Consider the following 46,173-nt stretch of genomic DNA (forward strand, 5'->3'; position numbering starts at 1 on the left):
GTCCACCTACCGCATGATCCCGGTGATCTTCGCCAGGGCGAGCCGGGCCGCCCGAGGCGGCGCGCCGGCGTCGCACACCGCCCGCCTCGCCTCCGCCGCCCTCGGCCTCATCTCCGCGGTCGGCGCGTACGGCGGGTTCGTGATCCCCCAGCTGCTGGGCGCGTCGAGTGCCGCCACCGGCTCCTACGTCCCGGCGTTCCTCGGGTTCGTCGCGGCCTACGCGCTCATGCTCGCCGTGTGCTGGGGCTGCTACCTGCGCCGCGGGTCCCTCGTGGCCCAGGCCGGCGCATGAGCCGGACCGCCGCGGCACCGGCCGTCCCGACCCACTGCCCCTACTGCGCGCTGCAGTGCGCCATGTCGCTGAGCTCCCCCGGACCCGCCGCCACGTCCGCTGTGCCGGAGGTCTCCGGCCGCGACTTCCCCACGAACCGCGGGGGGCTGTGCCGCAAGGGCTGGACCTCCGCGGAGCTGCTCGCGCACCCGGGGCGGCTCACCGCGCCGCTGATGCGGGCGGACGACGGCGAGCTCCGCCCCGTCAGCTGGGAGGCCGCCCTCGAGCGGGTGGCAGCCGAGGTGCGGCGGGCGCAGGCCCGGCACGGGAAGGACGCAGTGGGCGTCTTCGGCGGGGGCGGCCTGACCAACGAGAAGGCCTACCTGCTGGGGAAGTTCGCCCGGATCGCGCTGGGAACCTCGCGGATCGACTACAACGGACGGTTCTGCATGTCCTCGGCCGCGGCCGCGGGCACCCGGGCCTTCGGCCTCGACCGGGGGCTGCCGTTCCCGGTTGCGGACCTCGCGGGGGCGGACACGGTGCTCCTGCTCGGATCGAACGTGGCCGAGACCATGCCCCCGTTCGTGGCGCACCTCGCCGGGGCCAGGGCCGCCGGCGGGCTGATCGTCGTCGACCCGCGCCGCACCGCCACCGCGGCGCTCGCGGACGACGGCGCCGGGCTCCACCTCCAGCCGGCCCCGCACACCGATCTGGTGCTCCTCCTGGGGCTCGCCCACGTGGTCCTCGCCGAGGGGCTCGCGGCGCACGCCTACCTCGCAGACCGCGCGGCCCGGGGCACCCCCGGCGAGGGACCGGACGCGCTCGCCCGCTCCGTCGCCCCGTGGTGGCCCGAGCGGGTGCAGGCGGCCACGGGGGTCCCGGCCACCCTGGTCCGCGAGACCGCCCGGCGGCTCGCCCAGTCGGCCCGGACCGGCTCGTGCTACATCCTCACGGGCCGGGGCGTCGAGCAGCACGCCGACGGCACCGACACGGCGACGGCCGCCATCAACCTCGCGCTCCTGCTCGGCCTGCCCGGCTCCCGGCGCGGCGGCTACGGCACGCTCACGGGACAGGGCAACGGGCAGGGCGGCCGGGAGCACGGCCAGAAGGCCGACCAGCTCCCCGGCTACCGCAAGATCACCGACCCCGCCGCCCGGCAGCACGTGGCCCGGGTGTGGGGCGTGCCCGAGGCGAGCATCCCGGGGCCGGGCCTGCCCGCCGTCGAGCTCCTCGCCTCCCTCGGCAAGCCCGCCTCGGAGGGCCCGGCGGGACAGACGAAGGCGGGCGGCGTGCGCTGCCTGTTCGTGCACGGGGCCAATCCCGCCGTCTCCGCCCCGGATGCCACCGCCGTGCTGGCCGGGCTGCGGGCGCTGGACTTCCTCGTGGTCTGCGACTTCTTCCTCTCGGAGACGGCACGCGAGGCGGACGTCGTGCTGCCAGTGCTGCAGTGGGCCGAGGAGGAGGGCACCATGACCAACCTCGAGGGCCGCGTGCTCCGGCGCCGCCGGGCGACCGCCCCGCCCCCGGGGCCCCGCAGCGAGCTGTGGATCATGCACCGGCTGGGCGCGCTGCTCGGTGCGCCGTCGTCCTTCCCCGAGGACCCGCGCGAGGTGTTCGAAGAGCTCCGCGCCGCCTCGGCCGGGGGGCCGGCGGACTACTCGGGCATCACCTACGAGCGGCTCGACGCCGGGGAGGCGCTGCACTGGCCGTGTCCGGCGGGAGCCCCGGGTGCGGGCCGAGGTCAGGGCAAGGCCCGGCTCTTCCTCGACCGCTTCGCGCACCCTGACGGCCGGGCAAGGATCGTGCCCGTGCGGCCCAACACCCCCGCGGGCGCCCCCGCCGGGCCTGCCCATCGGCCCGCTCCGGCGCTGTTCCAGCTCGCCACCGGCAGGCTGCTCGAGCACTACCAGTCCGGGGCCCAGACCCGGCGCGTCGCCTCGCTCGCGGCAGCGCAGCCGGAGGTCCGCCTGGAGATCCACCCCGCCTCGGCAGCCCGGCTGGGGATCGCGGACGGCGCGTGGGTCGCCGTCCGCCGCGCCGACGCTGCCGGGTCCGCGGACGCCCGGGGTGCCGGCCCCGAGGTGCGCTGCCGCGCGCAGGTGACCGCCGAGGTGCGGCCGGACACCGTGTTCCTCCCGTTCCACTTCCCGGGACCCGGGGCTGCGAACCGGGTCACCGAGCAGCGCACCGATCCGATCTCCGGCATGCCCGAGTTCAAGACCACGCGCGTGCTCGTGGTGCCCCTCCCCCAGGACCGGACCGGCCCGGTGCCCTCCGTGAGCGGCGCCCTGCCCGCCCTCGTCCCCGTCCCCTCCAAGGAGGCTCCGCGATGACTGCCCCGACCCCGCACCCGGCAGGCTCGGTGCCCGCCCGGCCGCGCATCGTCGTCGTCGGCTTCGGACCCGTCGCCGCCCGCTTCGTCGACGAGCTCCGGCCCGCCGCGGCGGCCGGCGCGCTCGAGCTCACCGTGGTCGGCGAGGAGGAGCTGCCGGCCTACAACCGGGTGCTCGTCGCAGACCTCGGCGTGGGCCGGACCACCCTCGCGGCGATGGCCCTGGCCGACCCGGAAGAGCTCGAGGCGGACGGAGTGCGCGTGCTCACCGGCACCCGCGCGGTCCGCGTGGACAGGTCGCGGCGCACGGTCCGGCTCGCCGACGGCACGGGCCTCGCCTACGAGCGGCTGGTCCTGGCCACCGGCGCCCGCGCCGTCGTGCCCAACCTCACGGGGCTCAACCCGGATCCGCTGCACCCGGTCCTTCCCCCGGGCGTCACCGCTCTCCGCGACGCGCACGACGCCGCGCGGCTGGCCTCCGCGGTCAGGGGACGCCGCAGGATCGTGGTCCTGGGCGGAGGGGTCCTGGGTCTGGAGGCCGCGCTCGCCGCGAGCGAGGAGGGCGCCACCGTCACGGTGGTCCACCACGGGAGCCACCCGCTCGGACGCGCGATCGACGCGGCCGGCGGAGCCACGCTCGCGGCCGCGCTGCGCCGCCGGGGCGTCCGGGTCGCGGGGAACGCCCGTTCGACCGGGCTCGAGACCGGCCCGGACGGGGCCTTCCGTGCCCTGCTCCTCGAGGACGGCTCGGCGGTCGACGCCGACCTCCTGGTCCTCGCGTGCGGGGCCAGGCCCCGGACGGAGCTCGCGGAGGGCGTCGGCCTGGCCGTGGGGCCCGGGGTGCTCGTCGACGAGGGGCTGCGGGCCCTGCACACCGAGCATGTCTTCGCGGTCGGAGACTGCGCGCAGCCCGGCGAGAGGGCACCGAGCGGGCTCATCGCCCCGGGGTGGCAGCAGGCCGACTGGCTCGCCGCCCGCTTCCGGAGCGAGTTCCTCGGTGAGGCAGCGCCCGCACCCCTCGGCCCCGAGCGGGCGCCGGTCATCCTGCTCAAGGCGCGCGGCGTGAACCTCGCGGTGGCCGGGGAGGTGGGCGTGGAGCCGTGGGACACCTTCTCGCCCGAGAACGCCCCGGCCGCGTCGGGGCCGCCCCCGCTGCAGGTCTCCCTGTGGTCGGACCCCGAGCACGGGGCCTACGTGAAGATGGCCACGCGCGCGGGCGTCCTGGTCGGCTTCGTGGCCTTGGGCATGCCCCGGGCCGCGGCGGAGCTCACGCTGCTGTTCGAGTCAGGGGCCGAGCTTCCGGCCGACCGCTCGGTGATCCTCCGGCTCGACGGTCCGGAGGCGGCCCTCGCCGGCGGGCCGTCCGCGTCCGCCGCGCCGGATCCCGAGGCCATGCTGTGCCGGTGTGCCGGGGTGAGCCGCGGCCGGGTGCAGGAGGCTGTCGGCACCGGGTGCTCGACGGTCGAGGAGGTCTCGCGCCGGACGCGGGCCGGGACGGGCTGCGGCGGCTGCAGGGACGGGGTGCGCGAGCTCATCGAGGAGCACTTCGCCGCCGCTGCGGCCTGAACATCCCCAGAGCTGTGTAGGCCACGGTGCCCGCGACGAGGCCCCAGAAGGGTGCGACGAGGCCGAACGCGCTCACCCCGGACGCGGTGACGGCCAGAGTGATCACGGCAGCCTCGATCTCGTGCGGCGCCGTTTGGGTGCCGCCTCGTCGCGGTGCGATCGCGTCGACGATCGCGCCCTGGGTCGCCGCGAGGAGCGCGACGCCGGCCAGGGCGGTCAGGAGCGTGGCCGGGGCGGCTGCCACGAGGGCCACCGCTGTGGTGCTGAAGACGCCGAAGAGGATGTAGAAGGCGCCGCATGAGATGCCCGCGATGTAGCGGCGCGCAGCATCCGGGTGGGCCTCGCGGCCGGCGCAGATGCCCGCGGTGATGGCCGCGAGGTTGATCCCATGGGAACCGAACGGAGCCGAGAGCACCCAGGCGAGCGACGCCCCGCCGATCATGGCTCTGTCCCCTGCGTCGTACCCGAGCTGGCGCATCATCGCGAGGCCGGGGGCGTTCTGCCCGGCCATCGTCACCACGAGCAGCGGCACGGAGATGCCGACGATCGCCGGGAGGCCGAAGGTCGGCGTCGTCCATACCGGGCCGGAGAAGTCCCAGGAGAGGTCCGGCATCCGCACCTCCCGCGTGGCCGCGGCGAGCGCGGCTCCCGCGGCCAGCGCGACGAGGACTGCGTAGCGGGGTACGAGCCTGCGGCCGAGCAGGAACGCGAGGACGAGCCCGCCCCCCACGACGGGGGCCTCCACGACTGCGCCGCTCGCCTTGAGCACGAACGGCAGGAGAACGCCGGCCAGCAGCGCGGCGACCACCGGCTGGGGCACGGCCTCCATGATCTTGCCGAACCATCCGGTCACCCCGAGCACGAGCGCGGCGAGGGCCGCGACAACGTAGGCCCCGAGCGCGTCGGAGTAGGGGTAGTGGCCCAGCGCCGCCAGGAGGAGCGCCGCGCCGGGCACCGACCACGCGACCACGACCGGCTGGCGGGTGGCCACGCTCAGCACGATGCACGTGATCCCGCTGGCGATGGCGATGGAGCTCACCCACGACGCGGTCAGCTCGTCGCCCAGGTGCGCCGCGTGGGCGGCCTGGAGCACCACGACCATCGGCCCGGCATAGGAGACCGCCACCGCGATGAAGCCCGCGATGACGGCGGAGAAGGACACCGCGGCGAGCATCCCCGGAGGCCGGGCGGAGCCTGCGGCGTCGGGCCGCCTCCTGGTCGTTTCCTCGGCTGTCGTGGCCATCGTCGCTCCTCGCACCTCGCGCCTGCCCTGTGACGGCGGCCACGGTACAGCAACGCCGGCCTCTGGATTGCAGCGCTCTGCGTATCAATGGCGTCCCTCGGGCTGCGCGCGGGCGCGGGTCCGCGCGGACCGGCGCCCCGAGGGGGCGCCTGGCTACTCGCCCACGAGGGTCTCGAGGCCGGCGACCGCCTCTGCAAGGGAGAGGTCCGGGCGTGCGGCGATGTACGGGAAGAGCAGCTCGTTCTCCTTCTTCAGGTGCAGGGCGAACGCCCGGGCGATCGCCGTGCCGACGGCGGCGGCCCTGGGCCCGTCGCTTCCGCGGAGCTCCTCCACGAGGCCGATGATCGCCTGATGGTCCATGAGCATGCCCTCCACGAGGAGGCGCGCCTCCTCGGTCTCCCGCGCGGGCCCATACAGGGGGCCCTCCTCGGCCACGGCGTGCGGGATGAGCTCGTCCTCGCACCATCCGATCAGGTTCGCCTTCTCGTCGTGGGCCGTCCCGGCGTCGGCGGCTGCGACGGCGGCGACGAGCGCGTCGGCGAGCGCGGTCGCGCGCCGGAGCATGTGGCCGTGGTGCTCCTCGACCGCGGCGAGGGCCTCGCGGTCGTCCGCGAAGGTGGGGTTGCCGTGGTTCCCGTCGTGTGCCATGCGGTCATCCTCCCGCCGCGGCCGCCGGCCGCTCAAGGGCCGAAGGGCTCGGGATGGGCGGCGGCCCCGACGCTTCCGCGGCTGGCCGGCGGGTCAGCGCACCACACTGCGGTGGCCGGCATCCAGGCGCCTGGTCCATCCGCGCGAATCGAGGTGTTCGAGCAGCGGGACCGCGATCCGGCGGGTGGTCCCGAGGGCCTCACGCGCCTGGCTCGTGGTGAAGGGCTGCTCCAGGCGCGCCAGGGTCCGCATCGCGAGGGCCGGTGCGGTGGGCAGGAGGACCACGCCGTCGCGGAGCCGCAGCACGCGTCCGGCACGCTCGGCGGCGGCCAGCTCGCGGGCGCCCAGACCGAGCGCGGCCAGCTCGTCCGCTTCCGGCGCACGGAACGCGTGCGCCGTGAGCCTGCGCTCCAGCTCGGCGACGGCAGGCCCGATGGGCCCGAGATCGTCGCCGCTCCCCGGAAGCCGGAGGTGCCCGCCGTCCTGTTCCAGGCCCGCGCCGCGGACCAGGGGTGCAAGGAGCCTCTCATCGGGCAGTGCGAGCAGGTCGCGTGCGGCCCCCATGGAGAGGCCCGGGGCGAGGGGGTCCCGTTCGTGCAGGGCTTCGACGGCGGCGCGCAGCCGCTGCTGCCAGGCGTCGATGACGGGAGCGTGCACCCACCAGTCGCCGAGGACCCGCACCCCCGAGGGCGCCTGGGCGCCGTGCTCGGACAGCAGGCCGAGGCGGTGGAGGTGCTGCACCTCCACCGCTCCGCGGGCCGCCACTTCCGCGAGCACGTCCCCGGCGGGATCCATGGCCGCAAGCCGCTGCGCCCACTGGGCGCCGTCGCCGCGCCGCTGCAGGGGCGGCGGGTCGGCGTCGAGGACGAGGGCGCCGCCCAGCACCGAGCGGCTGCCCGGGTCGCGCAGCACCAGCCGGTCCCCCAGGACGAGCGGCGCGGGCCTGCTGAGCACGAGCCGCGCATGATCGGGCCCGAACGGACGCAGCCGCGCCGGCACCGAGGCGGTGCCGACGTGCACCATGAGCTGCTCCGGCATGTCCGTGCAGGCCACGCCGGTGGTGCGGCGGATGCCCAGGACACCCGTGGTCGGCCACGCTTCGGGGGTGACGAGTGCGTCCCCGCGGCGGACGTCCGCTGCCGAGACGTCGCGCAGGTTCAGGGCCACCCGGCTGACGGGGCCGACCGAGGTGTACACCGTGTCGCGGCTCTGCAGGCCACGGACGGTGACGTCCCGCGGACCCGCGTGGCCGAGCAGCTGGAGCCGGTCGCCCTGGGCCAGCGTTCCCGCTCCGAGGGTTCCTGTCACGACCGTTCCTGACCCGGTGATGGTGAAGGATCGGTCCACCCACAGGCGCACGCGCCCGGTCGTGACGGGCGAGGGAACGCCGGCCAGCACGCCGTCGAGCGCGGCCTTCAGCTCGTCCAGGCCGCTGCCCTCGACCGCAGACACGGCCACTGCAGGAGCCTCCCGCAGTCCGGTGCCCGCCAGCTCGCTCCGGGTCCGTGCGAGCACGTCCCGGACCTGCTGCCCGGACGCCCGGTCCGCCCGGCTGAGGACCACGACGCCGTGCTCGATGCCGAGCGCGGCCACCGCGTCCCGGTGGTCGTCCGACTGCGCCTGCCAGCCCTCGTCCGCGGCCACGACGAAGCAGACCACGGGCGCAGGTCCGATGCCCGCGAGCATGTTGCCGAGGAAGCGCTCATGGCCGGGGACGTCCACGAAGGCGACCTCCTGCCCGGACGGCAGGGTGGTCCAGGCATAGCCCAGGTCAATGGTCAGGCCGCGGCGCCGCTCTTCCTCCCAGCGGTCCGGCTCCATGCCGGTGAGGGCGCGCACCAGAGTGCTCTTGCCGGAATCCACGTGCCCGGCGGTGGCGACGACGTGCACGCCTCAGCCCGCCCGGCCCGCGCCCGCTGAGGCGAGGGCTGCCAGTGCCTGCCGCACCGCCTCCAGGATCCGGCCGTCGTCCGCTGCGGGGACGCACCGCAGGTCGAGCAGGCAGGCGCCGTCGTGGACGCGCGGCAGCACGGCGGGCTCGCCGGTCCGCAGGTGGCCTGCGATTCCCTCGGGGAGCCGGAGCGCCCAGCCCGGCAGGGGGAAGCCGGGGGCGCCGCCCCCGCCCACCCGGCCATCGTGCGGCACCACGGGCACGCCGAGGGCCCCGGCGAGCCGGTCGGTGCGGCGCCGGAGCTCCCCCGGGTCCGCGTGCAGGGACTGGACCACCGGCGGCGCCTCGCCCGCGACGGTCGCCTCCAACGCGGCGAGGGCGAGCTTGTCGGCCCGGACGGCGCGGGCGAGCGGATGGCGGGACAGCCGCTCGATGATCTCCTTGCGGCCCAGCAGCAGGCCCGCCTGGGGGCCGCCGAGCAGCTTGTCGCCGCTGGCGATGACGACGTCGGCCCCGTGGGCCAGCGCCGTGGCAACATCCGGCTCGCGCGGCAGGTGCGGGTCGGGCGCCAGCAGACCGCTCCCGAGGTCTGCGACGAGGGGGACCCCTTGGGCCGACGTCAAGGAGCTCAGCTCGTCCAGGCCGACAGCGGAGGTGAATCCGTCGACCCAGAAGTTGCTCGGGTGGATCTTGAGGACGCAGCCCGTGTCGGGACCGAGGGCGTCCGCGTAGTCGCGCAGGTGGGTCCGGTTGGTCGTGCCCACCTCGTGGAGCGAGGCGCCCGTGGACTCGATCAGGTCCGGCAGCCGGAAGCCTGCACCGATCTCCACGAGTTCGCCGCGGCTCAGGATCACTTCGCGGCCGGCGGCGAGGGCCGTGGTGGCCAGGACGAGGGCGGCGGCTCCGTTGTTGACCACGAGCGCGTCCTCGGCGGCAGGGCATGCGGCGAGCAGCGCGGCGCGGGCCCCGGCGCCGCGCCGGGAGCGGCGGCCGTCTGCAAGGTTCAGTTCCACGTCGACGTAGCCGCTGGCGGCCACGAGCGCCTCGACCGCAGCAGCGGAGAGGGGCGCGCGGCCGAGGTTGGTGTGGACGATGATCCCGGTGGCGTTCAGCACCGGTCGCAGGCTGGTCGCCGTGCGCCCGGCGACCGCGGCGAGCACAGCGGCCTCCACGTCGGCGGGGGCGAGTTCGCCGCGCCGCGCCTGGTCCTGGGCGTACCGCACGAGGTCGCGGACTACCGCCTCGCTCAGCCGCGTCCGCGCCTCGCGGACGGCCGGAAGCGCCAGCAGGTCGTTCGTGCGCGGTATCAGGCGCCGGGGATCGACCTGGTCCACAGCCCCTCCTCGTTGCGCGGCATCGCCTGCCACTGGTTGGCGGTGGCGGACGGGAATCGAACCCGCCAGGCCGAGATGCTCGGCCTCACCGGTTTTGAAGACCGGGGGGCCCACCAGGACCCGGACGCCACCGCCCACCAATGTAGCAGGCACGCGGCGGTAGGCTGGGCGGGTGATTGAGGCCCCGACTTCCCTGCCGCAGCCCGACGAGGGCGCCGCCGGTGCGACCCGGCTGACGGGCTATGCCCATGGCGGCGGCTGCGCCTGCAAGATCCCGCCCGGAGAACTCGAGGACGTGGTCCGCAGCCTCATCGGCCAGCCCGGCGCGGACGTGCTGGTCGGCCTCGACAGTGGCGACGACGCCGCGGCGGTCCTGGTGCACGAGGACCTGGCGGTGCTCTCCACCGCCGACTTCTTCACGCCCGTCGTCGACGATGCCTTCGACTGGGGCCGGATTGCGGCGGCCAACGCGCTCTCGGACATCTATGCGATGGGGGGCCGGCCGATCATGGCGGTCAACCTCGTGGGCTGGCCGCGCGGCGTGCTGCCGCCGGAGCTGATGGCCGAGGTGCTCCGCGGGGGCCTGAGCGTTGCCGCCGAGGCGGGCTGCCCGGTGATCGGGGGCCATTCGATCGACGATCCGGAGCCGAAGTACGGCATGGCGGTCACCGGCGTCGCGCCTCCCGACCGCCTGCTGCGCAACGACGCCGCCGAGCCGGGGCTGCCGATCACGCTGACCAAGCCGATCGGCGTCGGCCTGCTGAACAACCGGCACAAGCAGACCGGCGAGGTGTTCGCCGAGGCGGTGGCGACGATGGCGGCCCTGAACCGCGACGCGGCCCAAGCCGCGGTGGCGGCCGGCGTGCAGGCGGCCACGGACGTGACGGGGTTCGGCCTGCTGGGGCACCTGTACAAGATGTGCCGCGCCTCCACAGTGGGCGCGGTGATCGACCTGACCGCGGTGCCGCTCATCGACGGAGCCCGGCAGGCGCTGCGGGACGGCTTCGTCTCGGGCGGGACGCGGCGCAACCTCGACTGGGTCAGGCCGCACCTCCGGCCCGCGTCCGGGGTCTCCGAGGACGACCTGCTCCTCCTCGCCGACGCGCAGACGTCCGGGGGCCTGCTCGTGGTCGGCGAGGTGCCCGGATACCCGGTGATCGGCCACACCACCGCGGGCGGCGGCATCGAGGTCCGCTAGCCCCCGTGGGCAGGTCACCCGGCGGTGGTGATCGAATCGTCCGTGATGCCGGCTGCGCGGCGGGCAGCGAGCCGGTTCTTCTGGGGTTCGATCGTGTAGCGCGGATCCTTCGCCGAGGACAGGCCTGCCTCGAACACCCCGAACCGGGTCAGGGCGGAGGCTGCCAGCAGCGCCAGGCCCGAGGCCGCCGCCACCGCACGGCTGCGGCCGGCCAGCAGCGTCCCCAGGCCGCCGGCGACCGCCAGCCGCTCGCTCCACGCCAGCATCGCCCCGGCCTTCCCCTCGTGCAGGGGTTCGGCTGCGACCGGATCCATCCGGTGCTCCATCACCCGAGTCGCCACCACGTCACCGATCACACCGAGCACGGCGAGCTTCCGGGCGGGAGACGCCTCCCCCACGGGCGTGGTGACCATGGCGAGCCCGGCGGAGGCGAGGGTCGCCGAACTGACGAAGACGAACGGCAACTCCTGGTGGGCAGCATTCCACGTGGGCGTGGCGGTGTCGCCGAGCAGGACCGCCGTGTACGCCGCGAGGGGTCCGCCGAAGAACGCGGCCCCGACGCCGGCCGGCCCCTCGACCGCCTGCAGCACGGGCCGCAGCGGGCCCAGCGGCAGGCGCTTCCCGGTCATGCGGTCGATCTCGGCCACCGCCGCGACCCCCGCGCCCGCGCTGAACGCGCTGAGGATCCATGAGCCGACGCTCATGGGCGAGGTGACCTTGAACGTCCGCAGCATGTGCAGGAATCGCTCCGGCCGGCCCAGATCCTTCACGAGGGCCACGGCACCGACGCTGACCGCCGCGAGGGCGCCCAGCCGGGCGTTCCGGCGCAGGATCGGCCGTCCGGTCAGCTGGCCGCCGAGGCCCAGCAGCGCGGAGCCGCCGGCGACGCCGCCGAGGAACAGGTAGGCGGCCACATCGTCGCCCCACGGCGCCGGCTTGACCACCGGACGGCCGTAGTACGAGGTGAACTCCGGCTCCGGGACCATGGGCATCTCCCTGGAGCCGTCACCGCCTCCCCGGCGGGCGGAGCCGCGCTTGCCGCCCGGTCGCCGGCGCCGGGCCGGCTCGGGGGGCCTGAAGCTGTCAAAATCCGAGTGCGTCACGCACGTCCTCCCAGGAATGCCACGGCGGCGGCGGCCACCATGCCCACCACGGCCATCCCGGCGCGCCGGTACATCTGCGGCAGATCGGCCGTGGGGACCCTCGGGTCCGGCGGGAGCCCGTAGACCTCGGGCTCGTCGAGCAGCAGGAAGACCGATCCGGTCCCGCCGACGCCGTCGAGCTCGTTCGCGCCGTAGAGCCTTGCTTCGGTCAGCCCCTGCGCATGCAGGTCGGCGACGCGCTCCCTCGCGGTCTCCACCATGTCGTCGTGGTCGCCGAACTTGATGGACGTGGTCGGGCAGGCCTTGGCGCAGGCGGGCGTCTCATCGGCCACGAGGCGGTCGTAGCACAGCGTGCACTTCTGGGCGACGCCGACGTTGGGGACGGCGGGGTGCGCGGCATGCTGCTCCTCGCGCTGGGCGGCGACCGCGACGGTCCCGTCGCGGCGGCGCTCGATCACGCCGAAGGGGCACCCGGCCACACAGGTCCCGCAGCCATTGCAGACGTCGTCCTGCACCACCACAGTGCCGAACTCGGTGCGGAAGAGCGCACCGGTCGGACAGACGTCGAGGCAGCCTGCGTGCGTGCAGTGCTTGCAGACGTCAGAGGACATCAGCCAGCGGAAGTCGGCGGTGTCCGGCGGCGTCGTGTCCGCCGTCGCCAGGTCTGCTGCGGCATCCGCCGCGGCCGCAGGGGGGCCGATGCGCGGCATGCCCAGGTTGACGAGCGCGCGCCCGGACTCCCGTGCCTCGGCAATGCGCTCCTGGCCCTGCTCGATGAACGCGACGTGCCGCCAGGTGCTGGCACCCAGCGCTCCCGTGTTGTCGTAGGAGGACCCGAGCAGCTCGAGGTTGCCGTCCTGGGGATTGTGGTTCCACTCCTTGCAGGCGACCTCGCAGGCCTTGCACCCGATGCAGATCGAGGTGTCGGTGAAGAAGCCCTTGCGCGGATGGCTGTGCTCCCAGTGGGCATCGGCGGTGGGGTCGGTCGGTCCGGCCAGCTGGCCCATCTAGTCCTCCCTTGTCGGGTCGATGCCTTCGGCGGCCGGGTCGGTGACCGTCTGATTCCCGGTCTCGACCGTTGCCCCGGCCCTCGCCTGGTACTCGGCGACCAGGGAGAGGAGGTCCGCGCCGCGGGGCCGGCGGCCCGGACGGATGTCGCAGGAGGCGACTTTGGATTCCTGGATCTGGACGTTCGGATCCAGCGTCACGCCGAGCAGGTCGTTGGCGGCATCGCCGCTCACCACGGCGTTGCTGCCCACGCCCCAGTGGTAGGGCAGCCCGATCTGGTGCACCGTGTGGCCGCCCACCGTCAGCGGGCTCATCCGTTCAGTGACGATCACCTTCGCCTCGATGGCAGAGCGGGCCGAGATGATCGTTGCCCACCCGTACGGCTCGAGTCCTCGCTCCGCGGCCAGCTCCGGGGACACCTCGCAGAACATCTCCGGCTGCAGCTCCGAGAGGTACGGGAGCCAGCGGCTCATCCCGCCGGCCGTGTGGTGCTCGGTGAGCCGGTATGTGGTGAACACGTACGGGTAGACCTCGGCACCGCTGGTCCCGGCGCTGGGCGCGCTGAGGTTGTCCGGACGCGGGAACCTCAGCCGCGTGGGGCTCTGCTGCTGCGGGTACAGCGCGTTGGCGACCGGCGACTCCTGGGCCTCGTAGTGCGTGGGCAGGGGCCCGTCCACGAGGCCGGTGGGTGCGAACAGCCACCCCTTGCCGTCGGACTGCATGATGAAGGGGTCGTCACCGCTGAGGGCGGCCGGGCCGCCGAGGGCCGGATCGGGCTGGCTGCCCGGCGCCCGGTCCACCGGGAAGTCCGGCACGTCGTCGCCGACCCACCGTCCCTGCTCCTGGTCCCACCAGATGTACTTCTTCCGCTCGCTCCACGGCTTGCCGGCCGGGTCCGCGGAGGCGCGGTTGTAGAGGATCCGGCGGTTGGCCGGCCAGGCCCAGCCCCACTCCGGCGCCGCGGGTCCCTGCTCGCGGCCGGGCTTGCGGTTGGCGGCATGGTTGGTGCCCTCGGCGTACACGCCGGTGTAGATCCAGCAGCCCGCGGCGGTGGATCCGTCGGCGCGCAGCTCTGTGTAGGACGAGAGGGGCCGGCCTGCCTCGGGCCCGGCCAGCTGACGGCCGTTGATCTCGGCCAGCACGGCCTCCGGGTCGGGATCGCCGTGCTCGTCCGTGGGATAGTCCCACGTGAGGTCGAGCAGCGGGCGGTCGCGCTCGTCGTCGGAGCCGGCCAGCTTGGCGCGGATCCGCTGGCCCAGCTCGTAGAAGAACTGCAGCTCGCTCTGGCATTCCCCGGGCGGCGTGACTGCCTGGTGCCGCCACTGGAGCAGGCGCTGGGTCTGGGTGAACGAGCCCGCCTTCTCCACGTGGGTCGCCGCCGGAAGGAAGAACACCTCGGTCTCGATGTCCTCGGTGTGCAGCTCCCCGGACTCGATCTCCGGGCCGTCCTTCCACCATGTAGCCGACTCGATGAGGTTCAGGTCCCGCACCACGAGCCACTTCAGGTGCGACATGCCCAGCCGCTGCAGGCGTCCGTGGGCCGAGCCCACGGCGGGATTCTGCCCGAGGATGAAGTAGCCCTCCACCTCGTCCTCGAGCATGCTCATCACCGTCTCGTAGGTGCCGTGCGCGCCGGTCAGCCGTGGAAGGTAGTCGTAGGCCCAGTTGTTCTCCGCGGTCGCGGCGTCTCCCCACCAGGCCTTGAGCAGGCTGATGGTGTAGGCGTCTGCCTCGGCCCAGTACCCCTTCTGCTGCTTTGACGCGATGGCCCCCAGGTATTCGCTGAGGGTGTCGTGGCGGCCGGCGCTGGGGACCGGCAGGTACCCGGGCAGGAGGTTGAAGAGCGTCGGGATGTCCGTGGAGCCCTGGATGCTCGCGTGGCCGCGCAGGGCCATGATGCCGCTGCCGGGACGGCCGACGTTCCCGAGCAGGAGCTGCAGGACCGCGGCGGCGCGGATGAACTGGGCGCCCAGCGAGTGCTGGGTCCAGCCGACGGCGTAGGCGAAGCACGTGGTCCGCTCGCGTCCCGAGTTCTCGGTGATGGTGCGGGCCAGGTACTCGAAGTCCGCCACGTCCAGGCCGCACATGTCCTGGACCATCTCCGGCGTGTAGCGGGCGTAGTGCCGCTTGACGATCTGGAAGACGGTCCGCGGGTCCTGGAGGGTGTCGTCGCGCTGGACGCGGGCGTGCTCGAGCGAGGGGCCGCCGCTGCCGAACGTGTGGCCGGCGGCGCGCGCCGAGGCGTCGGAGCCGTGCTCCGAGCTGGCGCCGGGCTCGACGATCGTGCCGCCCTCTTCTTCGGCATATCCCCACGACGACTTGTCGTACGCCCCGGTCTCGGGGTCGAAGCCTGAGAACAGGCCGCCGAGGTCCTCGGCGTCGCGGTAGTCCTCGTGGACCAGCGTGGCCGCGTTGGTGTACGCGCTCACGTACTCCTTGAACCAGAGGTCATGGGTGATGACGTAGTTGATGAGCGCGCCGAGGAGCACCACGTCGGAGCCAGCACGGATCGGCAGGTGCCGGTCCGCGACCGCAGACGTGCGCGTGAAGCGGGGGTCGATGTGGATGACCTTCGCTCCGCGCGCCTTCGCCTCCGCCACCCACTGGTATCCCACAGGGTGGCACTCGGCCATGTTGGAACCCTGGATGATGATGCAGTCGGCGTTGGCCATGTCCTGCAGTGACTGCGTCGCGCCACCGCGTCCAAACGAGGCTCCCAAACTGGGAACCGTGGCGGAGTGTCAAATGCGGGCCTGGTTCTCGGTCTGCACCGCCCCGGCAGCCGTGAACAGCTTCTTGATCAGGTAGTTCTCTTCGTTGTCCAGCGTGGCCCCGCCCAGCGAGGCGATGCCCATGGTGCGGCGCAGCAGCCGGCCTTCGCTGTCCTGCTGCTGCCAGGTCCTGCGGCGGCTCTCGATGAACCGGTCCGCGATCATGTCGACGGCGGTGTCCAGGTCCAGGCGCTCCCACTCGCTGGAGCGGGGCGCGCGGTAGAGGACGCGGGTCTGCCGGCCCGGGGAGTTGACCAGCTGCTCGCTGGCCGAGCCCTTGGGGCACAGGCGGCCGCGCGAGATGGGCGAATCGGGGTCGCCCTCGATCTGGACGACCTTCTCGTCCTTGACGTAGACCCGCTGCCCGCACCCGACGGCGCAGTAGGGGCAGACGCTCTGCACCACGCGGTCCGCCGTGGCGGTCCGTGGGGCGATCGCCTTGGTCCGGGGCGACGTGACCGACGGCCCTCGGCCGAGCAGATCACCGGTGCGCATCTGCCGGACGACGGGCCATTCAAGGAAGCTCCGCGGTGCCATGGTTGCGAGCATAGCCCACAGGAGGGGGCCAGCGGCAGGACCTCCGCTCCCCCGGGTGCGGCGTCGCGGCCGCGCCGCCGCACCGCCCCCGGGCCCGGGGCTACATGTGGACGTGCAGGCGGCGCGCGGCCTCCGACAGCGAGCCGGACAGCGACGGGTAGACCGCGTAGGTGTTCGCGACGTCGTCCACGTGGAGCTTCTGCTCGACCGCCATCGCGAGGCCGAAGATGAGCTCGGAGGCGTTCGAGCCCATCACGACGGCGCCGATCACGGTGCCTGACCCCTTCCGGGAGATGATCTTGACGAACCCGTCGGTCGTGTTGCGCATCTTGGCGCGCGCGTTGCTCTTCAGGCGCAGGGTGACGATGTCGCCGGCGATCCGGCCGCTCGCGACGTCCGCCTCCGAGGCCCCCACCGAGGCGATCTCGGGCGAGGTGAAGATGTTCGAGGCGACGTGGTTGAGGTTCAGCGGCGTCACCTGGTCGCCGAGGATGTGGGCGACCGCGATCCGGCCCTGCATGGCCGCGACGGAGGCCAGGGCGAGGACCCCCGTGCAGTCGCCGGCCGCGTAGACGCTGGTCGCGGAGGTGCGGGAGACGCCGTCGACCTTGATGTGCCCGCTCTCGCTGACGGCGACGCCGGCCTGCTCGAGCCCGATCCCGTCCGTGTTGGGAATGGAGCCGACGCAGAGGAGGCAGTGCGAGCCGGTCACCTTCGTGCCGTCGCCGAGAGTGACGACGACGCCGTCCTCCGTGCGCTCGACGGCCTCCGCCCGCGACCGCGAGAGCACCCGCACGCCGCGCCGTGTGAAGACCGTCTCGAGCAGCTCGGCGGCGTCCGTGTCGGACCCGGGGAGGACCCGGTCGCGGGAGGAGATCAGCGTGACCTTGCAGCCGAGGCCGTTGTAGGCCGAGGCGAACTCGGCACCCGTCACACCCGAGCCGACCACGATCAGCTCCTCCGGGAGCTCCTCGAGGCTGTAGATCTGGGCCCAGTTGAGGATCCGTTCGCCGTCCGGCCGCGCGGTGGGGAGCTCGCGCGGGTGCGCGCCCACGGCGAGGATCACGGCGTCGGCCTCGATCCGCTCGGTGCCGTCCACCGTGACCACCTCGATCACGCTGCCGTCCACGAGGCGCCCCGAGCCGAGCACGACCCGGACGCCCTGCGCCTCGAGGCCGGCGCGGATGTCCTCCGACTGCTGGCGGGCGAGGCCCAGGAGCCGGTCGTTGACGATGCGCAGGTCCGCCCGGAGGTCCGAGCGCTTGAGCGAGTCCCCCGTGCCGGAGGCCAGGCGCAGCCCGAGAGCCGCCGAGGCCTCCTCGACCCGGGTCATGAGGTCGGACGTCGCGATGAGCGTCTTGGAGGGCACCACGTCGGTGAGCACTGCGGAGCCGCCGAGCCCGGCGCGCTCCACGATCGTGACCCGGGCACCGAGCGACGCCGCGACCGACGCCGCCTCGTAGCCGCCGGGTCCGCCGCCGAGGATAGCAATGTGGGGGGCCGCGAAGTCAGGGTTCATCGTCACGGACATCCATTGTGCCCTGCGCGGGGGCGTGGGGGCCATTGCCGTGCCGCGCATGCCCCGGTGCGGGCGCGGTTGGTAGGTTCTACGTGTGACCACAACGGCAACCGCCACCGGGCCCTTCGAGCTCGCCCGGGCCGCGGCAGACCATATTGCGCGCGCCACGGGCGTCCAGCAGCACGACCTCGCGCTCGTCCTCGGCTCCGGCTGGGGCGGCGCGGCGGACCTCATCGGGGAGACGACGGCGACCCTCCCTGCCTCCGAGGTCCCCGGATTCTCGGCCCCAGCGGTCGAGGGGCACGTGGGCACCATCCGCTCGGTGCTCACCGCGGACGGCAAGCGGGCCCTCGTGCTCGGCGCGCGGACGCACTACTACGAGGGCAAGGGCGTGCGCGCCGTGGTGCACGGCGTCCGCACCGCGGCCGCGGCAGGCTGCCGGGTCCTCACCCTCACGAACGGCTGCGGCGGCCTCAACCCCGAGTGGGCCCCCGGGACGCCCGTGCTCATCAGCGACCACATCAACCTCACGGCCACGTCCCCGCTCGAGGGGGCGACGTTCGTGGACCTGACCGACCTCTACTCGTCGCGGCTGCGGGCGGTGGCCCGGTCCGTGGACCCGAGCCTGGCCGAGGGCGTGTACGCCCAGTTCCCAGGCCCGCACTACGAGACGCCCGCCGAGGTGCAGTACGCGAAGCGGATCGGTGCGGACCTGATCGGCATGTCCACCGCGCTCGAGGCCATCGCCGCCCGGCACGCGGGCCTCGAGGTGTTCGGCATCTCCCTCGTGACCAACCTCGCCGCCGGCATCAGCCCGGAGCCCCTCAGCCACGAGGAGGTCCTCGAGGCCGGCCGGGCCGCCGGCCCGCGCATCTCGCGCCTCCTCGCCGACGTCCTCGCCGCGATCTGAAGGACCTTCCCATGAGCACCACACCTGCCGGCACCCCCGAGCTCGCCGAGCTCGTCTCCCGCGCCGAGGCCTGGGCCTCGGCCGACCCGGACCCGGCGACGGCGGCCGAGCTGCGCGAGGTCCTCGCCCACGCCGCCGACCCCGAGGGCTCCCCCGCCCGCGATGCCGCACGGCAGGAGCTCGCGGACGCGTTCGCCGGGACCCTGCAGTTCGGCACGGCCGGGCTGCGTGCGGCGCTCGGCCCCGGGCCGAACCGGATGAACCGCGTCACGGTGCGCCGCGCCGCTGCGGGCGTGGCCGCGTTCCTCCACGGGAAGGTCGCCGGCCCCGCTGCGGGCGCGGCGGACGGGATCCGGCCGCGCGCCGTCGTGGGCTACGACGCCCGCACCAACTCGGACGTGTTCGCCGAGGAGACGGCGGCGGTCTTCACCGCCGCGGGCATCGAGACCTACCTCATGCCGTCCGCGCTGCCGACGCCGGTGCTCGCCTACGCGCTGCAGGCGCTCGGTGCCGACGCGGGCGTCATGGTGACGGCGAGCCACAACCCGCCCCAGGACAACGGCTACAAGGTCTACCTCGGCGGCCGCGCGGTGGACGAGGCCGGGCGCGGGGCACAGATCGTCGCCCCGGTCGACGCCGAGATCGCCGCACTCATCGACGCCGCGGGCCCGGTCGGCGCCATCCCGCTCGCCCAGTCCGGGTGGACCACGCTGCCGGCGGGCATCGCCGCGGACTACCGGGACGCCGTCGTGCGCCTCGCCGATCCCGGGCTCTTCCCGGCGCGGGAGCTGACGATCGTCCTGACGCCGCTGCACGGGGTGGGCGGCGAGACGGCCGCCGGTGTGCTGCGGGCGGCCGGATTCGAGGACGTCTCCCTCGTGCGCGAGCAGGCCGAGCCCGACCCGGCCTTCCCGACCGTCGCCTTCCCCAATCCGGAGGAGGCCGGCGCGCTCGACCTCGCTCTCGAGGCCGCCCAGGCGGCGGGTGCGGACCTCGTGATCGCCAACGACCCCGATGCCGACCGCTGCGCCGTCGCCGCCCCCGATCCCGCCTCGGGCGAATGGCGCATGCTCCGCGGGGACGAGGTCGGGGCGCTGCTCGGCTCGCACATGGTCCGCCGGCTCGGGCGCGGGCAGGGCCTCACGGACGACGCCGCCCCCGCGGCCGCCGCGGACGCCTCGCCGGCCGCCTCCCCCGCCGCCCCGCCCGCGGCCGAGGCCGAGCCGGGCGGACCCGTGTTCGCGAACTCGATCGTGTCCTCGCGCCTGCTCTCCCGCATCGCCGCCTCGGCCGGGATCGCGCACCGCGAGACCCTCACCGGCTTCAAGTGGATCTCCCGGGTCCCCGGGCTCGTGTACGGCTACGAGGAAGCCCTCGGCTACTGCGTGGCGCCCGCGCTCGTGAAGGACAAGGACGGGATCTCCGCCGCGCTCCTCGTCGCGGAGATGGCCGCCGAGGCGAAGGCCCAGGGCCAGACGCTCTTCGACCGACTCGACGCGCTGCACGTGCTCCACGGGGTCCACCTCACGGACCAGCTCAGCGTCCGGGTGGCGGACCTGGGCCTCCTCGAGGCGATGATGAGCCGGCTGCGCCAGGACCCGCCGGCCTCCTTCGCGGACTCCCCCGTCGAGACTGCGGTGGATCTCTCCGAGGGATCGGAGCAGCTGCCGCCCACCGAGGGACTCCTGTGGGCCACGCGGGACGCCACCCGGGTGATCATCCGGCCGAGCGGCACCGAGCCGAAGCTCAAGTGCTACGTCGAGGTGATCCGCCCGGTGGACAGCTCCGCCGAGCTCGCCGAGGCGCGCCAGGCCGCGCGGCAGGCCCTCGACGCCGCCCTCGACGACGTGCGCGAGGCCCTCGGGCTGTAGTAGCGCCCGCGGTGTAGCGCCCGCGCGCGTCCATTCGGGCTCGGCACGGGCATCAGGCTGCGATCTGGACCATGCCGTCCACCACGCGGGCCCGGAACGCCGCGACCGGCGCGCCCGGGGCATCCAGCCGCTCGCCGGTCGCGAGGTCGTAGACCTGCTTGTGCAGCGGGGACGTGATCGTGGGGCGGTCTCCCCGGGAGCCGACGATCCCGCGGGCCATGACGTACGCCTCGCTCGCCGGGTCGCGCTGCTCGATGGCGTAGACCTCGTCGGTGCGGAGGCGGAACACCGCAACCTGACGGCCGGCGACGAGCGCCGCCTCGCCCCAGTTCGGTTCGAGGTCGCCGAGGGCGCAGACGCTGTGCCAGACGCCCTCGGCGAGCGCGGGGCCAGCGTGGTCCAGGAGGGCGTCCGTGCGGGGTGCTTCAGCTGTGATCGTCATGGCTCCACGCTACGGAGCGGGCCGTTTCGCCCGGGTTGAGCCCGCATGACGGCTGCGTAAAACCGGCCTCACCTCCCGCGAAACATGCCCGTGACAGCGAAGTCAACGGTCCGTTACATCCGGGCAACTGACCCGAAATCGCCCCTTCCTAGGCTTGAGGGAGACCACGCCGGAACGCCGGCATCCCCTACGGAAGGCACCGACCGTGAGCACCAGCCCGCTCGAGACTCCCCCTCCAGGCCCCGGCCCGCGCCGCGTCGTCGTGATCGGCGGCGGCCCCGCCGCCCACCGCTTCGCCGAGGCGATGGCCGCCCGTGGCCTCGACGCGTCCGGCGGCTTCCACGTCACGCTGGTCAGCGAGGAGGACCACCTTCCCTACGACCGCGTGGCGCTCTCCAAGGCGCTCACCGGCGATCCGGGCAGCGTCGACCTCACCCTGGGGGCGCCGTCGCTGTGGGACACCCCGGGAATGGCGCTCCGCACGGGCACGCGGGCCGTGGGCCTCGACACCGCGGCCCGCACCGTCCGCGTCGAGGGCCGGGACACTGTGGAGGAGCTGCCCTACGACGAGCTCGTCCTGGCCACGGGCTCGAACGCCGCCCGCCTCCCGATTCCCGGCGCCGAGCACACGCACGTCTACCGCACGCTCGAGGACGTCTGGTACCTCCGCGCCGAGATCGGCCGCCTCCACGGGACCCTCGGCCGGCCCCCGCGGGTCGCCGTGATCGGCGGCGGCCTGCTCGGCATCGAGGCGGCCGCCGGGGCGCAGTCGCTCGGCGCCGAGCCCCTGATCATCGACGGCTCGCCGTGGCCCATGAACCGGCAGCTCGACGAGGGCGCCGGCCAGGCGCTCACCCGGCTCATCGCCGCGAAGGGCTTCACGCTGCACGGCGGGGTCTTCCCGTCCGAGGTGCACACGGACGACGCCGGCACGGTCACCGGCGTGCTCATGGCGGACGGGCGCCTGGTCCCCGCCGACCTCGTGGTGGTCGCGATCGGCGTGCGGCCCCGCGACGAGCTCATCCGCGCGGCCGTGGACGGCGTTGGCGAGTCCGGCGGCCCGGCGACGTTCGAGCTCGGGCCGCGGGGCGGCGTCGTGATCGACGAGACGTGTGCCACGGGCGCGCCGAACGTGTGGGCGATCGGCGAGGTCGCGAGCTTCGGCGGCATGTGCCTGGGGCTCGTGGCGCCCGCCAACACGATGGCGGAGATCGTCGCGGACCGCCTCCACGGCGGCGGCGCGACGTTCCCCGGCTTCGACACCGCGACCAAGCTCAAGCTCTCCGGCGTGGACGTGGCGAGCTTCGGCGACGCGTTCGCCGCCGAGCCGGGAGCGCTCGAGATCGTCTACGCGGACCCGGCCCGCGGCATCTACCAGAAGATCGTCACGACCGACGATGCGCGCACGCTCCTCGGCGGCATCTTCGTCGGCGACGCCTCCCCCTACCTGAGCCTGCGCCCGCTCCTGGGCCGCGAGCTCCCCGCCGAGCCCGGCGCGTTCCTGTCCGCGTCGGGCGCCGGCGACGGCGGCGAGGCCGCCCTCGTCGAGCTCCCGGACGACGCGATCCTCTGCTCGTGCAACAACGTCGCCGCCGGGGCGCTGCGGGACGCGGTCAACGGGTGCGGCACGTGCGAGGGGCAGGACCCGGTGCAGGATGTGGCCGGGCTCAAGGCGTGCACCCGCGCCGGCACGCAGTGCGGCTCGTGCGTGCCGATGGTCAAGAAGCTCCTCGAGGCCGAGCTCGCCAAGTCCGGCGTCACGGTCAGCAAGGCGCTGTGCGAGCACATCCCGCTCTCGCGCCAGGAGCTCTTCGACGTGATCCGCGTCGCCCAGCTGACCTCGTTCGAGGACATCATGGCCCGGCACGGCACCGGCGCCGGCTGCGACATCTGCAAGCCGACCATCGCCTCGATCCTGGCCTCCCAGCATTCCGCCTACGTGCTCGACGCCGGCCGCGGCACCCTCCAGGACACCAACGACCGCGCCCTGGCCAATATGCAGAAGGACGGCACCTACTCGGTGGTCCCGCGCATCCCGGGCGGCGAGATCACCCCCGAGAAGCTCGGCGTCATCGCCGCCGTGGCCCAGAAGTACGGCCTGTACACGAAGATCACCGGCGGCCAGCGGATCGACATGTTCGGGGCCCGGCTCGAGCAGCTCCCGGACATCTGGGCCGAGCTCATCGCCGCGGGCATGGAGTCCGGGCAGGCCTACGGCAAGAGCCTGCGGACCGTGAAGAGCTGCGTCGGTTCGACCTGGTGCCGCTACGGCCAGCAGGACTCCGTGGGCATGGCGATCCAGCTCGAGCTGCGCTACCGCGGCCTGCGCAGCCCCCACAAGCTCAAGCTCGGGGTCTCCGGCTGCGCGCGCGAGTGCGCCGAGGCCCGCGGCAAGGACGTGGGCGTCATCGCGACCGCCGACGGCTGGAACCTGTACGTGGGCGGCAACGGCGGCGCGACCCCGGCCCACGCCCAGCTCCTGGCCAAGGACCTGGACGATCAGACGCTCATCCAGTACATCGACCGCTACTTCATGTACTACATCCGCACCGCCGACCGCCTCCAGCGCACCGCGCGCTGGCAGGAGGAGCTCGACGGCGGCCTCGAGCATGTGCGGCAGGTCGTCGTCGAGGACTCGCTCGGGATCGCCGCCGAGCTCGAAGCGGCGATGGCCACCCACGTGGAGCACTACGAGGACGAGTGGGCCGCGACCCTGGCGGACCCCGAGCGCCTGCGCCGCTTCCGCTCCTTCGTCAACGCCCCCGACGCGGCCGACGACTCGATCGTGCACGTCCCCGAGCGGGACCAGGTCCGGCCCGCCACCGCCGCCGAGCGCGTCTCACTCGGCGCGACCATCCCCGTCCGCACCCCCGCCGCGGCCGCCGCCGCGCCCACCGCCCAGGAGGCCTGACATGCAGCTCACCCTCTCCCTCGAGGGCCTTCCCGTCGTGGTCCTCGGCGAAGCCGACGAGTCCCGCCAGGCCCTCGCGCGCTACCGCGCTGCGGGGGCCCGCCTGACGTTCTTCGAGTCGGCCGAGGCCTACATGGCGGCCGCCGCCGCGCCCGCCAGGCCCGCGCTCGTGGCCCTCGTGGGGCGCCCGGCCGCGCACGACGCCGCATGGTCGCCCGTGCTGGACCACTACCGCAGGCTCGGGGTCCCCCTCGTCGCCGAGCCCCCGGCTGGCCGCCGCGGCCACGTGGCCCTCGTGGGCGGCGGCCCCGGATCGCGCGGCCTGCTCACGGTCGAGGCCGTCGAGGCGCTCCGCGATGCGGACATCGTCCTCTTCGACCGGCTCTCGCCACGGCGCGAGCTCCCCGCGCTCACCACGGCCCGGCTCGTCGACGTCGGCAAGCTGCCAGGGCACCACAAGGTGCCGCAGGAGGAGATCAACCGGCTGCTCGTGGACTACGCGACGTACGGCCTCACCGGGCGCCCCGCCAACGTGGTGCGGCTCAAGGGCGGGGACCCCTTCGTGTTCGGCCGCGGCGCCGAGGAGGCCGCCGCCTGCGCGGCCGCGGGCGTCCCCGTGCGCGTCGTGTCCGGGATCTCGAGCTCGATCGCCGTCCCCGCCGCCGCGGGGATCCCCGTCACGCACCGCAACGTGAGCCACTCCTTCACCGTCATCTCGGGGCACGCCCCGCTGAGCGACGCCGAGCACCTCCACCTCGCCGGCCTCGCGGCGGCCGGCGGCACCGTCGTCGTCCTCATGGGGATCGCCACGCTCCCCCACCTCGCCGCCGGGCTGCGCCGGGCGGGGCTGGGGCCGGCAACGCCGCTCGCCGTGGTCGAGCGCGGGCACCAGGCGGGCCAGCGCACCACGGTCGCCGACCTCGGCAGCGCCGAGGCCGCCACGTCCGGGTGCGGCAACCCCGCCGTGATCGTCATCGGCGATGTGGTGCGGGTGGCCGGGCGCGGCGCCGAGGCGGGCTCGGCGTACGCGGACGAGCTGCGCGGGCTGGTCGGCGACCTCGCGGGGCAGCAGGCCGGGAGTGCCGCGTGAGCGCCGCCGCGGTCCGGCCGGACGGCGCGCAGCCGGCGGCGGATGGGAGCGTGCTCGGGGGCCTCCTGCGGGGCTTCCGCGTGGGCGTCACGTCGCACCGGCGCTCGCAGGACCTGATCGAGGCCCTCGAGCGGCGGGGCGCCGAGGTCCTGCATGCCCCCGTCCTCACGATCGCGCCGGTCGAGCAGGACCAGGGGCTCCTCGCGGACACCCGCCGCACCATCGCCGCGCAGCCCGACCTGGCGATCATCACCACGGCCTACGGCATGCGCCGCTGGCTCGAGGTGGCCGACGCCGCGGGGCTGGGCGACGCCCTGCAGGACTCCCTCGCCGGCGCTTCGCTCTACGTCCGCGGCCCCAAGGCCCGCGGCGCGGTCCGCGCGGCCGGGCTGGCCGACGCCGGCATCGCCCACGACGAGACCACCTCCACGCTCGTGGACCTCGTGCTGCGCGACGCCGGCGGCCGGCTCGACGGGCGGCGCGTGGTGGTGCAGCTGCACGGCTACACCGACCGGGGCCAGCTCGACCGGCTCCGCGAGGCCGGGGCCGAGCTCGTCACCGTCACCCCCTACCGCTGGGTGCGGCCCGAGGGCGACGACCGCGTCGAGGCGCTCATCGCCGCCGTGTGCGAGGGCGCCCTCGACGTCGTGACCTTCACGAGTGCCCCGGCCGTGGACGCCCTGTTCAGCACGGCCCACGAGCTCGGCGTCCACCGCGAGCTCGTCGGCGCTCTGCGCCGCCGGGTGGCGACCGCCGCCGTCGGCCCCGTGACCGCCGCGCCCCTCGAGGCCGCAGGACTCAGCCCGTGGATCCCGGAGCGGTACCGCATGGGGGCGCTGGTCAAGCTCGTGACCGACAACCTCGAGCGGCGCGCGGTGCGCAGCGTGGAGACCCCGGCGGGGACCGTGGCGCTGCGGGGCCGGGCCGTCACCGTCGCCGGGTCCGAGCTGTTCCTCGCCCCGGCGGCGATGCTGCTCTTCCGGACGCTGCTGGACGCCGGGGGCGCCGTGGTCCCCCGCGAGACCCTCGCCCGGCTCGTCTCCCCGTCCGCTTCCAACCACGCCCTGGACATGGCGGTCAACCGGCTGCGCGGGGCGCTGCCGGACCCGCAGCTCGTGCAGACAGTGGTGAAGCGCGGGTACCGGCTGCGGGTGACCGCCCGCTGAGGCAGCGTCCCCCTATCCAGAGCGACGGACGACAGGCACTCCGGCTGCGTCAGGCCAATGTGTACCTTCTTGGGCGATTCACCCGGGCAAGAGGAGTCCACGCCTCATAGGAGTCTCGTTGGTCGAATGCAGTGCGGACCCCTCTGAACGGCTGGACGAGCAGAACTGTCCCGCCTTCGAGGACCTCTCCTGCGATTCCGGTACAGACCGTCCTGCCCTTCAGGCGTACTTCGATCTCGCACCCGGAGAGGGTTGACCAGTCGTCGACACGTATCAGGATGTTGACCGCCCCCGTGGCTGCTGTTCTGGTGTCAGGTCTGGTTGCTGAAGGCGGCGTCGAAGGAGGCGGTGGCGGGGGCGAAGTCGAACTTCTTCAGCGCGGCGAGGGCCTCGGGGGCCCCGACGAGGCGGTCCATGCCGGCGTCCTCCCATTCGACCGAGATGGGCCCGTCGTAGCCGATGGCGGTCAGGGCGCGGAAGCAGTCCTCCCAGGGGACGTCGCCGCGGCCGGCGGAGACGAAGTCCCAGCCGCGGCGGGGGTCGCCCCAGGACAGGTGGGAGGAGAGGATCCCGGCCCGGCCGTTGCCCATGCGCATCCGGGTGTCCTTGCAGTCCACGTGGTAGATCCGGTCGGGGAAGTCGGTGATGAACGCGACGGGGTCCAGGCCCTGCCACATCATGTGGGAGGGGTCCCAGTTCAGCCCGAACGCGGGCCGGTGGCCGATGGCCTCGAGGGCGCGCTGGGTGGTGACGTAGTCGTAGGCGATCTCGGAGGGGTGGACCTCGTGGGCGAACCGGACCCCGCACTCGTCGAAGACGTCGAGGATGGGGTTCCACCGGTCGGCGAAGTCCTGGTAGCCGGCGTCGATCACGGCGGCGGGGACGGGCGGGAACATGGCCACGTACTGCCAGATGCTCGAGCCGGTGAACCCGACCACGGTCTTGACCCCGAGCGCCCTGGCCAGGCGGGCGGTGTCCTTGAGGTCCTCGGCGGCGCGGCGCCGGACGCCTTCGGGGTCGCCGTCGCCCCAGACGGCGGAGCCGACGATTCCCTGGTGGCGGAAGTCGATCGGGTCGTCGCACACGGCCTGGCCCTTGAGGTGGTTCGAGATCGCGTAGAGCTCCAGCCCGTGCTTGTCGAGGATGCCCAGGCGCTCGTCGACGTACGCCTGATCGTCCCAGCGGGAGGCGTCGAGGTGCTCGCCGGAGACGGCGATCTCGAGGCCGTCGTAGCCCCAGCCCGCGGCGAGCCCGGCGACCTCCTCGAGCGTCAGGTCGGCCCACTGGCCGGTGAACAGGGTGAACGGGCGGGGCATGGGATCTCCTAGGGGGTTGGATTGTCAGCTCACTGGGGCGATCGGAGAGACCGTGAACGGCTCCGCGAGCAGGTCGACCGAACCGTCTACGAATTCTTGGACGTGGGCCTGCTCGGTGTGGCTCGCGAGGTCAGCTCGGCTGTTCCAGCCCTCGATGAGGACGAATCGTCCATCGACCTCATAGATGCTGTATTCGATGCAGCCACGGTCCTTGCGGCTCGTCTGCTGGAGATTGCGGAGAGCGGTGCGTAGCTCGGCTGCCCGATCGGGTTTAGGCGTGAAGACGGGCATCAGCCACGCTTCTTGACCCTCTATTCCTGCTGGATTGCGGTCGGTTGCGGATGGCGGGTTCATCTTTCCTCCTAGTGGTGGCAGGGGTGGGGGCGGCGTGTGCGCTGCCCCCACCCCTGAGGCTGTTCCTGCTAGTCCGCGAACTCCGCAATGCGGGGGACGTCGACCCACGCGTCCTTCTCCGCGGAGGCGACGATCGCATCGTCGATAAGGGCGGTCTGGTAGCCGTCGGCGAAGCTCGGGCTCACGCTGGTGCCATCGGCGATGGCCTTGAAGAAGTCGTGCGCCTCGATGATCTTCGTCTCGCCGTAGCCGATGCCAAGGGCGGGGATCGGCCAGAGGCCATTTCCGTAGGGGTGCGCCGGCCCCGTGTAGACGGTCCGGAAGCCGCGACGGTCGTCGCCGTCGTTCGCAAAGCAGACCTGGAGCTCGTCGCGGCGTTCATAGTTGAAGACGATGCTGCCCTCGGTGCCGTGGATCTCGAACGTGATGAAGTTGTTCCGGCCCCACCCGTTGCGGGTGGCCTCGATGGAGCCGACGGCCCCGTTGGCGAAGCGGACCATGGTCATGACCTCGTCGTCGACGTCGACGTCGCCACGCGGCCCGTCGCCGCCGCGAACGTTGCCGAGGGCGTCAGCCCCGCCGGACTGCATGGGACGGTCAGGGATCCAGGTTGAGAGGATCGAGTTGACGGAGGCAAACTCGCCGACGAGGTAGCGGGCCATGTCGATGACATGTGTCGCGATGTCCCCGAGCGCACCGGACCCGGCCACGGACTTCTGGAAGCGCCACGACAGCGGGGAATTGGGGTCGGCGCTCCAGTCCTGCAGGTAGGTGCCGCGGAAGTTGAGGATTCGGCCGATTGCGCCTTCTTCGATGTACTTCTTTGCGAGGGCGACTGCGGGAGTGCGGCGGTAGTTAAAGGCCACCATGTGGACGATTCCTGCGTCCTTGACTGCGTCGTACATGGCTCTGGACTCCTCGCCGGTGCGCGCAAGGGGCTTCTCACAGATGATGTGCTTGCCTGCTTGGGCCGCGGCGATCGCGATCTCGGCGTGGAGGTGGTTCGGCGTGGCGATGTCCACAACGTCGATCTCCGGGTCTTCGACGACTCTGCGCCAGTCCGAGGTGGACTGCTCGAAACCGAAGCGGCGGGCGGCCTCCGCGGCGAGGTCGTCAGTCGCCTCGGCTATCGCCTTGCGGATAGGCATGGCCGGGGCTGGCCAGAAGAACATGGGCATCGCGGAGTAGGCGAGCGAGTGGGCCTTGCCCATGAAGCCGCCTCCGATGAGGCCGACATTGAGATTCTTCATGACGTGTTCCTTTTCGATGAGGGTCAGGCGTGGAGGAGGGCGTCCAGATACTTCTTGCTGATTTCGGCCGCAGCGCGGGGGTCTCCGTCGTACTCGTCGAGCTCGACCATGAGCCAGCTGTCGTAGCCGCTCTCCTTGATCGCCTCGACGATGTCCGGAAGGTCGAGGACGCCTTCGCCGAGCGGCAGGAATCCGAACGGGTCCTCGCGGAGGTCTTTCAGGTGCACATGGCGGAGGCGCTCGGGGTATTTGCGGATCATGGCCGCCGGGTCAGCGCCTCCTGCGGCGAGGTGGGCCGTGTCGGGACAGAAGCCGATCCTGGTGAGCGGCATGAGGCGCTCGAGCTCGTCCGGGGCCTCGACGATGGTGCTGAGGTGCGGGTGATAGCTGGCGGTCAGGCCAGCTCGCTCGGCGATGTCCGCCACTCGGTCGAGGGCTTCTCCGAGGCGCTGGTAGTCCTCGTCGCGGGTTCCCGCGGCGCGCCGTGCGCCTCCGCCGACGACGAGGCGTTCTGCCCCGAACGTGGCCGCCAGCTCAGCGGATCGTTGAATCCGGTGCAGCTCGTCAGGGAGGATGTCGGCGTAGATGAAGTTGGCCCCGGTGTAGACGCTCACGAGCGAGACGCCCGCGTCGTCGAGGAGACCGCGCAGCTCCTCGGGCCGCTCGGCGTACTCCACGAGGTTGCCGTCGAACATCTCCACACCCTCGTAGCCAACTGAAGCGATGTCCTTCACGGCCTTCTCCATAGAGCCGTGGGTCATGTAGAAGAGGTCTTTGACGCTCGTCACCCCGACGGGGTGGCCGACGACGCCGCCCCAGGTGATGGTGCAGTATCCGAGTTTCATTGGCTTGGCCCTTTCAGATGGTGATGGGAGCCCGGTGGGCTGGTGCGTCCTGTACGGGAGTTGCGACCCAGGTGCCCTCGCGGGCTGAAGTGACGAGCGCCTGCGTGAGCTGCGCGGCGCGGAGCCCGTCGGCGAAGGTGGGCAGCCCGTCGGGTGCATGGCCGCGCACGGCGTCGTAGACGTCGGCGACGAAGGCGTTGAAGCTGTCCTGGTAGCCCTGCGGGTGGCCCGCGGGCAGCCGGGCGTACCGTCTCCCGGCGTCAGTGGTGAGCGTGTCGGCGCCCACAGCGACCCTGGTGCTGGCCGCTGTCCGTCCCAGCCAGAGCGTGTCCGGCTGCTCCTGGTCGAAGCTCAGCGATGCGTCGGTCCCGTCGAAGGAGAACCAGAGGCGGTTCTTCCTGCCCGGAGTGACCTGGCTGACCACGACGGATCCTGTTGCGCCCTGATCGGTCTCGAACAGCACACTCGCTCCGTCTTCGGTGGTGACCGGGGCGGAGCCTCCATTGCCGGGCCGGTCTGCGAACGCCCGCGATGTGGAGGCGACGAGCCGCGTGATCCGCTGCCCGGTGACGAATTCCATGAGGTCGCACCAGTGGACGCCGATGTCACCGAACGCCCGGGACGACCCTCCGCTAGCCGGGTCGACGCGCCAGTTCGTCGTCTGGGGGCTGGCGAGCCAGTCCTGTAGATATGAGCCGTGCAGGAGCCAGAGGCGGCCTGCGGCCCCACGACGGACCAGGTCCCTTGCTTCCCGCACGGCCGGGTAGAACCTGTAGACGAAGGGCACCGATGCGACACTTCCGTGGCGCTGGGCCACGTCCGCGAGCTCCACTGCGTCCTCGACCGAGGTCGCGAGGGGCTTTTCACACACGACTGCTTTGCCGGCCGCGAGAGCACGCTTCGCATACGCTGCATGCGTCGCGTTGGGGGTGCAGATATGCACGACGTCGACGTCGTCGCGGTCGATCAGGGACTCTGGCGACGCTGCTGCGTGGAGGGCTCCGAGGATGAGGGCCGCGCGTTCGGCGCTTGCCGGCGTCCGGCCGGCGACGGAGCTCACCGTCCCGCCCGCGGCCCGAACGGCGTGCGCGTGGACCTCGCCCATGAAGCCCGTGCCGATGATTCCGGAGCGGCATGCGGCGCCCATGGCTACTTCTTCCGCGCCAGGGCGACGGCCAGGATGATGATCGCGCCGCGGACGACCTGCTGCTGGCTGCTGTCGAGCCCGGCGAGGATGAGGCCGTTGTTGATCAGGCCGATCAGGAGCGATCCGAACAGGGTGCCGATCACTGTGCCGGAGCCTCCGAAGAGGCTGGTGCCACCCAGGATGACGGCGGCGATCGCCGAGAGTTCGTCGCCCGTGCCCCACTGGAAGCGCCCGGACTGGAGGCGCCCTGCGTAGAGCATGCCCGCGATGCTCGCGACGATGCCGGAGATCAGCAGGACCTGGAACTTGATGCGCTTGGTGTTGATGCCGGTGAAGTCGGCTGCCGTGCGGTTGCCGCCGGTCGCCAGAATCTGGCGGCCGAATCTCGTGCGGGACAGGACGACTGCGCCGAGGGCCACGAAGAGCGCGGACCACAGGACCAGGCCGGGGACCGGGCCGATGTTCCCCGAGCCGAAGAGCGTGTTGAAGGTGTCGTCGAGGATCGGCTGCGGGGCCGATGCGGTGGCCCACTGAGCAGCCCCCACCGCGATGCCCATCATGCCCAGAGTCACGAGGAACGAGGGAATGCCCAGCAGGCTTACGAGACCGCCGTTGATCGCTCCGACGATCACGCCCATGGCGAGGCCGGCCAGGATGCCCGGCACGAGACCCCACTGGGAGATGCCCATGGCGGTGGCGACGCTCGAGAGGCCGGCCGTGGATCCGACGCTGAGGTCGATCTCAGCGCACGAGATGACGTAGGTCATCCCGACCGCGATCACGGTGATGGTCGCCGTCTGCCGGAAGATGTTCAGCAGATTGACCGCCGACAGGAAACCCTGGTCGTGGAGGAGGATCGCGAAGAACGCGAAGACCACGACGAAGCCGATGTAGATGACGTAGCGGCGCCAGTCGAGCTTCCTGAGCTTCTCGCCGAAGCTCGGCGAGATCGGCGACTCGATGGTGGCGGCGGGGGCTGTCTTGCTCATGTCAGACTCCCTGGACTGCGAGTTGGAGGGACTCCTCGTCGGCGATGTCGCCGCGAGGCAGGTCGTGGATGATGGAGCCTTCCTTGAGGACGAGGACTCGGTCGCTCACCGCAAGGAGTTCGGGGTATTCGGAGGAGATGACGATCACCGCTTTGCCGGTGCTCGCCAGGTCCCGGATCATGTCGAGGATTTCGCTCTTCGTGCCGATGTCGACGCCGGCCGTCGGCTCGTCGAGGATGAGCACCTCGGGGTCGGTGCCCAGCCACTTGGCGATGACGACCTTCTGCTGGTTGCCGCCGGAGAGGAGCCTGACAGGCCGATTCGGGTGGGCCACCTTCACAGCGAGCTTTTCGATGAGCGAAGACGAGAGCTTCTTGCCCTCGCCGATGTCCAAGAGCGGTCCGCGGCTGATGTTGCCGAGGAGGGGCAGGAGGAGGTTGTCGCGCACCGAGTGCTCCAGGACGAGGCCCTGGGCACGCCGGTCCTCTGGGATCAGGGCCAGCCCGGCGGCGATCGCCTGCTTGGGCGAGCCGATGATGGCCTTCTTGCCCTTGATGAGGATCTCGCCGCTGGTGGCCCTGTCGATGCCGAACAGGGTGCGGGCCAGTTCGGTGCGCCCGGAGCCCATGAGGCCTGCGAGGCCGAGGATTTCGCCGGGCCGCAGGACGAAGGAGATGTCCCGGACCTTGGGTCCGGAGGTGAGCCCGCGCACCTCGAGGAGGGGGACGCCGTCGTGCACCGCGTGCTCCCGTTCGCGGTACGCGAGCTGCCCCTCGATCTTCTTGCCCACGATGCCCTCGACGATCTGCTCGGGCGTCACGGTGGAGAGCGGCTCGGTGAGCAGGCGTCGGCCGTCGCGCAGGATCGTGATGCGGTCCGCGACCCGGTACACCTCGTCCATGCGGTGGGAGATGTAGATGATCGAGATGCCCCGCGCCTTGAGACGGTCGATGAGCTCGAAGAGCGCCTCGGTCTCATGCCTGGCCAAGCTCGCGGTCGGCTCGTCCATGATGAGCACCTTCGCGTTCTGAGACAGCGCCTTGGCAATCTCCGTGAGCTGCCAGTACGCCGTGCCGAGGCGGGAGACTTCGGCCTTGGGATCGACCCTGACCTCCATCTCGTCGAAGATCTTCTTGGCTCGGCGCACTGCTTCGCGGTCGTCGATGAAGCCGCCGGCGAGCGGCTCGGAGGCGAGGAAGATGTTCTGCGCCACGGTCAGGCTCGGCACGAGGCTGAATTCCTGGAAGACCATTCCGATCCCCGCGGACTTCGCGTCCTGGATGGAATTGATGGCGGCCGGCTTCCCGTCAATGAGGATCTCGCCGGCGTCTGCCTGATAGACGCCCTGCAGGATCTTCATGAGGGTGGACTTGCCGGCGCCGTTGCCGCCCGCAAGTGCGTGGACTTCGCCCCTGCGGACCTCGAAATCGACCTCCTTCAGGACCGGAACCCCGTTGAAGCCCTTGGAGATGGACCGCATCTCGACGGCATTGTCTGGCGTGTTCATGGGTTGTCCCTCCCGGCCGGGGGCCTGAGCCCCCGCCCGACTGCTTCCGCTGCTTCTGGCCCGCTACTTCTTGTACGAGCTCTGGAGGTCCGCCGGGGCGTCGGCGTGGTAGACCTGCTTCCACGCGTCTAGGACGTTCGAGTGGTCCACGGGCAGCGCGCTCAGCGCCACGTAGGCCGGCTCCTTCTTGCCCAGCAGCGCCCCCGCACCGATCTGGGCCTCCGTCACGCCCTGGTCGAACGGGACCTGGGCGCCGAGGCCGACCACGAGGTCGTTCTTCGCGAGAGCGATGGCCACGTTCTTGCCGAGGTCCTCGGTCGCGATCTTGAGGTCCTGGCGGCCTGCAGCGCGGGCAGCCGCCATGACGCCCTCGGCAGGAACGTCCCACACGGCCCAGATGCCCGAGAGATCGGCGTGCTTGCTCAGCATCGCGTTCGCCGCCGCCTGGGCGTCGCCGGCGAAGTCAGGACCTGCGATGCCCTTCTCCTCGACGACCTGGATGTCCGGGTAGTCCTTCGCGATCGTGTCCTTGAAGCCCTGGTAGCGCTGCTGGGTCACGAAGAAGTCTGCCTGGTGGAAGATGACGCCGATCTTCCCCTTGCCGCCGAGTGCCTTGGCCATCTCGTGGGCCGAGACCACGCCGTTGCCGTAGTTGTCCGCGGAGACATCGGAGACGTAGTCCTTGCCCGCGACAAAGCCCTGCGGGACGTTGTCCATGAAGACCAGCTTTGCCCCGGCCTGAGCGGCCTTCCGGTAGGCCGTCGCGGTCGCAACGGGGTCGGTGGGGATCGAGACGATGATGCTCGGCTTCTGGGTCATGACGGTCTCGAGGTCCGAGACCTGCTTGTCCGGCTTGAAGTCGGCGTCCGTCGTGGCGATGACCTTGATGCCCAGCTTCTCGAACTCGCTCTTGAGACCGGCGATCTGCGCCGTGGCCCAGTCGTTGCCGCCGTAGTGCATGACGATGGCGGCCGTAGCTCCCATGGCCTTGACCTTGGCGATCTCATCTGAGGTCAGCGTCGTGGCCGAAGCGGGCGATGGAGTCTCGCCGTTCGGACCCTTGCTGAGCACCTGACCTGTGACCTGCTTGAGGGCAGTCTCGGCCTTCTGTGAGACGGCCGAGTCGGTTCCTCCGGCGGCGCTCGTCGATGAGCTGCCGCACCCTGCGGCGGCCAGCGTGATAGCAGCGGCCGCTGCGAGGAAGGCTGTTCTGCGAATCATGATGTTCTCCAGTCGGGGAATGGGAGGGTGAGCTGAAGGGGTGTCCGCGGGGCAATTCCCTGGACGTTCTGGGGTTGGGGTCGCGGATGCGGCTGGGTGCCGCTCAGGCGAGGGCAAGCGCCAGAGCAGGAGGGACGGGCGAAAGCATGAGTCCGCCGGCAGTCGAGGCTGCTCGGATGGCGGCAGCCTTGTCCGAGGCGTTCAGGAACGCCGCAGCCTGTGGCTTGTCGAAGAAGAGTCCGAGGCTGCAGCGGCCATAGTGTCCTTGGACCCAGTGGACCGCCTCCGACGAGATGCCAGCCAAGTCAACGGAAGGTTCCAGGCCATCGGGGTCCACAGTGCCCACCGCTGCGAGACAGCCTGATCCATCCGCCGTGACGACCAGGCTCGCCCACAGGGTTCCGTTGTGGACGACGCCCACGACCGCCGAGGAGTTCCGGGGTACGAACGCCTCCACGCCTTTGGCAAGATCGTTGCCCGGGCTTTGGGCCGCGGCCAGCAGCTGGCTTGCGTGGGCCCACTGCTTATCGTCGACCTGGCCCACGCCGACGTTGGATGGGAGCCCTAGGGACTGGACCGGCCTGTGGACTGTCACCGTGGCTCCTCCTCTTCGATGAGATTCCCGTGAACGTTCACGGTCCTACCATCGTGAACGTTCACGGACGGATGTGTCAAGCATCACTTGGAACTTGCCAACGTCGGATTCCCCTAACGGGGGTGGGCCCAGCCGCCCGTCCCCCGCCTGCGGAGGAGGGCCAGGAGCTCGTCGCTCTGGTTTCTCTAGGGCTTAAAGGCTGGTCTGGCGAAGGCGCGCTGGGATGGCGCTCGCCCTCACGACAAGAGTCGGGACACTGGGGGTCCTGTCGACATCGCGCCCCTCGATGGCTCCCAGGAGCACCTCGATGCTGGCTTGGGCGAGTGCCGGGAAGTCCTGCCTGACGGTTGTGAGCGGCGGAAGAAAATAGTCCGAGCCTTCGACGTCGTCAAAGCCGACGATGCTCACATCTTCAGGAACACGGACGCCGTTCTCCGCGAATGCCCGGATGAGGCCAAGCGCCGTATGGTCACTTACAGCGAAGATCGCCTGCGGGACTCTCCCCTCTGAGACCAGGCGCAGCCCGGTCTCGTAGGCGAACTTGGGGCTCCAGTCGCCCTCGATGCACAGCCCGGGCCTCAGGCCGGCCTCCCGCATGGCCGCTTCCCAGCCTCGCTTGCGGACGCGGCCGTCGAACCACTCCATCGACCCTGCGATATGGGCGATGTCCGTGTGGCCGAGGTCGATGAGATGCTGGGTCGCCATGCGGGCGCCCAGCTCCTGGTTCTCGGAGTAGGTGAAGACGTTCGGTGTGGAGGACGCTCCTGCGGCGATCATCTCGACCGGCACCCGGAAATCGGCACTCCACACGGCGGCGGCCATGGCAATGCGTGGGGCGATGACGATGATTCCGTCGACACCTACGTCGTCCAAGGCGTCGAGCGCCTTCGGCACGCTCTCCTCGTAGGGCTCATCCACCGTCACGACTGTCGATGCATAGCCGTTCTGCCGCGCCAGGCTCTCAAGAGCCATGAGTGTGCCCACCGGGCCGAAGCGAGGAGAGCCGTCCGTAAGGATCCCGATGACCGTGGAGCGACTAGTGACGAGCGCAGTGGCCGTCCGATTGCGGCGGTAGCCGACCTCCTTGATCACGCCGAGCACCCGGTCTCGGGTCGAGGCACTCACGTCAGGGGCGTTGTTGATGACTCGGGAGACGGTCTGGTACGAGACCCCGGCGATCCTGGCAACATCGTTGATGCTGGGCTTCCGCCGTCGTGGGAGACGTGCTGGACGCCCTGGTTCCTCTGCCAACAGTCCCTCCGCTCCCAAGACATACCACCCAAGGAAAGCCCGCCTGCCAACCCTCCAACTAGACGCTAGCAGAGCAATGCACGGCGGGCGCCGGTGCACCCGGGGCACTCGTTCCAGTCGGTTTCACCCTGGCTCCGATACAACCCACCGGCCACCATCTTCCGCCAGACACCCTCAGATCAGATCGGTGGGCGCGGCTCCGCGCCCGCGCCGGCTCGACGGCGCCAATGATACGGCTGCGCCACGCCTTGCCCGGCCGCCTGCCCCCGCCGATGTGCCAGTATGGGAGCACCCAAGCGAAAGGACGCCGACGTGTCTTCCGAGCCCGCACTGACTCCCGCGGACCTTGCCGGCTACATCGACCACACCCTGCTCAAGCCGGAGGCCAGCGAGGCCGACATCCTCGCCCTATGCAGCGAGGCCGTGCAGTACCGGTTCAAGTCGGTGTGCGTGAACCCGCTCTGGGTGAAGACGGCGACGCGGGCGCTGCGCGGATCGGGCGTGCTCACGTGCGCCGTGGCCGGCTTCCCGCTCGGGGCCACCCCGACCGACGTCAAGGTCTTCGAGGCCCGCGGCGCCACGCTGGACGGGGCGGACGAGGTCGACATGGTCATCAACATTGCCGCCGCCCGGGCCAACGACCGCGGCACCCTCGTGGACGACATCCAGGCCGTGGCCGAGGCCGTGCACGGCAGCTCCTCCATCCTCAAGGTCATCATCGAGACCTCGCTGCTGACGGATGAGCAGAAGGTCCTCGCGTGCGAGGCCGCCGTCGAGGCCGGGGCCGATTTCGTCAAGACCTCCACCGGCTTCAACGGCGGCGGCGCCACGGTCGAGGACATCGCCCTCATGCGCGCCACGGTGGGCCCCGAGCTCGGCGTCAAGGCCTCCGGCGGCGTGCGTACCGCCGACGACGCCCGGGCTATGATTGCAGCAGGCGCCACCCGGATCGGAGCCAGCTCCGGGGTGGCCATCGTCACCGGCGGCACCAGCGGCGCCGGCGGCTACTAGACGCAGCGCACAGGAGAGACATGTCTGACGACGACCAGTACAACCGCCCGCTCGAGCCGAACCCGCTCGGCGGCAGCATCATCCTCTTCGTGATCTTCATGGTCCTCTTCCTCCTGGGCCTGTACCTCGTGCAGTTCCTCGACTTCACGAACGTGTGGCCGATGGCGGCCCTCATCTTCCTGTTCGCCGCGGCGTTCGGGATCCCGATGACGTTCATGGCCAAGAACAACACGGGCGACCAGCACCGCCGCTGACTCACCCCCGTACCCTCGGTTGCGGGTACGCATCTCGCCGCCCTTTCGGCGCTCCGGGTACGCATCTCGCCGCCCCTCCGCCGTTCCGGGTACACGCACGGCCCGCCTGCCGCTCTGAGGAGCACCGCAGGCGGGCCGCTGTCTGTACCCGGAACGAAAGGCCTGTGGATAACTTCGGAGGCATCGCCGTCGTCCGTGGCTCAATGGGACGGTGACGAACAGCACAGGCTCCGCCGACCGGCTCCCCACGGCCTCCTTCACCCTGCTCGACGGCCTTGAGGCAGGGCTCGGGACACGCGAGGTGCGCAGTGAGCGGATCATCATCCCGAGCCGCGGCATCCGCAGGCCGCTCGACGCCCGCGAGGATCTGCTGAGCCGGGCGGCCCCGTACACGAGGCTGCACGAGTCCACCTCGGTCAGCCACCTGACGCCCCCCTGCTGCACGGCATGCCCCTGCCGGCCTGGGCGCAGGACACGTCCCAGATCGACCTCGCCCGTTCGGCAGGGCCGGCGGAGCGGCTCGGCCAACCGCGCCGCTTCGAAGTGCGCGGGCACCGGCTCCGGCTCGGCGCCGAGGACGTCATGATGCTCGGCGGCACGAGAGTCACCACCCCGGAGCGCACCTGGCTGGACCTCTGCGGGGTCCGCCAGCTGACCATGGACGACGTCATCGTCGCGGGAGAACACCTGGTTTCCGAGCACGAGCGCGGCTTCCATCCGCGCACCGCGGTGGTGACGCTCGCCCAGCTGCGCGCCTACGTCGGCGGCAAGCGGCGGGTCCCGGGCCTGGGGAGGGCCCGGATCGCCCTTGAGCTCCTGGCCGTCGGCGCTGATTCGCCCCAGGAGACGCGGATCCGGCTCATGCTCGAGCGGGCGGGGCTGCCGCCCTTCAAGCCCAACTGCGTCGTCGTAGACCCGTGGGGCAAGGTGCTCTGGGTCGATCTGGGCAACGCTCGCTACCGCGTGGCCATCGAGTACGACGGCGAGCACCACCTCGAGCCCGAGCAGCAGCTGTGGGACCGCAGCCGCAACCGGAGGACCGTTGCCGCCGGCTGGGCGCAGGTGATCCTCACCCGAGAGGACCTTGTCAGGGGCGAGGCACACATTGTCAGCCGCGTCGTCGCCGCCCTGACGGCGCAGGGCTGGCGCTGACGGCGGCTTTGTCGGCTCCGCTCTCGTACCCGGAACCGCAATTCCCGGACGAGATGCGTACCCGGAACGCCGTAAGGGCGACGAGATGCGTACCCGAAACCGGGGCTGGCGGGGTCTGGGTAGGTCAGGTGGTGGCTGCCGGGGCTGGGGCGAAGATGGCCTCCACCACCTGGTCGGCCCACGCGAGGATCTCGCCGTCGACGAGGTCGCTGCCGCCGACCGGCGCGCTCTTCGGCTTGGGGACGAGCACCGCGTTCAACGCCGGCTTGTACTGCGCCCCCTTGTACATGCGGGCCAGGCGCATCTGCTTGGACTCGGGGAGGTCGGCGGGGGCAAAGCGCACCATGGTGCCCTGGAGCGCGACGTCGGTCAGGCCCGCCGCGCGCGCCCGGACCCGGAAGCGCGCCACGGCGGCGAGGTTCTGCACCGGGGCGGGCGGCTCGCCGTACCGGTCGGCGAGCTCCTCCATGACCTCGCTGATGCCGGCGTCGTCGGTCGCGGCGGCGAGCTTGCGGTAGGCCTCGAGCCGCAGGCGCTCCCCCGGCACGTAGTCGTGGGGCAGGTGCGCGTTGACCGGGAGCTCGATCTTCATCTCCGTCACCTTCTCCTCGCCCTCGCCGCGGAAGTCCGCCACGGCCTCGCCGACGAGCCGGATGTAGAGGTCGAACCCGACGCCCTGGATATGCCCGGACTGCTCGCCGCCGAGGAGGTTGCCCGCGCCGCGGATCTCGAGGTCCTTCATGGCCAGCTGCATGCCCGCGCCCAGCTCGTTGTGCGCCGCGACCGCCTTGAGCCGCTCGAGCGCGACCTCCCCGAGGGGCTTCTCGGCCGGGTACAGGAAGTACGCATAGGCGCGCTCGCGCCCGCGGCCCACGCGGCCGCGCAGCTGGTGCAGCTGGGAGAGGCCGTAGGAGTCCGCGCGGTCGATGATGAGCGTGTTCGCGTTGGAGATGTCCAGGCCGGTCTCGATGATCGTGGTGCACACGAGCACGTCGAAGCGCTTCTCCCAGAAGTCCACGATGATCTTCTCGAGCCGGGACTCGGACATCTGCCCGTGGGCGACCTCGACGCGCGCCTCGGGGACGAGCTCGCGGATCGCGGCGGCCGTCTTGTCGATCGAGGAGACGCGGTTGTGCACGAAGAACACCTGGCCCTCGCGCATGAGCTCGCGCCGGATCGCGGCCGAGACCTGCTTGTCCGTGTACGGCCCCACGTAGGTCAGGACGGGGTGGCGCTCCTCGGGCGGCGTGGCCAGGGTGGAGGTCTCGCGGATGCCCGTGAGGGACATCTCGAGCGTGCGCGGGATCGGCGTCGCGGACATCGCGAGGACGTCCACGTTGGTGCGCATCTTCTTCAGCTCCTCCTTGTGCTCGACGCCGAACCGCTGCTCCTCGTCGATGATCACCAGGCCCAGGTCCTTGAACGCCACCTCCTTGGACAGCAGCCGGTGGGTGCCGATCACGACGTCGACGGAGCCGCTCTTGAGCCCCTCGAGCGTCTCCTTGGACTCCGTGCCCGTCTGGAAGCGCGAGAGCGCGCGCACGCGAACGGGGAAGCCCGAGAACCGCTCCGAGAACGTCTCGTAGTGCTGCTGCGCGAGCAGCGTGGTCGGCACGAGGACCGCCACCTGCTTGCCGTCCTGGACGGCCTTGAACGCCGCCCGGACCGCGATCTCGGTCTTGCCGTAGCCCACGTCGCCGGAGACGAGCCGGTCCATCGGGACCTCCCGCTCCATGTCCGCCTTGACCTCGTTGATCGTGGTGAGCTGGTCCGGGGTCTCGACGTAGGGGAAGGCCTCCTCGAGCTCGCGCTGCCACGGGGTGTCCGGCCCGAAGGCGTGGCCCTTCGAGGCCATGCGCGCCGAGTAGAGCCGGATGAGCTCCCCGGCGATCTCCTTGACGGCCTTCTTCGCCCTGGACTTGGTCGAGGCCCAGTCCGCGCCGCCCATCTTGGACAGCGACGGTGTGTCCCCGCCCACGTACCGGGTCACCTGGTCGAGCTGGTCGGTGGGGACGAAGAGCCGGTCGCCCGGCGCGCCGCGCTTGGCCGGCGCGTACTCGAGGACCATGTACTCGCGCGTCGGCGCGGCACCGGCCGCGCCCTGCCCCGCGCCGGTGATCTTGCGCTGCACGAGCTCGACGAACTTCCCGATCCCGTGCTGCTCGTGGACCACGAAGTCCCCCGCGGTGAGCGAGAGGGGGTCGACGGCGTTGCGCCGCCGGGAGGGCATCTTGCGCATGTCGCGGGTCCCCGCGGCGCTCGCCCGTCCGAGGAGGTCGGCCTCGGTGAGCAGCCCGAGCTTGAGCCCGTCGAGCACGAACCCCTTGCCGGCCGGGGCCTTCGTGATCTCGATGATGCCCGGCTCCGGGGCCCGGTCGAGCCCGTCGATGCGGCTGCACGGGATGTTCGCGTCGTGGAACAGCTCCGCGAGGCGCTGGGCCGGCCCGGGGCCGTCCGTGGCGACCACGATCCGCCACTCGTCCCGCACGCGGCCCCCGATGAACTCCATCATCTCGGCCACGTCGCCCTGGTAGCCGCGGGGCTCGCGGGCGGCGATCGTGACCACGTCGATGTCCAGGACGGTCTCCTCGTCCACGCCGAGCGAGGTGAGCGACCACCACGTGACCCCGCGCTCCTGCGCCTCCGAGCGCACCTCGCCGAGCGTGGCGAAGCTCGCGTCCTCGAGCCGGCCGGCGTGCTCGCCCGAGTCCTCCCCCGCCTCGGCGAGGGCGACGTCGAGCGGTGCGGCGCCGCCGTCGGACGCGGTGGCCCACGCGGCGGCGAGGAACTCCTCGTTGGTCGCGGCGAGGTCGTGGGCGCGGGCACGGACCTTCTCCGGCTCCATGACGAGCGCGGCCGACCCGGCCGGGAGCTCCCCGATGAACGGGACCATCCGGTCCACGAGCAGCGGCGCGAGGGACTCCATGCCCTCGACCGCGATCCCGCCGGCGATCTTCTCGAGCATGTCCGCCGCCGCGGGCAGGCGCCCCTTCAGCTTCGCGGCCCGGCCCATGACGCCGGGCGTGATGAGCAGCTCGCGGCACGGCGGGGCGAACAGCGCCGTGGGGTGGTGGACGTTCGGCCCGGTCAGGGAGCGCTGGTCGGCGACGGCGAACCAGCGCATCTGCTCGACCTCGTCGCCGAAGAACTCGACGCGCACGGGGTGGTCCTCGGTGGGCGGGAAGACGTCGATGATGCCGCCGCGGACGGCGAACTCGCCGCGGTGGCTGACCATGTCGACGCGCGCGTACGCGGCGTCGGCGAGGGCCCGGACCACCTCGTCGAAGGGGGCGTCCTGCCCCACGGTGAGGGAGACCGGCTCGAGGTCGCCGAGGCCGGCGACGAGCGGCTGCAGCACCGCCCGCACCGGCGCGACCACGACCTTCAGCTCGCCGCCCGCCGGGCCGCCGCCGTCGGCCGGAGCGGCCGAGGGGTGCGCAAGCCGGCGCAGCACCGCGAGGCGCCGCCCCACGGTGTCGGAGCGCGGCGAGAGCCGCTCGTGCGGGAGGGTCTCCCAGCTCGGGAACAGCGCGACGGACTCGGACGGGACGTAGGCGCCCAGCGCCGAGACGAGGTCCTCCGCCTCCCGCTCGGTGGCGGTGACGGCGAGCACGACGGCGCCGGGTTCCGGCAGTGCCTCGACCACCTCGGCGACGACCACCGGCCGGAGCCCGGTGGGCGCGACGACCTGCAGGTCCTGGCTGCGGCGGCCAGCGGGCTTGGAGGCATACTCGCGGAGCCGGGCGACGCTCGCGTCCTCGCCGACGGCGCGGCGCAGCCCCTCGAGGATCGGGGCGCCCTCGCGGCTCGCCGGGCGCAGCACGTCAACAGACACTTCTGGCTCCTCACTCGCGCGCTCCGTCAGCGGGCAGCGCGCCACGACAGCACAACAGCCCCGACACTCTGCGAGGCCGGGGGCTGTCCCAGCTTAGCCAATGCGTCTGGCGCGGGCGGCCCCTGTTCGCCCCTAGCATGGGAGGGATGGTCCAGCGCATCCCCCGAACCTCCGCCCTCCGGCCCCGGATGCGGCGCGCCCTGGCGGCGGTCGCGGCGCTGTACCTGGTCGGGGTGGCCCTCGTGGTCCTGTGGCCCTCGCCCGTGGACCGGCCGGAGGCGGGCACCATCCGGGCCGTCTTCCTGTGGCTGCACGCGCACGGGCTCCCCCGCTGGCTCGGGTATGCCCAGCTCGAGTGGACCTCCAACGTCGTGTTCTTCGTCCCGTTCGGCCTCTTCGCTGTGCTCCTGGGCGTCCGGCCGTGGGGCGCGCTGCTGGCCGGGGTCGCCGCGTCGGCGGCGGCCGAGACCGCGCAGGCCCTGTTCCTGCCCGAGCGGACGGCGTCCCTGATGGACATCCTCGCCAACAGCCTCGGCACGCTCGTGGGGGTCGTGGCCGCGGTGCTCGTGCTGCGCCGGCAGCCCGCCCCCGTGCCGCAGCCCGCGTCGGATCGCGGCCCCACGGCATCCTAGGATGGTCTTCGGCGCGCGCCCCCGCGTGCCTGTGCCGGGACCGCATTCGTTCCGCCAAACCCCAGCCTCCTACGGAAGGACCCCTGTGGCACTGTCAGCCAGCCAGACCCTCAACTTCCCCGTCGACCGCGTCGCGGCGGTGTTCGCGGACGAGGCGTTCCAGCGCCATGTGAGCGAGCTCGTCGGCGGCCGCCTCGAGTCGTTCTCGGTCGACGGCGACGTGGCCGGCGCCTTCACCGCCACCGTCGTGCGCCAGCTGCCCACGCAGCGCCTCCCCGAGATCGCCCGCAAGGTGGTCGGCGAGTACATCAACGTCACCCAGACCGAGAACTGGGGCGCGCCCGAGGCCGACGGCTCCCGCCAGGCCGACATCAAGGTCAAGGTGGCCGGTGCCCCCGTGGACGTCGCTGCCGTGCAGCGCCTCGCGGCCGACGGCGGTGCGACCCGCATCGAGCTCAACGGCACCGTGAGCTCCTCGGTCCCGCTCCTCGGCGGCAAGATCGCCTCCGCGGCCGAGCCGATGGTCGGCAAGGCCCTCAACCTCCAGGCCACGCAGGCCGAGGCCTGGCTCGCCGGCGAGATCAACTGATGCAGCTGCCCGTCGCGCTCTCCTGGGTGCTCATCGTGGCCGGTGTGTGGAACCTCGTGGTGTGGCCGCAGTTCCTCCGCCGGATCATGAAGGATCCGCGGGCCAAGGACGAGCAGGGCCGGGCCACCCGGTTCATGAACGTCCACCTGCTGCTCGTGTCCATCTCGGTGACGCTCGGCGTGGCCGTTGCCGTGATCGGGATCAGGACGCTGTTCTCCTGAATCCCCCGTGAGGGTTCCGGGGCGGGGGACGCCCGGGACCTCACGGCAGGAGCGCACGACGGCGCCCCGGTCACCCGCCGCTCGCGGGGGCCGGGGCGCTGTTCTGCTTTCAGGACCCCCGGCGCCGGTAGAATGGCTGAAGGTGTGCCGGGAAGTCTGGTCGGCGTGACGTCCGTCCTCCCCGCGAGGAGACCCCCGACCGATGGGAAGAATCCATGCCGCAGCCCGCCCCACGCCGTCGTCCGCTGGCCCCGACCCTGGGCCGCGGGAGCTACCCCGAGTACCGCCGCATCGCCGAGATCCTCCGCAAGGAGACGGTGGGCGGCGCCCTCCTGCTGCTCGCGACCGTGGCGGCGCTCGTGTGGGCCAACTCGCCCGCCGGGCCGGCGTACGCGGCGCTGCGCGACGCGCGGTTCGGGTACGCGCCGTGGCACCTCGAGCTCAGCGTCGGCTCGTGGGCAGCCGACGGCCTGCTCGCCCTGTTCTTCTTCGTCGCCGGGCTCGAGCTCAAGCGCGAGTTCGTGGCCGGAGACCTGCGCCGGCCCGCCGCGGCGCTCGTGCCCGTCGTCGCCGCGCTCGGCGGGGTCGCGGTGCCGGCGCTGGTCTACGTGGGCGTCAACCTCGCCGCCGGCTCCGACGGGCTGGGGGGGTGGGCTATCCCGACGGCGACCGACATCGCGTTCGCCCTCGCCGTCCTGGCCGTGATCAGCACGCACCTGCCGGCGGCCCTGCGCACGTTCCTGCTGACCCTGGCCGTGGTGGACGACCTCCTCGCGATCGCCATCATCGCCTTCTTCTACTCCTCCGACCTGGCCCCCGGGTACCTGCTGCTCGCCCTCGTGCCGCTCGCGGCGTTCGGGGTCCTCGTCCAGCTCCGCATCCGCGCCTGGTACCTGCTCGTCCCGCTCGCCCTCGCGACCTGGGCCCTCGTGCATGCCTCGGGCATCCACGCGACCGTGGCCGGGGTGCTGCTCGCCTTCACCGTGCCGGTGCTGCGCAGCCAGAAGAACGGGGGCCCCGAGGCCGGCCCGGGCCTCGCGGAGACCTTCGAGCACCGGCTGCGGCCGCTGTCGGCCGGGATCGCGGTGCCCGTCTTCGCGTTCTTCTCCGCGGGCGTCGCCATCGGCGGATGGGACGGCCTCGCCTCGGCGCTGCGGGACCCGGTGGCGCTCGGCATCGCCGCGGCCCTCGTGGCCGGGAAGGCCGCCGGCGTGTTCACCGCCACCTGGCTCGTGGCCAAGAGCCGGCATGCCGACCTCGATGCCGACCTGGAGTGGATCGACCTCGCGGGGCTCGCGCTGCTGACCGGGGTCGGCTTCACCGTCTCGCTGCTCATCGCCGAGCTCTCCTTCAGCCCCGCCTCCGCCCACGGCGAGCACGCCAAGGCCGCGATCCTCGCCGGTTCCGTGACGGCGGCGCTGCTCGCCGCCGTCGTGCTCCGCGCCCGCAACCGGCACTACCGCCGTGTCGCGCGCGAGGAGGCTGTCGACGCGGACGGCGACGGCGTCCCGGACGCCTTCGAGCGGGGCCCGGGAACGTCTCCTTCCAGTTAGGCGTACCCATCTCGCGGACGCCGCGACGTCGTCGCGATCGCCGAGACGAACATGAGCATGCCTACGCCGAAGAACGACGTCGCAATCCTGCTCCTGCGCGGGCGGAAGTGTGCGCTGCGATCGGCGCCTCACCCTGCGCGGTCCTATGCCACGGCTGCACAAGCCGTGGCCCGGCCGACGTTGTCCGCTTGCAGCCACCGCGGCCGCCACGAACCCGCAGACTCGGAACGCAAACAGTGCCCAGTCGAGCCGTTCTTCTTGACCATTGAGGACAGCGGCACACTGGTCGCCCCCTTTCGGCCTCGGGCAGGCTAGTACCCGGGACGGACGAAACATCGGGCCCGGCGGTTCCGGTGCACGGTTAGGCTAGAACGTAAGGAGACGAGTTCGCCGGATCGACTCTCGCCGCTGCATGAGAGGTCGAGGACCAGCTTGGCGCCCTCATGGGCGAGGCAGTGGACGGCGAGGTGGGTGGTTGCGTCTAGGCGCTCGCGTAGCCATTCGGAGAGAACCGCTGCGGATCGCGTGATGCCGGGCTAGGAGGCCTAGACGGTATGGAGTGGCCGCCTTAGTGGGTGGTTGCGGGCCGGGGCCTCGCTCACGCAGATTCGTGGGTTACCGGACAGAAGTCCCTGCCCGG

At 72.2% G+C, this 46,173-nt stretch carries 36 protein-coding genes and 1 tRNA gene (1 of these 37 cut by a window edge); 16 read left to right on the plus strand and 21 right to left on the minus strand.

Translation table 11 applies throughout. From position 1 onward, the window contains the following. The 3 genes in view from J2W20_RS08580 to J2W20_RS08590 are tightly spaced (each overlapping or abutting the next) and all read left to right on the plus strand, a layout consistent with a single transcriptional unit that may run on beyond the window. Positions 1-292: the 3' end of an MFS transporter gene (locus J2W20_RS08580; protein WP_307006080.1), read on the plus strand. The gene continues 1,166 nt to the left of window position 1, outside the view; only the last 292 of its 1,458 coding nucleotides appear in the window; its start codon lies beyond the left edge, outside the window; its stop codon occupies positions 290-292. Further along, positions 289-2,604, plus strand: coding sequence for a molybdopterin oxidoreductase family protein (locus J2W20_RS08585; protein WP_307006081.1), 2,316 nt, complete (start codon positions 289-291; stop codon positions 2,602-2,604). The genes J2W20_RS08580 and J2W20_RS08585 overlap by 4 nt, the downstream gene beginning before the upstream one ends. Next, positions 2,601-4,169 (plus strand): FAD-dependent oxidoreductase, encoded by a 1,569-nt coding sequence (locus tag J2W20_RS08590; RefSeq protein WP_307006082.1) that lies wholly within the window; start codon positions 2,601-2,603, stop codon positions 4,167-4,169. Before J2W20_RS08585 ends, J2W20_RS08590 begins: the two co-directional genes overlap by 4 nt. Here the strand turns inward: J2W20_RS08590 and J2W20_RS08595 are convergent. From J2W20_RS08595 to J2W20_RS08615, 5 genes are all read right to left on the minus strand, one after another. Next, positions 4,135-5,412: a benzoate/H(+) symporter BenE family transporter gene (locus J2W20_RS08595; RefSeq protein ID WP_307006083.1), complete on the minus strand. Its 1,278-nt coding sequence runs from the start codon at positions 5,410-5,412 to the stop codon at positions 4,135-4,137. The two genes, J2W20_RS08590 and J2W20_RS08595, sit on opposite strands and share 35 nt — an antisense overlap. Before the next feature lie 153 nt (positions 5,413-5,565). Beyond that, the gene (locus J2W20_RS08600; protein WP_307006084.1) at positions 5,566-6,060 is read right to left on the minus strand and encodes a hemerythrin domain-containing protein; all 495 of its coding nucleotides are present in this window, start codon (positions 6,058-6,060) and stop codon (positions 5,566-5,568) included. Between the two features lie 93 nt (positions 6,061-6,153). Then, positions 6,154-7,950: a selenocysteine-specific translation elongation factor gene (gene selB, locus J2W20_RS08605; protein ID WP_307006085.1), complete on the minus strand. Its 1,797-nt coding sequence runs from the start codon at positions 7,948-7,950 to the stop codon at positions 6,154-6,156. 3 nt (positions 7,951-7,953) lie between these two features. Next, positions 7,954-9,285: an L-seryl-tRNA(Sec) selenium transferase gene (selA, locus tag J2W20_RS08610; protein WP_307006086.1), complete on the minus strand. Its 1,332-nt coding sequence runs from the start codon at positions 9,283-9,285 to the stop codon at positions 7,954-7,956. A 37-nt stretch (positions 9,286-9,322) separates the two neighbouring features. Beyond that, positions 9,323-9,417 (minus strand) — tRNA-Sec (locus J2W20_RS08615). A 61-nt stretch (positions 9,418-9,478) separates the two neighbouring features. Between J2W20_RS08615 and selD the strand changes: the two genes are divergently transcribed. After that, entirely contained in the window at positions 9,479-10,483 is a 1,005-nt protein-coding gene (gene selD, locus J2W20_RS08620) for a selenide, water dikinase SelD (RefSeq protein WP_373457986.1), read from the plus strand. 14 nt (positions 10,484-10,497) lie between these two features. On the opposite strand, the gene nrfD is transcribed toward selD, so the two are convergent. From nrfD to J2W20_RS08640, 4 genes are all read right to left on the minus strand, one after another. Continuing rightward, positions 10,498-11,586, minus strand: coding sequence for an NrfD/PsrC family molybdoenzyme membrane anchor subunit (gene nrfD, locus J2W20_RS08625; protein ID WP_307006089.1), 1,089 nt, complete (start codon positions 11,584-11,586; stop codon positions 10,498-10,500). Continuing rightward, positions 11,583-12,593 (minus strand): 4Fe-4S dicluster domain-containing protein, encoded by a 1,011-nt coding sequence (locus tag J2W20_RS08630; RefSeq protein WP_307006090.1) that lies wholly within the window; start codon positions 12,591-12,593, stop codon positions 11,583-11,585. Before J2W20_RS08630 ends, nrfD begins: the two co-directional genes overlap by 4 nt. Continuing rightward, positions 12,594-15,902, minus strand: a complete 3,309-nt coding sequence (gene fdh, locus J2W20_RS08635) for a formate dehydrogenase (RefSeq protein WP_307006091.1) — start codon at positions 15,900-15,902, stop codon at positions 12,594-12,596. It lies immediately after the preceding gene. 100 nt (positions 15,903-16,002) lie between these two features. Further along, positions 16,003-17,427 carry an NAD(P)H-quinone dehydrogenase gene (locus J2W20_RS08640; RefSeq protein WP_307006092.1) on the minus strand — a complete coding sequence of 475 codons (1,425 nt, stop codon included), beginning with the start codon at positions 17,425-17,427 and terminating at the stop codon, positions 16,003-16,005. 88 nt (positions 17,428-17,515) lie between these two features. Between J2W20_RS08640 and J2W20_RS08645 the strand changes: the two genes are divergently transcribed. Together J2W20_RS08645 and J2W20_RS08650 are read left to right on the plus strand one after the other, a co-directional pair. Continuing rightward, on the plus strand, positions 17,516-18,331 hold the full coding sequence (locus J2W20_RS08645) for a purine-nucleoside phosphorylase (RefSeq protein ID WP_307006093.1): 816 nt from the start codon (positions 17,516-17,518) through the stop codon (positions 18,329-18,331). Positions 18,332-18,342: 11 nt separating this feature from the next. Continuing rightward, positions 18,343-20,202, plus strand: a complete 1,860-nt coding sequence (locus J2W20_RS08650) for a phospho-sugar mutase (RefSeq protein ID WP_307006094.1) — start codon at positions 18,343-18,345, stop codon at positions 20,200-20,202. A gap of 52 nt (positions 20,203-20,254) precedes the next feature. Here J2W20_RS08650 and nirD read toward each other — a convergent pair whose 3' ends face one another. Beyond that, positions 20,255-20,644, minus strand: a complete 390-nt coding sequence (nirD, locus tag J2W20_RS08655; RefSeq protein WP_307006095.1) for a nitrite reductase small subunit NirD — start codon at positions 20,642-20,644, stop codon at positions 20,255-20,257. Positions 20,645-20,948: 304 nt separating this feature from the next. On the opposite strand from nirD, the gene nirB reads away from it, so the two are divergent. The 3 genes from nirB to J2W20_RS08670 are packed head-to-tail and all read left to right on the plus strand — an operon-like array spanning position 20,949 to position 25,811. Then, positions 20,949-23,555, plus strand: coding sequence for a nitrite reductase large subunit NirB (gene nirB, locus J2W20_RS08660; protein ID WP_373457988.1), 2,607 nt, complete (start codon positions 20,949-20,951; stop codon positions 23,553-23,555). A gap of 1 nt (position 23,556) precedes the next feature. Continuing rightward, positions 23,557-24,645 carry a uroporphyrinogen-III C-methyltransferase gene (gene cobA / locus J2W20_RS08665; protein ID WP_307006097.1) on the plus strand — a complete coding sequence of 363 codons (1,089 nt, stop codon included), beginning with the start codon at positions 23,557-23,559 and terminating at the stop codon, positions 24,643-24,645. 50 nt (positions 24,646-24,695) lie between these two features. After that, positions 24,696-25,811: a uroporphyrinogen-III synthase gene (locus J2W20_RS08670; protein ID WP_307006135.1), complete on the plus strand. Its 1,116-nt coding sequence runs from the start codon at positions 24,696-24,698 to the stop codon at positions 25,809-25,811. A 311-nt stretch (positions 25,812-26,122) separates the two neighbouring features. On the opposite strand, the gene J2W20_RS08675 is transcribed toward J2W20_RS08670, so the two are convergent. The 10 genes from J2W20_RS08675 to J2W20_RS08720 form a co-directional block, all read right to left on the minus strand. Next, the gene (locus J2W20_RS08675) at positions 26,123-27,127 is read right to left on the minus strand and encodes a sugar phosphate isomerase/epimerase family protein (RefSeq protein WP_307006098.1); all 1,005 of its coding nucleotides are present in this window, start codon (positions 27,125-27,127) and stop codon (positions 26,123-26,125) included. A gap of 24 nt (positions 27,128-27,151) precedes the next feature. Beyond that, positions 27,152-27,481 (minus strand): putative quinol monooxygenase, encoded by a 330-nt coding sequence (locus tag J2W20_RS08680; RefSeq protein WP_307006100.1) that lies wholly within the window; start codon positions 27,479-27,481, stop codon positions 27,152-27,154. A 68-nt stretch (positions 27,482-27,549) separates the two neighbouring features. Then, positions 27,550-28,731, minus strand: a complete 1,182-nt coding sequence (locus tag J2W20_RS08685) for a Gfo/Idh/MocA family protein (protein ID WP_307006101.1) — start codon at positions 28,729-28,731, stop codon at positions 27,550-27,552. A gap of 23 nt (positions 28,732-28,754) precedes the next feature. Beyond that, complete coding sequence (locus tag J2W20_RS08690) at positions 28,755-29,576, minus strand: sugar phosphate isomerase/epimerase family protein (protein ID WP_307006102.1); 822 nt, start codon at positions 29,574-29,576, stop codon at positions 28,755-28,757. Between the two features lie 13 nt (positions 29,577-29,589). Continuing rightward, the gene (locus J2W20_RS08695; protein WP_307006103.1) at positions 29,590-30,723 is read right to left on the minus strand and encodes a Gfo/Idh/MocA family protein; all 1,134 of its coding nucleotides are present in this window, start codon (positions 30,721-30,723) and stop codon (positions 29,590-29,592) included. A gap of 2 nt (positions 30,724-30,725) precedes the next feature. Beyond that, a complete protein-coding gene (locus J2W20_RS08700; protein WP_307006104.1) occupies positions 30,726-31,712 on the minus strand; it encodes an ABC transporter permease in 987 nt (328 codons plus the stop codon). Between the two features lies 1 nt (position 31,713). After that, complete coding sequence (locus tag J2W20_RS08705; protein WP_307006105.1) at positions 31,714-33,219, minus strand: sugar ABC transporter ATP-binding protein; 1,506 nt, start codon at positions 33,217-33,219, stop codon at positions 31,714-31,716. A 63-nt stretch (positions 33,220-33,282) separates the two neighbouring features. Next, entirely contained in the window at positions 33,283-34,440 is a 1,158-nt protein-coding gene (locus tag J2W20_RS08710; RefSeq protein WP_307006106.1) for a substrate-binding domain-containing protein, read from the minus strand. Between the two features lie 103 nt (positions 34,441-34,543). Then, positions 34,544-34,984 (minus strand): hypothetical protein, encoded by a 441-nt coding sequence (locus J2W20_RS08715; RefSeq protein ID WP_307006107.1) that lies wholly within the window; start codon positions 34,982-34,984, stop codon positions 34,544-34,546. 243 nt (positions 34,985-35,227) lie between these two features. Continuing rightward, entirely contained in the window at positions 35,228-36,286 is a 1,059-nt protein-coding gene (locus tag J2W20_RS08720; RefSeq protein ID WP_373457980.1) for a LacI family DNA-binding transcriptional regulator, read from the minus strand. Positions 36,287-36,598: 312 nt separating this feature from the next. Here J2W20_RS08720 and deoC point away from each other — a divergent pair, with 312 nt between their 5' ends. The 3 genes from deoC (at position 36,599) to J2W20_RS08735 (ending at position 38,703) form a co-directional block, all read left to right on the plus strand. After that, the gene (gene deoC / locus J2W20_RS08725; protein ID WP_373457981.1) at positions 36,599-37,297 is read left to right on the plus strand and encodes a deoxyribose-phosphate aldolase; all 699 of its coding nucleotides are present in this window, start codon (positions 36,599-36,601) and stop codon (positions 37,295-37,297) included. Positions 37,298-37,317: 20 nt separating this feature from the next. After that, a complete protein-coding gene (locus J2W20_RS08730) occupies positions 37,318-37,551 on the plus strand; it encodes a hypothetical protein (RefSeq protein WP_307006110.1) in 234 nt (77 codons plus the stop codon). A 447-nt stretch (positions 37,552-37,998) separates the two neighbouring features. Next, complete coding sequence (locus tag J2W20_RS08735) at positions 37,999-38,703, plus strand: hypothetical protein (RefSeq protein WP_307006111.1); 705 nt, start codon at positions 37,999-38,001, stop codon at positions 38,701-38,703. A gap of 124 nt (positions 38,704-38,827) precedes the next feature. Here the strand turns inward: J2W20_RS08735 and mfd are convergent, their stop codons facing one another. Further along, a complete protein-coding gene (gene mfd, locus J2W20_RS08740) occupies positions 38,828-42,538 on the minus strand; it encodes a transcription-repair coupling factor (protein ID WP_307006113.1) in 3,711 nt (1,236 codons plus the stop codon). 146 nt (positions 42,539-42,684) lie between these two features. On the opposite strand from mfd, the gene J2W20_RS08745 reads away from it, so the two are divergent. From J2W20_RS08745 to nhaA, 4 genes are all read left to right on the plus strand, one after another. Further along, positions 42,685-43,170, plus strand: coding sequence for a VanZ family protein (locus J2W20_RS08745; RefSeq protein WP_307006115.1), 486 nt, complete (start codon positions 42,685-42,687; stop codon positions 43,168-43,170). 85 nt (positions 43,171-43,255) lie between these two features. Beyond that, on the plus strand, positions 43,256-43,759 hold the full coding sequence (locus J2W20_RS08750; protein ID WP_307006116.1) for a DUF2505 domain-containing protein: 504 nt from the start codon (positions 43,256-43,258) through the stop codon (positions 43,757-43,759). Next, a complete protein-coding gene (locus tag J2W20_RS08755; RefSeq protein WP_307006117.1) occupies positions 43,759-43,980 on the plus strand; it encodes an SCO4848 family membrane protein in 222 nt (73 codons plus the stop codon). Before J2W20_RS08750 ends, J2W20_RS08755 begins: the two co-directional genes overlap by 1 nt. Before the next feature lie 215 nt (positions 43,981-44,195). Continuing rightward, positions 44,196-45,533: a Na+/H+ antiporter NhaA gene (nhaA, locus tag J2W20_RS08760; RefSeq protein WP_307006118.1), complete on the plus strand. Its 1,338-nt coding sequence runs from the start codon at positions 44,196-44,198 to the stop codon at positions 45,531-45,533. Positions 45,534-46,173 lie beyond the last annotated feature (640 nt).

The organism is Sinomonas atrocyanea (assembly GCF_030812675.1).
Classification (GTDB): domain Bacteria; phylum Actinomycetota; class Actinomycetes; order Actinomycetales; family Micrococcaceae; genus Sinomonas; species Sinomonas atrocyanea_B.

Bases quoted from the DNA above. Each gene is read 5' to 3' on its own strand.
- J2W20_RS08755 (WP_307006117.1), top strand. From the start codon at position 43,759: ATGCAGCTGCCCGTCGCGCTCTCCTGGGTGCTCATCGTGGCCGGTGTG.
- nirD (WP_307006095.1), bottom strand. From the start codon at position 20,644: ATGACGATCACAGCTGAAGCACCCCGCACGGACGCCCTCCTGGACCAC.
- J2W20_RS08650 (WP_307006094.1), top strand. From the start codon at position 18,343: ATGAGCACCACACCTGCCGGCACCCCCGAGCTCGCCGAGCTCGTCTCC.
- nirB (WP_373457988.1), top strand. From the start codon at position 20,949: ATGGCCGCCCGTGGCCTCGACGCGTCCGGCGGCTTCCACGTCACGCTG.
- J2W20_RS08685 (WP_307006101.1), bottom strand. From the start codon at position 28,731: ATGAAGAATCTCAATGTCGGCCTCATCGGAGGCGGCTTCATGGGCAAG.
- J2W20_RS08705 (WP_307006105.1), bottom strand. From the start codon at position 33,219: ATGAACACGCCAGACAATGCCGTCGAGATGCGGTCCATCTCCAAGGGC.
- J2W20_RS08735 (WP_307006111.1), top strand. From the start codon at position 37,999: ATGCCCCTGCCGGCCTGGGCGCAGGACACGTCCCAGATCGACCTCGCC.
- J2W20_RS08675 (WP_307006098.1), bottom strand. From the start codon at position 27,127: ATGCCCCGCCCGTTCACCCTGTTCACCGGCCAGTGGGCCGACCTGACG.
- nhaA (WP_307006118.1), top strand. From the start codon at position 44,196: ATGCCGCAGCCCGCCCCACGCCGTCGTCCGCTGGCCCCGACCCTGGGC.
- J2W20_RS08585 (WP_307006081.1), top strand. From the start codon at position 289: ATGAGCCGGACCGCCGCGGCACCGGCCGTCCCGACCCACTGCCCCTAC.
- J2W20_RS08745 (WP_307006115.1), top strand. From the start codon at position 42,685: ATGGTCCAGCGCATCCCCCGAACCTCCGCCCTCCGGCCCCGGATGCGG.
- J2W20_RS08695 (WP_307006103.1), bottom strand. From the start codon at position 30,723: ATGGGCGCCGCATGCCGCTCCGGAATCATCGGCACGGGCTTCATGGGC.
- J2W20_RS08630 (WP_307006090.1), bottom strand. From the start codon at position 12,593: ATGGGCCAGCTGGCCGGACCGACCGACCCCACCGCCGATGCCCACTGG.
- cobA (WP_307006097.1), top strand. From the start codon at position 23,557: ATGCAGCTCACCCTCTCCCTCGAGGGCCTTCCCGTCGTGGTCCTCGGC.
- J2W20_RS08600 (WP_307006084.1), bottom strand. From the start codon at position 6,060: ATGGCACACGACGGGAACCACGGCAACCCCACCTTCGCGGACGACCGC.
- J2W20_RS08710 (WP_307006106.1), bottom strand. From the start codon at position 34,440: ATGATTCGCAGAACAGCCTTCCTCGCAGCGGCCGCTGCTATCACGCTG.
- J2W20_RS08590 (WP_307006082.1), top strand. From the start codon at position 2,601: ATGACTGCCCCGACCCCGCACCCGGCAGGCTCGGTGCCCGCCCGGCCG.
- J2W20_RS08730 (WP_307006110.1), top strand. From the start codon at position 37,318: ATGTCTGACGACGACCAGTACAACCGCCCGCTCGAGCCGAACCCGCTC.
- J2W20_RS08690 (WP_307006102.1), bottom strand. From the start codon at position 29,576: ATGAAACTCGGATACTGCACCATCACCTGGGGCGGCGTCGTCGGCCAC.
- J2W20_RS08595 (WP_307006083.1), bottom strand. From the start codon at position 5,412: ATGGCCACGACAGCCGAGGAAACGACCAGGAGGCGGCCCGACGCCGCA.
- J2W20_RS08680 (WP_307006100.1), bottom strand. From the start codon at position 27,481: ATGAACCCGCCATCCGCAACCGACCGCAATCCAGCAGGAATAGAGGGT.
- J2W20_RS08700 (WP_307006104.1), bottom strand. From the start codon at position 31,712: ATGAGCAAGACAGCCCCCGCCGCCACCATCGAGTCGCCGATCTCGCCG.